This window comes from Streptomyces sp. KR80, assembly GCF_052245555.1.
GTDB lineage: Bacteria > Actinomycetota > Actinomycetes > Streptomycetales > Streptomycetaceae > Streptomyces.
The window spans coordinates 345378-402484 of the sequence record NZ_JBQQCD010000004.1 but is presented as its reverse complement, the minus strand read 5'-3'; the positions used below and the strand labels follow the sequence as shown (position 1 = coordinate 402484).

The following is a 57107-nucleotide window of genomic DNA, read 5'->3' as shown; positions in this document are numbered from 1 at the left end:
TGATGGTGAGCCCGGCCGTCGGAGTCGCATACCAGCGGGCAGCGCGTCGGCTGGCCCGCCTGCTGGGCCAGGCCGCCGAGGACGCCCAGGCACCCGTGTCGGTCCTGGAGGCCGCCAACATCGTCGTGCCGGACGGCCTGCTGATCCCGGACATCGCGATCGTGGAGATCAAGGGCCCGACGGCGATGGGCCCGACCGTCGGTCCGGAGGACGTCCTGGCCGTGATCGAGATCGCGTCGCTGTCGACCCGGGTCACCGACTGCAAGCTCAAACCCGTGATGTACGCCGCGGCGGAAATCCCGAACCTTTGGCGGGTGGAGCTGGAGCCGGCGCCGAGGATCTACGTGGGCGAGCTGCAGCCCGGTGGGTACCTCGACGTCCGGGTCGCGCAGGCCGGGCACTGGACGCCGATCGAGCGCCCGTTCCCGATCGAGATCGACCCCGGATCTCTCGTCCGCGGCTGACAGGTCCCCGGCTCCCGCCGACGCCACGGCGCAGAGGGCCACCGGCGGGGAGGGGACGGGTGGCGCTGGGGAGGGGTCTACGCGAAGACCGCCAGGCTCTTCGCCTTCCCCTGCGACTCCTCCACCAGCGCCAGGAAACCCCCGTCCGGCCCGAACACCCCGATCGGCCCCGCAACGTCCAGCCCGGGTGCGTCCAGCCGTACGCCGTGCGACAGCAGCTTGGCCTGCCTCTCGTCCACGTCCCAGCGCGGGAACGCGGCAGCCGCCGCCTCCGCGATCGGCATGACGGTGAGGGACTCCTGCAGCTGCTCCAGCGTGTGCGCCGCATCCAGCCCGTACGGCCCGACGCGCGTCCGCCGCAGCGCCGTCAGATGACCCCCGGTGCCCAGATCCGCCCCGAGGTCGCGGGCGAGTGCGCGGATGTACGTGCCCGAGGAGCAGACGACGGTGACCGCCACATCGAGCACCGGAGTGCCGTCGTCGGCCACGGCCTGCCGTACCTCGTGCACGTCGAAGGACGACACGGTCACCGGCCGGGCCGCCAGCTCGACGTCCTCGCCCTCCCGCACGCGCTTGTACGAGCGCTTGCCGTCGATCTTGATGGCGCTCACCTTGGCGGGCACCTGCCGGATGTCGCCGGTCAGCTTGCGGACCCCCGCGTCAATGGCCTCCCGCGCCACGCCCGAGGCACCGGCGGACTCCGTGACCTCGCCCTCCGCGTCGTCCGTGACCGTCGTCTGACCGAGCCGGATCGTCGCGACGTACTCCTTCTCGGTCAGCGCCAGATGCCCCAGCAGCCGGGTGGCCCGCTCGACCCCGAGGACGAGCACACCGGTCGCCATCGGGTCGAGGGTGCCCGCGTGTCCGACCCGCCGGGTACGGGCGATCCCGCGCATCTTCGCGACGACGTCGTGCGACGTGAAGCCGGACGGCTTGTCGACGATGATCAACCCGTCCGGCCCCGTGCCCCTGCCCTTGCGCGTCATTCGGAGGTTTCGTCCTCGTGCCGGGATCCGTGCTCGGGCTCGTCGCCGGCCTCGTCCTCCTCGCCCGGCTTGCGGTACGGGTCCGCGTCGCCGGCGTACCGGGCGCCGGTGGACGCCTCCCGCACCTGCGCGTCCTTCGTCCGCGCCTGGTCCAGCAGGTCGTCGATGATCCGGGCGGTCTCCGGCAGGGCGTCGGGCACGAACGTCAGGGTCGGCGTGAACCGCACGCCGGTCTGGCGCCCGACCTCGGACCGCAGGATCCCCTTGGCGCTCTCCAGGGCCGCGGCCGAGGCCGCACGCTCCGCGTCGTCCCCGTAGACCGTGTAGAAGACCGTGGCCTCCCGCAGGTCACCGGTGACCCTGGCGTCGGTGATGGTCACGAACCCCAGACGGGGGTCCTTGATGCGCCGATCCAGGGTCTCCGCGACCACGACCTGGATGCGGTCCGCCAGCTTGCGGGCCCGCGCGTTGTCGGCCACTGGTCCGTCTCCTTCTTCTCTTCCATCATGATGCTGGTTCAGCGCCACGTGATCGCGCTCGATCACTCCTGATCGCGTGATCGTGCTTGATCGGCAACGCATGAGCGAGCTGTGCGCTGGAGCGACACATGCGTGTCGCTCGCTCGGCGACAGCGACGGGATCAGTCGTCGTGGTCGCCGTGGAACCGCCGCCGTACCGACAGCAGCTCCACTTCCGGACGGGCGGCGACGAAGCGCTCGCAGCGGTCCAGTACGTCAGTGAGGTGCCCCGTGTCCCCGGACACGACCGCCAAGCCGATCCTGGCCCTTCGGTAGAGGTCCTGGTCGCCGACCTCCGCCACGCTCACCGCGTACTTGCGCTGGAGCTCGGCGATGATCGGGCGGACGACGGAGCGTTTCTCCTTCAACGACCGCACGTCGCCGAGGAGGACGTCGAAGGACAGCGTCCCTACGTACATGTGAAACCAGGTCAAGCCACCTGTGAGGCCTCGTCCGTAAGCCCCGCCGTACCGGCAGGGACAGGCAGAACCGTACACGCAACGGCCGGGGCCGATCGACGGAAATTCCTCCGCCGACCGGCCCCGGGACGATGCTGCGCACCCATCGCGAACGGGGTCGTCCGCGATCAGCCGCGCGGCTTCTCCCGCATCTCGTACGTCGCGATGACGTCGTCGACCTTGATGTCGTTGAAGTTCCCGAGGTTGATACCGCCCTCGAAGCCTTCGCGAATCTCGGTGACGTCGTCCTTGAAGCGGCGCAGACCCTCGATGGTGAGGTTCTCCGCCACGACCTTGCCGTCGCGGATGAGACGCGCCTTGGTGTTCCGCCGCACCTCGCCGGAGCGGATGAGGACACCCGCGATGTTGCCGAGCTTGGAGGAGCGGAAGACCTCGCGGATCTCCGCGGTACCGAGCTCGACCTCTTCGAACTCCGGCTTGAGCATGCCCTTGAGAGCCGCCTCGATCTCCTCGATCACCTGGTAGATGACCGAGTAGTAGCGGACGTCCACGCCCTCGCGCTCGGCCATCTGCGTGGCACGCCCCTCGGCGCGCACGTTGAAGCCGATGACGATGGCGTCGGAGCCGGTCGCCAGGTCGATGTCCGTCTCGGTGACCGCACCCACACCGCGGTGCAGGATCCGCAGGTCGACCTCGTCGCCGACGTCGAGCTGGAGCAGCGAGGACTCGAGAGCCTCGACCGAACCGGACGCGTCGCCCTTGATGATGAGGTTGAGCTGCTGCACCTCGCCGGCCTTGAGCACCTTGTCCAGGTCCTCGAGGGACACCCGGCGGGTGCGCTTGGCGAAGGCGGCGTTGCGCTCGCGCGCAGCGCGCTTCTCGGCGATCTGACGGGCCGTGCGGTCCTCGTCGACGACGAGGAAGTTGTCGCCGGCGCCCGGGACGTTGGTGAGACCCAGGACGAGGACCGGGGTCGACGGACCCGCCTCTTCGAGGTTCTCGCCCTTGTCGTCGAGCATCGCGCGGACCCGGCCGTACGCGTCGCCGACCACCATCGTGTCGCCGACCCGCAGGGTGCCGCGCTGGACGAGCACAGTCGCCACGGCGCCGCGGCCGCGGTCGAGGTGCGCCTCGATCGCGATGCCCTGCGCGTCCTGGACCGGGTTGGCCCGCAGGTCGAGCGAGGCGTCAGCGGTCAGGACGACGGCCTCGAGCAGGCTGTCGATGTGCAGGCCCTGCTTGGCGGAGATGTCGACGAACATGGTGTCGCCGCCGTACTCCTCGGCCACCAGGCCGTACTCGGTCAGCTGACCGCGCACCTTCGTCGGGTCCGCGCCCTCGACGTCGATCTTGTTGACCGCGACCACGATCGGCACCTCGGCCGCCTTGGCGTGGTTCAGCGCCTCGATCGTCTGGGGCATCACACCGTCGTTGGCCGCCACCACGAGGATCGCGATGTCGGTCGACTTGGCACCGCGGGCACGCATGGCGGTGAACGCCTCGTGACCCGGGGTGTCGATGAAGGTGATCCTGCGCTCTTCCGCGTTGACCTCGGTGGCGACCTGGTACGCACCGATGTGCTGGGTGATGCCGCCGGCCTCGCCCTCGATGACGTTGGTCTTGCGGATCGCGTCCAGCAGGCGCGTCTTACCGTGGTCGACGTGACCCATGACGGTCACCACCGGCGGACGGGAGACCAGGGCCTCCTCGCCGCCCTCGTCCTCGCCGAACTCGATGTCGAAGGACTCGAGCAGCTCGCGGTCCTCCTCCTCCGGGCTGACGATCTGGACGACGTAGTTCATCTCCTCGCCGAGGAGATGCAGCGTCTCGTCGGAGACCGACTGGGTCGCGGTGACCATCTCGCCCAGGTTGAACATCACCTGGACCAGCGACGCCGGGTTGGCGTTGATCTTCTCCGCGAAGTCGGTGAGCGAGGCACCACGCGACAGGCGGACGGTCTGCCCGTTGCCGCGAGGCAGCATCACGCCGCCGATGGATGGGGCCTGCATGGCCTCGTACTCCTGGCGCCGCTGCCGCTTCGACTTGCGGCCACGACGCGCCGGACCGCCGGGACGGCCGAACGCGCCCTGCGTGCCACCACGGCCACCGGGGCCGCCGGGACGGCCGCCGAAGCCGGGACGGCCACCGCCGCCACCGCCGAAGCCACCGCCGCCACCGCCGCCGCCGGGACGACCGGCGAAACCGCCGCCGCCACCACCGGGACGACCGCCGCCACCGCCGCCGGGACGACCGGCGAAACCGCCGCCGCCACCACCGGGACGACCGCCGCCACCGCCGCCGGGACGGCCGGCACCGGCCGGACCGCGACCGCCGCCGCCACCGGGACCCGGACGCGGGCCGGCGGAGGGACGCTGCGGCATCATGCCCGGGTTCGGGCGGTTGCCACCGGGGCCGCCGCCAGGACGGGGACCACCGGACGCACCCTGCGGGCGCGGCATGCCACCGGGCGTCGGACGCGCACCGCCCGGACCCTGCGAACGGGGACCGCCCGGGCCGCCCTGCGGACGCGGGCCACCGGGGCCGCCCTGGCCGCCGGGACGCGGGGCGCCACCGGGACGGGGCGCCTGCGGGCGCGCCATACCGGTGCTGCCACCGGAGGTGAAGGGGTTGTTACCCGGACGAGGACCGGCCGGACGACCGCCGCCCCGCGGAGCCTGGCGCTCGCCGCCGGGGCGCGGGGCACCCGGACGCGAGCCATCGCCACGCCCCTGGCCGGAAGCGGCCGGACGGGCCGGACGCGGGCCGGGAGTGGCACCGGGCTTGGGGCCGGCGGGGGCCGTCGGGGGTGCCGTGAACTCCGGGGATGCCGGGGCCGGCGTCACAGGCTGGGCCGGAGTGGGCTTCGGGCTCTTCGGGCCCGGAGTGGGGCGCGGACCCGGAGCCGGGGCCGCAGGGGTGCTCCCCGGTGCCGCGGCGGGCTTGGCCGCGGCGGGCTTGGGGGTAGCAGGACGAGCCGTCGTACCCGAGCTGGGTACGGCCGGCGTGGGGCCTCCCGCGCGCTTGGACGCGGGGGAGGGCGCCGCCTTGCGGGGCGCAGAGGGCTTGCTGGCGGCACGGCCGGAGCCGTTGCCTTGCTGGAAGGCATCCGTCAGCTTGCGTACAACCGGTGCCTCGATCGTCGAGGACGCCGAACGGACGAATTCGCCAAGTTCTTGGAGCTTGGCCATGACGACCTTGCTCTCAACTCCGAACTCCTTGGCGAGTTCGTATACCCGGACCTTAGCCACTTCGCTCCTTCTGGTCCGGGATGTCCGCCGGACCGTCGCTACTTCATGGGCGTACTCATCGCGTACTCATCGAGTGCTCATCGCAATCTCGACCTACTTCCGACTCGCGAGGTACCTGACCGCACGGTCTCCCGTGCCGTTCTCTTACTTACTTACGGTGTCGCCTGCTCGACATGTCGGCGCAGAGCCGCGGTATCGAGCGGTCCCCGGCCTCGGAAGGCCCGGGAGAACGCCCGACGGCGGACCGCCAGATCGAGACAGACCTGGGCGGGATGCACATATGCACCCCGGCCGGGCAGCGTACCGCGGGGATCGGGGACACAGGCGTCCTCGACCACCGCGATGCGCAGCAGATCGTCCTTGGCCGCTCGCTCCCGGCACCCCACACACGTTCGCTCAGGGCATGCACCAGCATGCGTCCGGCCAGACACGCTTTAGTCTACCTCCCCGCACCGACCTCACCCTGCTGGGGTAATGCCCGCACGGGTGCTCGTTGTTTCCGATTGAGGCGACCTTTTCCAGTATCGCCCACCACGCACCGCCCGCGGGCCGCTACGCGGAGCTCTGGGCGGCGGCCTGTCCCCCTGGGCCCTACGGCCCGGGCGGGGGTCCCCCCGGCGATAGCTGGGGGCGTGCCCCCAGCTCGGTGTCCGGACGGATGTCGATCCGCCAGCCGGTGAGGCGCGCGGCCAGCCGGGCGTTCTGCCCTTCCTTGCCGATCGCCAGGGACAGCTGGTAGTCGGGCACCGTGACCCGGGCCGACCGCGCCGCGAGGTCGACGACCTCGACCTTGCTCACCCGGGCGGGCGACAGCGCATGCGCCACCAGCTCCGCCGGGTCGTCCGACCAGTCGACGATGTCGATCTTCTCGCCGTGCAGCTCGGCCATGACCGCGCGCACCCGGCCGCCCATCGGGCCGATGCAGGCGCCCTTGGCGTTCAGGCCCGCGCGGGTGGACCGTACGGCGATCTTGGTGCGGTGGCCCGCCTCGCGGGCGATGGCCGCGATCTCCACCGACCCGTCCGCGATCTCCGGGACCTCCATCGCGAAGAGCTTCTTCACGAGGTTCGGGTGGGTGCGGGAGAGCGTCACCGAGGGGCCGCGCACGCCCTTCACCACGCGGACGACGTACGACCGCAGCCGGGTGCCGTGCGAGTAGTCCTCGCCCGGGACCTGCTCCTGGACGGGGAGGATCGCCTCGAGCCTGCCGATGTCGACGAGGACGTTCTTGGGGTCCTTGCCCTGCTGCACGACTCCGGTGACGACATCGCCCTCGCGGCCCGCGTACTCACCGAAGGTGATCTCCTCCTCGGCGTCGCGCAGCCGCTGCAGGATGACCTGCTTGGCGGTGGTCGCGGCGATCCGGCCGAACCCGGAGGGCGTGTCGTCGAACTCGCGGGGCTCCTCGCCCTCCGGGAGGTCGGCGGGGTCCTCCTGCGCCCAGACGGTCACATGGCCGGTGTTGCGGTCCAGCTCCACGCGCGCGTGGCGACGGCTTCCCTCGGTGCGGTGATACGCGATGAGGAGGGCCGCCTCGATCGCCTCGACCAGCAGGTCGAAGGAGATCTCCTTCTCTCGTACCAAACCCCGCAGGGCACTCATGTCGATGTCCACGGCTACGCCTCCTCCTGGCTCTCGTCGTCACCGGCCGCGGCACTCGGGGCGGCATTCTTCTCAGCGGCCTTGCGGTTGAACTCGATCTCCACCCTGGCCTTGGCGATCTCACCGAAGGCCAGACGGCGGCTGGTGGGCCTGCGGCCCTTCACGCCCGGCACCTCCAGGTCGAGCCCCTCGTCGTCGACCGCGATGATCCGGGCGACCAGCTCTCCACCCTCGGCGAGCCGGGCCTTCATGAGCCGGCCGGCGGCGCGGCGGTAGTGACGCGGCTGCGTGAGGGGCCGGTCGGCGCCGGGGGAGGTGACCTCGAGGACGTACGGGGCTCTGCCCATCGCGTCCGTCTCGTCGAGTTTCTCGGAGACCGCGCGGCTCAGCTCGGCGCAGGCGTCCAACTGGACACCCTCGTCGGAGTCCACCACGATCCGGAGCACGCGCCGCTTCCCGGCCGGGGTCACTTCGATCTCTTCCAGATCCAGGTCTCGCGCGGCGACCAGCGGTTCGAGCAGTCCGCGCAGCCTCTCGCTCTGGGTGGTGCTCATCCGGGTGACTCCTCGGCCGCGTTTGCTGTTGTCGGAAGGTCGCGTGTCAGGTCAAAGGTTATCCGGTCGCGGCCCGTGATGCCGTACGCCTCCCGCGGGGTGTGCCGGTGCGGTGGCGGCGCGGACGGCCCAGCTGCGCCGGTCCCCGACGAGCCGGTCGATGATCCTCGCCGTACCCGCAGGTACGCTCATCCTCCGGCCGATCAAGGATCTTCCTCCCTCAGCTCCCGCTGGGAGGTGCCCCCAAGGCCGGCCTCCACCCGAACCGCCGGCTGCCCGAGCCGCCGCTCCCACAGGATGTGAACCGTGCCGCTCCCCCCGCCGTCGCGGCCCCCGTCCGGTCCGCGCAGAAGGAGTCTGCTCGTTGGCGCCTTCGGCGCCGCCGCTGCCGCAGGGCTGCTTTCGGGGTGCTCCGACGACGGCCGGGCCGAGCGGTCGGAGCACGGCGCCGCGGCGCGGAAGCTGCGCGAGCGCGGCGCGCGGGAGTCCTGGGCGCTGCTGGCCCGCTACGACGCGACGGCCGAGGTGCATCCGGCGCTGGCCGACCGGCTCGCGCCGCTGCGGGCCGAGGTCGCCGAGCACGCGGCGGCGCTCGCCGGGCCCGCCCGCTCCGGTTCGTTCGCCCCGCCCACACCCTCGTCGGTCTCCCCCACACCGCCGTCGGCCCCGCCGTCCCTCCGCGCCGGCCGTCACGGGTCGCCCCCGAAGGTGCCGGAGGACGAGGCCGGGGCGCTGACTGTCCTGGCCGACGCCGAACGCCGTACGGCCGACGCGCGCACCACGGACCTGCTCGAGGCACCCCCGGAGCTGGCCCGCCTGCTCGCCTCGATCGCCGCAGCCGGCGCGGCCCACGCCTACCTCCTCGCCGGGGGCGGCTGACCCGTGGTGAAGGCCGCCCGCAGCGGGGAAACCATTCGGCTCGGCGCCCGGCCACCGGTCGGGCGCGGGGCAGCACGTCACTCAGGAGAGACGAGATGACCGAGGAGGAAGCGCTCGACGCCGTACAGGCAGCGCTGGGCGCCGAGCACGCCGCGGTGTACGGGTACGGCGTCGTCGGCGCGCGGATAGGGGATGGCAGGCGGAACGAGGCCCGTGAGGCGTACGACGCCCACCGGGCGCGCCGGGACGCCCTCGGCCGCACGATTCGTGATCTGGGCGGCAGTCCCGAGTCCTCGGCCGCGGCCTACGCGCTCCCCTTCCCCGTCCCGGACGAGGCCGCCGCGGCACGGCTCGCCGCGGAGCTCGAGGACCGCGTGGCCGGGGTCTACGCCGATCTCGTACGCGCCACGGAAGGCTCGTTGCGCCGCGAGGCGGCGGCCGCGCTGCGCGAAGCGGCAGTGCGGTCGGCCCGCTGGCGGGGCGGCGGCGTAGCCTTCCCTGGGCTCGCCGAGCGCCGGAGCACCCCCCGCCCCTCGGAAACGGCGAGCGCCACCGCGGACGTGCTCTGACGGGCAGCCACGAGGACGGGCGCGGACACGCAGCAGGGAAGCAGCGAGGAAGAGGAAAGCTCAGGGATGGCTTCAGCAGCACGGTCCGACGCCGGAACTCCGCTCGAGCCGCCACAGCGCCTCGTACGCGCCCTGGCCGAGGAGCGGGCCGCGAGCGGCGCGGAATGGCTGCGGGCCCTGCCCCAGCTCGTCCACGATGCCCTGGAGCGCTGGGAGCTGACCCTCGATCGGATCCAGGCGCCGGGCGGACGCAGCAGCTTGATCGTCCTCGTACGGCGTGCCGACGGGTCTCCGGCGGCACTCAAGCTGCTCGCTCCGGGCGTGTCCCCGGCACTGGAACACGCCGCGCTGGCCCGCTGGGACGGCCGGGGCGCGGTACAGCTGCTGGCGGCCGCGCCCGAAACCGGCGCACTGCTGCTGGAGCGGCTCCAACCGGAGGTCTCGCTCCGCTCGCTGCCCGAGGCGAAGGCGCAGCTGGAGGCGGCGGGCACGGTGCGAAGGCTGTGGGTCGAGCCGGGCGAGGCCCACCCGTTCGAGTCGGTGGCCGACCGGACGGGCCGGGAGGCGGAGGTCCTGCGGGCGAGGGCGGCCGAGCCCTGGGCGGAGAGCGCCCGGCCGTTGGTCGAGGAAGCCCTGGCGGTACGCGAGGACCTGGCGGCGGTGTCGACCGAGGCCCTGTTGCTGCACGGCCGGTTCCGGCAGGGCAAAGTGCTGGCGGGGGAGCGCTCACCGTGGCTGGCGGTCGGCCCTGAGCCGGTGGTCGGCGAACGCGCGTACGACCTCGCACGGCTGGTCCGTGACCGCCTCGAGGACCTGGTGGCGTCCCCGGGCGGGGCCGCCGCGGCGCGCCGCAGGGTGGCGAAGCTGGCGGACTCCCTCGACGTGGACCGCGACCGGCTGCGCGGCTGGACGCTCTTCCGCGCGGTGGAATCGGGCCTGCGGGCATTCTCGTCGGGCCGCACCCAGGACGGCGAACTGCTGCTGGAGTTCGCGGGCTGGCTCTGATCCGACCGGCGCTCGGCGGATGCCGTGAACGCCGGGGTGCGCCTGTGCGCCCCCGCCGGGGCGGGCTGTGGCCGATATTCAGCGGGCAAGGGGCTCTCGTCGGCATGATCAACCGCTGGAGTACCACCCAGCGGTGGTCCCCCTGGGTTAACGGCCCGGGAGGTGCCCCCAGGGGAGGAGTCCGGGATGTGCCAGCGAGCAGACGAACCGTTCCGACCGCCGGACGTCCCGTCCCGGCTGCCCGTCGTCCGGCGGCCGGACAGTGTCCGGATCGAGCGGGACTGCAACCGCTGGGCCCGCCCGTATCTCGTCGACCACTTCGGCGGGCCCCGGGCCGAGCGGGCGGCCGGACGCTACCTCCGCCGCCGCAGGCCCCTGTGGGCCTGTCTCTGCTATCCGCACATGCTGGCCGACCGCAGCTTCGCCCTGTCCAATCTGGTGATTCCGTCGGGGCTCGTCAGCGAGGTGCTCAGCGGTCATGAGACCGGGACCGGACTGCGCCAGTCCTTCGCCGCGGCGCTGGGGGCACCCCTGGGGGCACCTCCCAGACGGAGTCTGGGGGAGGTAGCTGGGGGAGGGTTGCAGCCACCGCCCGGCTTCGCCGCGGGGCGGATGCTGCACCGGGCCCTGGAGCTCGCGCTGCCGCTGATGGCTCCGGGAGTGGCGGATCGGTGCCTCGGCGCGTACCGGGCTCTCCTCGCCGACGACGCCGGCCGCGCCTTCGCCGTCTGGGGCACGGTCATGACCGAGTACGCCCTCGGCATCGATCTGACCGAGGAGCTGGCGGCGGAGCCCGCGCTCGCCCACGTACGCGACCTCGCCGTCGAACACCTGGTCCTCGTCGGCAGCGGGACCACCGTCCCGAAGTGTGTGGGAGCTCTCCAGGACGTGGAGGACCGCTTCACGGAGACATGTGGCGAGGTGCTCGGCGGCCCGCTCGGCGCACATCCGGGGATTCGCCGGTACGCACCCGAGCTGGGCCATCTGATCAGCGGAAACCTGCACTTCCAGCAGGTGTTCGCGAGGTACCCGGCCGTCTCGTGAGGCAGTCGGCACAGTGCCTGGCTAGCTCTTCGCGAGCTGCGCCACCGCCTCCTCCACGGGCAGTTCCTCGCGCTCCCCCGTCCGGCGGTCCTTCAGCTCGACGACGCCCTCGCCCGCACGCCTGCCCACGACCAGGATGGCCGGCACGCCGATCAGCTCGGCGTCGGTGAACTTCACCCCGGGCGACACGCCCGCCCGGTCGTCGACGAGCACCCGCAGCCCCGCCGAGTGCAGCTTCTCGGCCACCTCCAGGGCGATTTCGGCCTGCCGCGCCTTGCCCGCCGCCACGACGTGCACATCGGCGGGGGCGATCTCGCGCGGCCAGCACAGACCCTGTTCGTCGGCCGTCTGCTCCGCCAGCGCGGCGACGGCCCGCGAGACGCCGATGCCGTACGAGCCCATGGTCACCCGTACCGGCTTGCCCTCGCGGCCGAGGACGTCGAGCTCGAAGGCGTCCGCGTACTTGCGGCCCAGCTGGAAGATGTGGCCGATCTCGATGGCGCGGCCGATCTCCAGGCCCGAGCCGCAGCGCGGGCAGGGGTCGCCCGGCTCGACCACCACCACGTCCAGGTAACGGTCGACCTCGAAGTCCCGGCCGCACACCACATGGCGCGCGTGCTTGCCGTCCTTGTTGGCACCGGTGATCCAGGAGGTACCGGGGGCGACCCGCGGGTCGGCGATGTAGGTGAAGGCGCTTCCGGCCATGCCCTGCGGGCCGACGTAGCCGCGTACGAGATCGGGCCGGTCCACGAAGTCCTCGGCCGTCACCAGCTCCACGACGGCGGGGGCCAGATGCTCACCGAGCTTGCCGAGGTCCACCTCGCGGTCACCGGGCACGCCGACCGCCGTGATCTTCCCGTCCACCTTGACGAGGAGGTTCTTCAAGGTGGCGGATCGCTCGACGCCCAGGTGGTCGGCGAGGGTCTCGATGGTCGGGGTGTCGGGGGTGTCCAGCTCCTCGACCGGCGGGTGCTCGATCTTCTCGACCTGCGGCACCGGCGTGGTCACGGCCTCGGTGTTGGCGGCGTAGTCGCAGGCCGGGCAGTCCACGAAGGTGTCCTCGCCGGCGGCGGCCGGCGCGAGGAACTCCTCGGACGCGGAGCCGCCCATCGCCCCGGAGACGGCCGACACGATGCGGTAGTCCAGGCCGATCCGCTGGAAGATCTTCGTGTACGCCTCGCGGTGCAGTCGGTAGGACTCGGCGAGCCCTTCGTCGTCGGTGTCGAAGGAGTAGGAGTCCTTCATGAGGAACTCGCGGCCGCGCAGCACACCGGAGCGCGGCCGGGCCTCGTCCCGGAACTTCGTCTGGATCTGGTAGAGCATCACCGGGAGGTCCTTGTAGGACGTGCACTGGTCCTTGACGACCAGGGTGAAGATCTCCTCGTGGGTGGGGCCGAGGAGGTAATCGCCCCCCTTGCGGTCCTTCAGCCGGAAGAGCAGCTCGCCGTACTCCTCCCAGCGGCCACTGGCCTCGTACGGCTCCTTGGGCAGCAGCGCGGGCAGCAGCACCTCCTGGGCGCCGATGGCGTCCATCTCCTCGCGGACCACCCGGGAGACGTTCTCCAGGACCGCCTTGCCGAGCGGCAGCCAGGTCCAGATCCCCGCGGACGAACGGCGCACGTAGCCGGCGCGGACCAGCAGCTTGTGGCTGACGGTCTCGGCGTCGGCCGGGTCGTCGCGCAGTGTCTTGAGCATCATCCGGGACATGCGCTGGACCATGGCGTTCTCTCCTGGGTACGACGGGTGATGAGCAGGAGGCTATCCAACGGTGGGGGCACTCCCCCAGCTAACGCCAGGGGGAGGCAACTGCGGGAGTCAGCAGGGGCGGGCCCATTCCCGCCTGACTGTGCGCCCCCGGCGTCACCGACGCAGCGGCAGGGTCGCGCCCATGACGGCGTACGGACTCGGCGCGCTGGGGAACAGCACTCGGCGCGCGAGGTCGCGGTAGCCCAGCGCACGGTAGAGCGCACGCGCCGGGCTCTCGACGTCGATCGCGGAGAGGATGCTGCGCGGCTGTTCGACGCGGTCGGTGAGCGTGGTGATCAGCTTGCGCCCGATCCCGCGCTTCTGGAACGAGGGGTGCACATGGAGCTCGGTGATGACGAAGGAGTCGTCGAGCCAGCCGTCCGCGCCGGCGCTGCGCAGATAGGGCTCGACGATCGTCGACCACCAGTGGCTGCGGTCGTTGGGCATGCCGTAGATGAAGCCGACGAGGCGGCCGTCCGGCGTCGTGGCGCCGAGTGCGCGGGCTCCGGGGCAGGTGAGGTGCCGGAGCACGATGTGGCGCCGTACCCCGATCTCGTCGTGGGTCAGTCCGAAGGCCAGCGCCTGGACGGCCAGTGCCTCGTCGACCCGGGCGGCAAGGTCGAGTGGCCCGACCACGACGTCTTCCATGTCCGTGACCCTACCGTCGTCTCAGCTGCCCCGGTGGTGCCGAACGGCGCCATGCCAGCGGCGGGCGAGCCGGCTTCAGCGCCGAGCGCTCACCCTCAGAACAGCACGCTCATGAAGGCGCCGACCTCCTGGAAGCCGACACGGCGGTACGCCGCACGGGCCGCGGTGTTGTAGTCGTTGACGTAGAGGCTGACGACGGGGGCGACTTCGGTCAGCGCGTACCGCAGGACCGCGGCCATGCCGGTCTCGGACAGCCCACGGCCGCGGAACTCCGGTGCGACCCAGACCCCTTGGATCTGGCACGCCTGCGGGGTCGCCGCGCCGATCTCCGCCTTGAAGATCACCTCGCCGTTCTCGATGCGGGCGAAGGAGCGGCCGGCGCCTACGAGTTCGGCGACCCGCGCCTGGTAGAGGAGTCCGCCGTCGCCCGCGAGCGGTGAGACGCCGACCTCCTCGGTGAACATCGCGACGCAGGCCGGCAGGACGATGTCTATTTCGTCCTTGCGGATGCGGCGCACGAGCGGGTCCGGCGCTATGCCAGCCGGCATGGACGTGGTGATCATGAGCGGCTGGTGGGCACGGACCTCCCGGGCCGGGCCCCAGCTCGGCTCGAGCAGGGACCAGAGGTGAGCGGTGGGCTCGGCGGGTCCCACGATGGAGGAGCAGCGCCGTCCGGCGCGCCGGGCGCGTTCGGCGAAGGAGCGCACGGCATCCGGTCCAGCGCAGATGGGGACGAGGTTGGCTCCCGCGTAGCAGAGCGATTCGAGGCGGCCGTCCGCGTACCAGCCCCACATCTCGCCGCCCAGGCGCCACGGATCGAGCCCGGCCACCTGGACGCGGGCGGCGACGAAGGCATTGGCGACCGGATCACGGTCGAGGACCGCGAGGGCGGCGTCGAGCTCGCCGGGCTCGAGAACCCTGGAGGTGGTCGTCGTCAACACGTGTCGCAATGCCTCACCGTGCGGGCCGTCCGGGTGGTGTGCCTGCTGAGCCGGGATCGGTGGCAGGAGCACTGGTTTCCGCACTGTACCCGTCGGTGCTGGTGAACGCCCCTTCGGCCGGGGAGTCCCGCCCGTCGGCCGCGCGAGGGCTCTGGGGCGCGGTGCGGGTACGGTCAGCTCACGGAGACCTCAGGCTCGCCGGAGATGACGCCGTCGGCCTCCATCTGCTCGGCGATCTTCAGGGCCTCCTCGATCAGGGTCTCCACGATCTTCGACTCCGGCACGGTCTTGATGACCTCGCCCTTCACGAAGATCTGCCCCTTGCCGTTCCCCGACGCCACACCCAGATCGGCCTCACGAGCCTCACCGGGACCGTTGACCACACAGCCCATGACGGCCACCCGGAGCGGCACCTCCATGCCCTCCAGGCCCGCCGTCACCTGGTCGGCCAGCTTGTAGACGTCCACCTGGGCGCGGCCGCACGACGGACAAGAGACGATCTCCAGCCGGCGCTGGCGCAGCCCCAGCGACTCGAGGATCTGGATGCCGACCTTGACCTCCTCCGCCGGCGGTGCCGACAGCGAGACCCGGATCGTGTCGCCGATGCCCTCGCTCAGCAGGGCGCCGAAGGCGACGGCCGACTTGATGGTGCCCTGGAACGCCGGGCCCGCCTCGGTGACGCCCAGGTGCAGCGGGTAGTCGCACTGCGCGGCCAGCTGCCGGTAGGCGTTGACCATCACCACGGGGTCGTTGTGCTTGACCGAGATCTTGATGTCCCGGAAGCCGTGCTCCTCGAAGAGCGAGCACTCCCACAGCGCGGACTCCACCAGCGCTTCCGGGGTCGCCTTGCCATACTTCTGCAGCAGCCGCTTGTCCAGCGAGCCCGCGTTCACCCCGATCCGGATCGGCACCCCGGCGTCGGAGGCGGCCTTGGCGATCTCCTTGACCTTGTCGTCGAACTGCCGGATGTTCCCCGGATTCACACGCACCGCCGCGCATCCCGCGTCGATCGCCGCGAAGACGTACTTCGGCTGGAAGTGGATGTCCGCGATCACCGGGATCTGCGACTTCCGCGCGATCACCGGCAGGGCCTGCGCGTCGTCCTGCGAGGGGCACGCCACCCGCACGATCTGGCACCCGGATGCCGTGAGCTCGGCGATCTGCTGCAGCGTCGCACCGACATCCGCCGTCACGGTCGTCGTCATCGACTGCACCGAGACCGGAGCGTCCCCGCCCACGGCCACCGACCCGACCTGGATCTTGCGGCTGACCCGCCGCTCGGCGAGCTTGGCCGGAACGGACGGCATTCCGAGTGAAATCGCAGTCATGGTGCGAGCAACCCCAAGGTGTGGATCAACGCGGTCCCGAGATCGGCGGGCTCCAGCCTTGAGATTACGGTACGGGCCCCGGCCTCAGCACATCTCGTCGCCAAACTCGCACAAATGGTGACAGCCGGGCGAAAAGTTCGCCCGGCTGTCGCTCAGTGTTCTTCGGCTCGCCCGGCTACGAGATTCTGACCGGGTTGACCAGGTCGGCCACCAGCACCAGCAGCGTGAAGCAGATGAAGATCCCGGCGACGACATAGGCGACCGGCATCAGCTTGGCGACGTCGAAGGGCCCGGGATCCGGCCGCCGGAAGACGCGGGCCGCGGTGCGCCGCACCGACTCCCACACCGCGCCTGCGATATGCCCGCCGTCCAGGGGCAGCAGCGGCAGCATGTTGAACAGGAACAGCGACAGGTTGAAGCCCGCGACCAGGAAGAGCATGGTCGCGACCCGCTGCTCCGGCGGGATGTCCAGGTTGAACACCTCACCGCCGACCCGCGCCGCGCCCACCACGCCCATCGGTGAGTCCGGCTCGCGCTCCCCGTCCCCGAAGGCCGCGTCCCACAGGGCCGGCACCTTGGACGGCAGATCGATCAGCGCCTCGGCGCCGGACGCGATCATGTCGCCCATCCGGTCCGCGGACTGCGCGAAGGACTGCTTCACGACGCCGGTGGCTGGGCTGAACCCCAGGAAGCCGGCCGTCACGTACTCGCCGGGCACCGTGCGGCCGTTGCCGTCGTTCTTGGCGACCCTGTTCTCCACCAGGTTCGCCTTGAGGACCTCGGTCTCACCGCGCCGCTCGACGGTGATCGTGGCCGGACCGATGGTGTCGCGGATCCGGTCCTGGAGCGTGCCCCAGTCCGCGACCCGCTCGCCGTTGAACGCGACGATCGTGTCGCCGGGCTTCAGGCCCGCGGCCTTGGCCGGTGAGGCAGGGTCGCCGTCGACGCACTTGTCACGGTTCTCGCTCTGCGAGATCACACAGTCCGAGACGGTGCTGACCGTGGTGGTCTGGGTGTTGATGCCGAAGCCCATCAGCACGCCGAGGAAGATCACGACGGCCAGGATCAGGTTCATGAAGGGCCCGGCGAACATCACGATGACGCGCTTCCACGGCTTGCGCGTGTAGAACAGCCGCTTCTCGTCGCCCGGCTGCAGCTCCTCGAAGGCGGCCGAGCGGGCGTCCTCGATCATGCCGCGCCATGGGGAGGTGGACCGGGTCGCGACCTTGCCGTCGTCGCCGGGCGGGAACATCCCGATCATGCGGATGTAGCCGCCGAGCGGTATGGCCTTGATGCCGTACTCGGTCTCGCCCTTGTGCCGGGACCAGATGGTCGGGCCGAAGCCGACCATGTACTGCGGCACGCGGATGCGGAAGAGCTTGGCGGTGGACAGATGCCCCAGCTCGTGCCACGCGATCGAGAAGAGCAGTCCGACGACGAACACGACTATGCCGAGGACCGTCATCAGTGTCGTCATGCGCGGGCCTCCGCTGTCGCCTTCGCTGCCAGTTCACGGGCGCGGGCGCGCGCCCAGGTCTCCGCCTCGAGGACGTCCGCGACGGTCAGACCAGTTCCCCGCGGCGTGCCGTGCTCGGCGACCACGTCCGCGACCGTATCCACAATTCCGGTGAACGGCAGCGATCCGGCGAGAAAAGCGTCGACGCACTCCTCGTTCGCGGCGTTGAAGACAGCGGGAGCGGTCCCGCCCAGGCCACCGACGTGCCGGGCGAGCCCCACGGACGGGAAGGCGTCCGTGTCGAGCGGGAAGAACTCCCAGGTCGAGGCCGTGGTCCAGTCGCAGGCGGGCGCGGCGTCCGGTACCCGGTCGGGCCAGCCGAGTCCCAGTGCGATCGGCATCCGCATGTCGGGAGGACTGGCCTGGAGGAGCGTGGACCCGTCGACGAACTCGACCATGGAGTGGACGTAGGACTGGGGGTGCACGACGACGTCGATGCGGTCGAACGGAATGTCGTAGAGCAGGTGCGCCTCGATGACCTCCAGGCCCTTGTTGACCAAGGTCGCGGAGTTGATCGTGATGACGGGCCCCATGTCCCAGGTGGGGTGGGAGAGCGCCTGCTCGGGGGTGACCTGGGCCAGTTCCGGCTTCGTACGGCCGCGGAACGGGCCGCCGGAGGCGGTGACGACCAGTTTGCGGACCTCCGCGCGGGTCCCGCCCATCAGGGCCTGGAACAGGGCGGAGTGCTCGGAGTCGACGGGCACGATCTGGCCGGGCTTCGCCACCGCCTTGACCAGCGGGCCACCGACGATCAGCGACTCCTTGTTCGCCAGGATCAGCACCCGGCCGGCTTCGAGGGCGGCCAGCGTGGGAGCGAGGCCGATCGACCCGGTGATGCCGTTGAGCACGGAATGGCAGTCGCTCGCGGCCAGCTCGGTCGCCGCCTCCGGGCCGGCCAGGATCTGCGGCAGCGGCTCACCGCCATACAGCCCGGCCAGTGCCGCACGCAGGGCGGGCACCGCCTCCGGGCGGGAGACCGCGATCGTACGGACTCGCAGCTGCCAGGCCTGTTCGGCGAGCAGCTCCACCCGGCCGCCCGCGGCGGAGAGGCCGGTGACGCGGAAGCGGTCGGGGTTGCGCAGCACCACGTCGATGGCCTGGGTGCCGATCGAGCCGGTGGAGCCGAGGATCACGATGTCCCGCGGGCCTCCGGTCGCGGCCGCGGCCGCGGGAAACCGGTAGTGCGGGTGGGCGAGGGAGTCCGTCATTCCCCCATTGTGGCCGGAAGCGTGCGCGCTCCGGACAGGGTGTCCCCTGTCTGGGGCACACCACCTCGCCTCCGGCCGGAGGCGAGGTGGCAGCAGCGGCTCAGCGAATGGGCCGGTGCACGTTCCCCTTCGTCGCCGGGCCCGGGGTGGCGTCGGCGATCCAGGGACCGTCTCCGCTCGGGTCGACGATGCCCTCTTCCAGCCAGGTGTACGCGCTGCCGAGGACGCCCTTGACCACCTTGCGGTCGAGGTCGTCGGTGTTGGTCCACAGCCGTCCGAAGAGCTCGTCCACCCGGATCCGGGACTGCCGGCAGAAGACGTCGGCCAGCTGGTACGCCTCCAGGCCGTGGTCGCCGCTCGACCGCAGCAGCTCGGCCCGTACGCACGCCGCGCTCATCGCGAAGAGTTCCGCGCCGATGTCGACGATCCGGCCGAGGAAGCCCTGCTTGGTCTCCATCCGGCCCTGCCACCGGGACATGGCGTAGAAGGTGGAGCGGGCGAGCTTGCGGGAGGTGCGCTCGACGAAGCGGAGGTGCCCGGCGAGGTCGGGATGGCCGGAGGGGTGGAATTCCCGGTAGGTGCCCGGGACCTGGCCGCGGCCGGCAACGAGTTTCGGCAGCCAGCGGGCGTAGAAACCACCGGCTCTGGCGCCCGCCTTCGCCTTGTCGCCCAGGCTCTTCTCCGGGTCGATGAGGTCTCCCGCCACGGACAGATGCGCGTCGACGGCCTCGCGGGCGATCAGCAGATGCATGATCTCGGTCGAGCCCTCGAAGATCCGGTTGATGCGCAGATCGCGCAGGATCTGCTCGGCGGGGACGGCACGCTCGCCGCGGGCGGCGAGCGATTCGGCGGTCTCGTAGCCCCGACCGCCGCGGATCTGGACCAGCTCGTCGGCCATCAGGCAGGCCATCTCGGACCCGTACAGCTTGGCCAGCGCCGCCTCGATGCGGATGTCGTTGCGGTCCTCGTCGGCCATCTGGCTCGCCAGGTCCAGAACGGCTTCGAGCGCGAAGGTGGTGGCGGCGATGAAGGAGACCTTCGAGCCGACGGCCTCGTGCAGGGCGACCGGCTTGCCCCACTGTTCGCGGACGCCGGACCACTCGCGGGCGATCTTCAGGCACCACTTCCCGGCGCCGACGCACATCGCGGGGAGGGAGAGGCGGCCGGTGTTCAGCGTGGTGAGGGCGATCTTGAGGCCTGCGCCCTCGGGTCCGATGCGGTTGGCCGCGGGAACCCGGACCTGGTGAAACCGGGTCACGCCGTTCTCGAGGCCGCGCAGGCCCATGAACGCGTTTCGGTTCTCCACGGTGACGCCCTCGGCCGCCGTCTCGACGACGAAGGCGGTGATCCCGCCCTTGTGGCCCTCGCTCTTCGGGACGCGGGCCATGACGACGAGCAGGTCGGCGACGACCCCGTTCGTGGTCCAGAGCTTCACGCCGTCGAGCACGTACTCGTCGCCGTCCGGCACGGCGGTGGTGGCGAGGCGGGCCGGGTCGGAGCCGACGTCGGGTTCGGTGAGCAGGAAGGCCGAGATGTCGGTGCGGGCGCAGCGGGGCAGGAAGGCGTCCTTCTGCTCCTCCGTGCCGAAGAGCTTCAGCGGCTGGGGGACGCCGATGGACTGGTGGGCGGAGAGCAGCGCTCCTATGGCGGGGCTGACGGAGCCGACGAGGGCGAGCGCCTTGTTGTAGTAGACCTGAGTGAGGCCGACACCGCCGTACTTCGTGTCGATCTTCATGCCCAGCGCGCCGAGCTCCTTGAGCCCGTTGACCACCTCGTCGGGGATCTTGGCCTCGCGCTCGATCAGGGCGGGGTCGATGCGGGTCTCGCAGAAGTCCTTCAGCTTGGCGAGAAACTGCTCGCCGCGTCGTACGGCCTCGGCGTCCGGCATCGGATGAGGGTGGATCAAGTCGAGCCGGAAGCGGCCCAGGAACAGCTCCTTGGCGAAGCTCGGCTTACGCCAGTCCTGCTCGCGGGCGGCCTCGGCGACCTGGCGCGCTTCGCGCTCGGAGACGGTGGGCCTGGCGGATGTGGCGGTCATGGAGGGGTCACCTCGCCGCTGAGTCGGGGCGTCGTCGTACCGGTCGGCTTACTACCGGTCGGTGCTACTCGACCGTATGTACCCGATCCGTGAGGGCTGTACCAGCCCTCGCGCAGACCCCATCCGGAAGGAGCCGCCGGGCGGGACGCTGCTCACGACCGTAACGGACCGCCGCAACCGCGGCCCGCGATGCGGGGTGGCATGGCCGCGCGGGCGCGAAACGGCGGCCGGGGCGCACCGCACCGCGCCCCGGCCGCCGGCGGCTCAGAGGTCGAGGCCGGTCAGGACCATGACCCGCTCGTAGGTGTAGTCGTCCATCGCGAACCGCACGCCCTCGCGGCCCACGCCGGACTGCTTGGCACCGCCGTACGGCATCTGGTCCGCGCGGTAGGACGGGACGTCGCCGACGATCACGCCGCCGACCTCGAGCGCGCGCTGGGCGCGGAAGGCGGTCTGCAGGTCGTGCGTGAACACGCCTGCTTGAAGGCCGTACTTGGAGTCGTTGACCGCGGCGAACGCCGCTGCCTCACCATCGGCCTTCTGCAGCTCCACGACCGGCCCGAAGACCTCCTCGCGGGCCAGGGTGACGTCGGCGGGGACATCGGCGAGCACGGTGGGGGCGTACGAGGCGCCGTCGCGTTTGCCGCCGGTGAGCAGCTGCGCGCCCGCCTGTACGGCCTCCTCGACCCAGGACTCGACGCGCTTGGCGGCGTCCTCGCTGACCAGCGGGCCGACGTCGGTGGCGTCATCCGACGGGTCGCCGGTGACCTGTGCCTCGACGGCCGCCACCACCCTGGGGACCAGCCGGTCGAACACCGAGGCGTCCGCGATCACCCGCTGCACGGAGATGCAGGACTGGCCGCCCTGGTAGTTGGAGAACGTCGCGATGCGGGTGGCCGCCCAGTCGAGGTCGGCCTCCGAGGAGAAGTCGGAGAGCACGACGGCCGCGCCGTTGCCGCCGAGCTCCAGCGTGCAGTGCTTGCGCGGCACCGACTCCATGATCGCGTAGCCGACCTTGTCCGAGCCGGTGAAGGAGATGACCGGCAGCCGCTCGTCCTGGACGAGGGCGGGCATACGGTCATTGGGCACCGGCAGCACGCTCCAGGAGCCGGCGGGCAGCTCGGTCTCGGCGAGCAGCTCGCCGAGGAGGAGACCGGAGAGCGGGGTCGCCGGAGCGGGCTTGAGGATGATCGGCGCGCCGACCGCGATCGCCGGGGCGATCTTGTGGGCACAGAGGTTGAGCGGGAAGTTGAACGGGGCGATGCCGAGCACGGCGCCCCGCGGGAAGCGGCGCGTCAGGGCGAGCCGCCCGACGCCACCGGCGTCCGTGTCCAGCCGCTGGGCCTCCCCGCCATTGAAACGGCGGGCCTCCTCGGCGGCGAAGCGGAACACGGACACGGCGCGGCCGACCTCGCCGCGCGCCCACTTGACCGGCTTGCCGTTCTCGGCGGAGATCAGGCGGGCGATCTCCTCGGTGCGCTCGACCAGGCGGCGCGACACGTGGTCGAGGGCGGCGGCCCGTACGTGGGCGGGTGTGGCGGCGAACTCGTCCCGGACCGCGTGCGCGGCGGCCACGGCCTCCTCGACCTGGGCCTCAGTGGGAACGCTGACGGTGCCGACCAGACTGCCGTCCCAGGGGGAGGTGACGTCGAGTGTCTCGTCGCCGGTCGCTTCGCGGCCGGCGAGCCAGAACGCGTGATGGGCTACGCGGGAGGAAGTCACAGCGGATCCCGGCCCTTCCGAAGTGGTGGGGATGGTGCGTTTGTCTGTGCCCCACGGTAGGGGCGGGGGCGGCGGATCGCGTTTGTCCGGCGTGGAGTGGTGCGAGGTCTCGGCTGGCCGCGGTGGCAATCATGGCGGCTACGCCCGGGCGTGGTGATCTGCCGTCTGCCGGGTGCGGGCCTGGATCTACTCCGGGCCGGAGGTGGCCTTGAGGGCCAGCCAGAGTTCCATGCGGACGTCGGGGTCGTCGAGGGAGCGGCCGAGGATCTCCTCGACGCGCCGCATGCGATAGCGCAGGGTGTGCCGGTGAACGCCGAGGTCCGCCGCGGCCGCGTCCCACTGGCCGTGGCGGGAGAGCCACGCGCGGAGCGAGGCGACCAGGTCGCCACGGCCGGTCGCGTCGTGCTCGTGCAGGGCGCGCAGCATGCCGTCGGCGAAGGCCCGTACCGCCTCGTCCGCAAGCAGCGGGAGGACGGACCCGGCGGCGACCTGCTCGTGTTCGACCAGGGCGCGGCCGCGGCGCCGGGCGACGGACAGGGCCTGCTCCGCCTGCCGGTAGGCGCCCGCCGCGCCGATGGGGCCCGCCGGGGCGGACAGTCCGATGACGACATCGCTCTCCTCCGCCGTGCGGCTCTTCTCGGCCGTCCGCGCCGCCGTGCCGCGCCGGCCCTCGGCGACTCCGGCGCACGCCGAGACCGTTGCCCCTCCGTCGGGGGCGAGGACGACCAACCGCTCGCCGTCCGGCACCACCAGCAGCGCTTCGCCACTGCGGGCCGCGGCCGACTCCAGGGTGTCCTCGAGCGCGCCCAGGGCCTCCCGGGCGGAATCGCCGTCCCCGTCCCCGTCGGCCGCCGCGGGCGCGGGCCCCTGCGCCGGCTCCGCGACGAGGACGCGGAAGGGCGCGTCGAGCAGCCCGCCGTACAACGGGCCGGCGACCGTCCGTGCATGATCCGGCTGCCCGGCCAGCAGCATGCGCAGGACCGCCGCGCCGAGCCGCTTTTCCGCCTGCTGCAGGGCGCGCGAGCGCTCGGTGGTCAGGGTGAGCAGGGCGATGGCGGAGTGCACGGCGTAGCGCTCGGCGGTGCCGGGCGGGCCGCCGGTGCCGACGGCGAGCACGGCGCGGGCACGGCGGCCGGTGCCCAGCGATTGCAGTTCGACCCGGTCCTCGCGGTCGTCGGTGCCGCCGACCACGGCGCTCGCGGGAGTTGGCCGCTCCCGCAGCCGCTCGACGTCGGCGGTGAGCCGGGCGGCGCGGCGGGCGGCCCACTCCGGCGCGGCGGCCACGACCGCCCCGGAGGCGTCGTAGAGCGCGGCCCACCCGTCGACGTGCGTCGCGAGCCGGGCGAGGAGCGCGGCCGGACCCTCCGCGCTCAGCGCGGCGCGGGTGAGTTCCCGCTGCGCCTCGAAGCCCGCGGTGACGGCCCGGTACTGGTCGGCCGCAATGGCTGCGGAGACCGCTTTGCTGATCGCGATGAAGGGGGTGCGGCGCGGGACCTCGAGCAGCGGGAGGCCCTCCTCCGCGGCCGCGTCGACCAAGGCCTGGGGAACGTCCTCGTAGTTGACGCCGACGGCGAATCCGAGCCCGACGACACCCGCGTCCACCAGCCGCCGCACATACCGGCGCATCGCGTCCACGTCCTCGGCGTCCAGCTTCATGGCCGTGGTCAGCAGCAGCTCGCCGCCTTCCATGTACGGCACGGGATCGTCGAGCTCGCTGACGTGCGCCCACCGCACCTCGGTCTCCAGGCGGTCCTTCCCCGCGCGCACGCCCAGCTTGAGGGCGGAGTGGTGGACGAGGGACGCGAGCGTGGGGGCCATGGCACCTTCTGCGACTACTTCGCCGTCCCGTATGAACGGCTCAGGTCAATTCTGCCTCAGCGGATGAATCACGGACACCCATGGGGCACCCTCGCCGGACCTCAGCCTCGTAGATCGACCAGCACCGGCGGTACGTGCTCACCGCGGACCGTGGTCAGGGAGATCACCGCATGTCCGGCCGGGACGGAGCGGGCCAGCTCGGAAGCGGACCAGCGCTCGCGCTCCACCGTCCGCACGGTCACGGCGTCCGTCACCACGGCCTTGCCGGTGACCAGCTTGCGCAGGGCGTGAATGGCCCGGGTCAGCGGCTGGTCGGCGAAGACGGTGCGCTGGGCGACCTCCCTGGCCTCCACCCACTCCGTGCCCCACGCCTCCGTGAACCGCCTGCCGTCCCAGGTCGTGATCCCGGAGAAGGCCATCTGGCAGCCGACCGCGCCGAGCAGCGCGACATGCAGCGGCTCCGGCACGTCGTCGATGGTGCGCAGGCCGAGCACCACGCCCGCGTTCGCGGACCGCAGGCACTGGATGCCGCGTACCGTCTCGGCGGTGAGTGTGCCGGTGGCGTCGTCGAGCACCAGGCAGGTGAAGCGCGAACGGTCGGTGCGGGCCGTGGCCATCGCGGTGAACTGGGCCAGGATCAGCCGGGCGAGCAGCCCGGACGCCTCCGTGTGGCCGCGCTCCGGCAGGTCGATACGGACCCGCAGCGGGTGGTGGGGCAGCGCGCCCACCGCGAACGGCCGGTACGGGCCGCCGCTGTCGAAGAAGCCGCCGAGCGCGGGCCGGTCGAGCAGGGCGAGCCGGTCGGCGAGAGCCGGGCAGGGGTCGGACGCCATGCCCATCTGCCGTACCCGGGCGGCGAGTTCACGCCGCATGGTGGCGTGGTCGTCCGCGTCGAGTGCGTCCTGCAGCGAGCTGAGCGCGGACGGCGTGCCGTGCAGCAGTTCGTACAGCTCGGGCACGGCCGGGAACCGGCCGTGGGCTGCGCGGTACGGGGCGAGCAGCTGGGCCAGGGCGGTGGCGGCGCGTCGTCTGTCGACGGTGTCGAGGTCGCCGACCAGGCCCTCGGCCAGAAAGGCGGCGGCCTCGTCGGGGTCGGTGGTGCCGCCGTACAGGTCGAAGCCGTGGACGGACGCCCGGTCGCCGAGCCTGACCACGACGTCGTACGCCTCGTCGGGGCCCAGAGGTGTTCCGGCGGCGCAGACGGCGATGACGCTGGACTGCCCGGCGAGCGCCTGCAGGGCGAGGGACTCGACGACGGGCCTGACGAGCCGACCCGTCTTGCCCGCGCCCGGGGGGCCGACCGCCAGCAGCGAGGTGCCGAGCAGTGCGGGGTCCAGGGCGACCCCGGAGCCCCGGCGCGGGTAGGGGTTGCGTTCGTGGTCCGCGCAGCGGCCGATGCGCACCTGGCCGAGGAGCAGATCGTGGGTGGCCGTGCGCTGTGGCAGGTCGCGGTCGCCCGAGGGGTGCGCCCAGGCAGCCGCGCCGTGGCTGAGGACGGTGCGCGTGAACGAGGCGAGTCGTGCGGGGTCCTGCTGCGCCGAGGTCCAGGCACGCTGCACCCGGACGAAGTCGACGTCGTTCATCCGGCCCGCACGCAGCTCGACGGCGAGCCGGTCGGCGGCCTCGGTCTCCCCTGCCGCCCTGAGCTCCGGCCAGTCCGCCTGGGACACTTCGGGGACATCCGGTACGGGCTGCGGGGGGCCATGGCTCGTGCGGGACCGCCGTACGACGGCCCCCCAGTCCCCCAGTTTGGCGAACGGCCACAGCAGCGCGGCCGCGATCAGCGCGTACAGCGAGTAGACGACCAGCGCCGCCAGAACGTGGTTGCCCCAGCCCGCCAACCAGGTGTCGGGCACCAGGATCACGATCGGTTCGACGACGGGCAGCCAGCGCTCCCAGACAATCAGCTGCGTCAGGGCCGCCCCCAGCGCCGCAAAGGTGGCACGGCCGGGCTGTGCGCGGCCGCTGACGAACCGTCTGAGCACCTCGGGCCAGTTGCCGAGGCGCCCGAAGACATAGCCGAGCAGCCCGACGAACAGTCCGTCGTAGACGACCGCGGCGTCCACCGCCTCCAGCGTCGTCGGTCGCCCCAGGGACGCCGAGCTCCACCAGTCGGCCGGCGTGACCAGCATGATCGGGACGCGCTTGTACGGGATGTAGTTGTTCAGCCACAGCGACCAGATCAGCAGCCCGGCCAGCAGCGAGATCAGCGCGCCGACCAGCAGCTGACGATCAGGGACCCGGTCGGGCTTGGCCTGCGGGGGCGGTGGCACGTGGCGGTACGCCCAGGTCCCGGGCTCGACCTCAGGCCGGGCCGTCCGAAGCCACGCGACGACGTCCGGCGGCGCGTCAGGCCGCGGCGGGACGCCCTCGCCGGGCGGCGGCCCGGCGGGCCGCGGCACATGGCCGGACCGCGTGCCGCGCGGGTCGTACGTGCCCTCGGTGTCCATTCGCTACCCCTCGCCCCGACCAGCAGGTCCTTATCCGCGTACGCCCTAGCTCAATCTAGTGCCCCAGATGGGGAGTTCATCGATCGAACCCGCACCGAGCCACTCACGGGAGGGGACGGGGTCGCAGGGGTGGGGTTCTGGACGCTGACGTGTATTTGTGGGCCGCCAGGGCCCGTAAATATACGGTCCAGAACCCCACCCCGGAGGCCCCGGCCCCGGCACCCGGACGCACCCCCGCGCGAAGCCCCCCCGCCGCGGAGCGGCCACCGCGGCGAGCGGAATTGTGTCCGCCGCGGACAACGCGACACGCCCAGCGCTACCGATCGGAGCATGCCCCGCACCGCCACCCGGCCCTAGCCTGCGTAGGTAGACCACGAAGGACCGCGTAAGACCAGTACGCCCCCATTCATCCCCAGGACCACAGGAGATCCACCATGACCGCAACCGCCGGAGGCCCCTCGCTCCCGCAGGAGCGCCGTGTCGTCACCGCGATCCCGGGCCCGAAGTCCCAGGAGCTGCAGGCCCGTCGGAGTGCCGCGGTCGCCGGCGGCGTCGGATCCGTGCTGCCGATCTTCACCGCACGGGCCGGCGGCGGCGTCCTCGAGGACGTGGACGGCAACTCGCTGATCGACTTCGGCTCCGGCATCGCCGTGACCTCGGTCGGCTCCTCCGCCGAGGCCGTCGTGCGCCGCGCGGCCGCCCAGCTCGCCGACTTCACCCACACCTGTTTCATGGTGACCCCGTACCAGGGCTACGTGGAGGTCTGTGAGGAGCTCGCGCGGGTCACCCCCGGGGACCACGCCAAGAAGTCCGCGCTGTTCAACTCCGGCGCCGAGGCCGTCGAGAACGCGGTCAAGATCGCCCGGGCGCACACCAAGCGCCAGGCGGTCGTCGTCTTCGACCACGGCTATCACGGGCGGACCAACCTCACGATGGCGCTCACCGCCAAGAACATGCCGTACAAGCACGGCTTCGGCCCGTTCGCCCCCGAGGTCTACCGCGCCCCGCTGGCGTACCCCTTCCGCTGGCCGACCGGCCCGGAGAACTGCGGCCCCGAGGCCGCCGCCGCAGCCATCGACGTCATCACCAAGCAGGTCGGGGCGGAGAACGTCGCCGCCATCGTCATCGAGCCGATCCTCGGCGAGGGCGGTTTCATCGAGCCGGCCAAGGGCTTCCTCCCGGCGATCGCGAAGTTCGCGAACGACAACGGCATCGTCTTCGTCGCGGATGAGATCCAGTCCGGCTTCTGCCGCACCGGCCAGTGGTTCGCCTGCGAGGACGAGGGCGTCGTCCCGGACCTGATCACGACCGCCAAGGGCATCGCCGGCGGCCTGCCGCTCGCCGCCGTCACCGGCCGCGCCGAGATCATGGACGCGGCGCACCCGGGCGGCCTCGGCGGCACGTACGGCGGCAACCCGGTGGCCTGCGCGGCGGCGCTCGGCGCGATCGAGACCATGCGCGAGCTGGACCTCAATGCGAAGGCCCGGCGCATCGAGGAGGTCATGAAGGGCCGGCTCACCGCGATGCAGGACAAGTACGACATCATCGGTGACATCCGCGGCCGCGGCGCGATGATCGCGATCGAGCTGGTGAAGTCCGGCTCGAAGGACCCGAATCCGGAGGCGACGGCGGCGCTGGCGAAGGCGTGCCACCAGGCGGGTCTGCTGGTCCTCACCTGCGGTACATACGGAAATGTGCTCCGCTTCCTGCCGCCGCTGGTCATCGGTGCGGACCTGCTGAACGAGGGCCTGGACATCCTCGAAAGCGCCTTCGCCGGTCTGTGACCGAGCCGCGTGTGTGAGGCCGCGTGAAGAATGTGTGCGGGGGCCATGGCGGACGGGCTTTCCGGCTGTCCGCCCCGCCCCGCCTGGCGTACGGTTTCTGCAGATGAGAGAAACACCTCGCCCGCAGGGGACTGCGGGCGACGCCGAGTCGGCGCATCCCCAGCAACGACCCGGCCGTGCCCTCGCGCACACCATCGGAGCCGTCGGCTCCGGAACTCCTCACCGATCGGACGGCCGCCCGCCCCATACCCCCCGGGGCGCGCGGCACACCGGTCGCAACGGTCGCCCCGGAACTTTCCCCCCTGTTCTGGGGCGACCGACTTTCTTCTCCTTCCCTTCTGTCTTCTCCTCCCCGCTTCTCCTGGCTGCCCTTTGCGCGGTCCTTTTCGCCGTCCTCACCTGGCAAGTGGCGGCCGCCGGGCCGCTGGTGGACCTCGACATCCGTGCGGGCCGGAGCCTCTCGCGCCCGGGCGGGCTGTCCTCCGTCGCCGAACTCGGTGCGGATCTGGGCAATATGCAGGTCGCGCTGTGCGTACTGGGCGCTGCCACCGCATGGGCCGGGTGGCGGGGCATGCGCACCGGCGTGCGCGGCTGGTGGCTGCCGCCGCTCACCGCCGCCCTCGCCATGGCCGCCGTGCCGGCGCTGGTCGTTCCGCTCAAGGTCTGGATCGGCCGTCCGGGGCCGTGGGGGCCCGTGGAAGGGTACGGCTGGTACCCGTCCGGCCACGCGGCGACGGCGACGATCGCGTACGGGATGGCGGCGCTCCTCCTCGCCGCGACGCTGCACCGTCCCGCTGCCCGCCGCCTCCTCGCGGCCGTGGCCGTGCTGCTGAACCTCGCCGTCGGGGCCGGCCTGGTCCACCGCGGTTATCACTGGCCGCTGGACGTCCTCGGCAGCTGGCTGCTGTTCGGTGCGCTGCTCTGCGCCGTCAGCGGTCTCCTCCCCTTCGGCCGGCTCGGCGCCGCCAGCCGTCTCGACGCCGTCAGCCGTCCGTCGGCCGGGCGAGCCGCGCGGCCGCCTCGTGCATCGCCAGCTCCAGGACCACGGAATCGTTGAGGGTGCCCGTGCCGTCCGGAGGGATGAGCCAGCGGACGGTCCCGGTGACGCGCCCCGGGTAGGGCACGACGATCCAGGTGCCGCGGCCGGCGGCGCGTACCCCCGTACCGAGCCACCGGGTGGTCGTCCCCGGGGGCACGAAGAAGCCCATCCTGGCGTCACCGAAGTCGGCGAGCACGGGACCCGGCCGGTCGACACAGCGGGTGAGCACATCGAGGGTCGGATAGCCGAGTCGCCCCGGGACGATGAGGACGTCCCACAGCCTGCCGGCGGGCAGCAGTGTGACGCTGTGGGGGTTGCGCTCCCAGTCCCATCGACAGGCGTCGGGATCCGGTGCCGCCGACACCAGCCATTCCACCGCGCGCCTCGCCGCCCCCGTGCCGGTCATCCCGGTCCTCCGTTCCCGTGTGAGCCGCCGGGCATGCGTCTCACGGAGGAAGAGCGGGAAGTACGGGGACAATTACGCGGGTTCGGACGGTGGGACTGAGGCGCGACTAAGAGTCGAAGCCGAGTCCGACCCGGTCCATCGCCCTGAGCCAGAGGTTGCGCCGCCCGCCGCCCGCGTCGGCCCGCGCCAGCGACCACTGGGTGATGCCGATGCCCGCCCAGCGCACCGGCTCGGGCGGGAACGGCAGCGGCTTCGTACGGACCATTTCCGTGCGCGTGCGCTCGGTGCGCTCGCCGCTCAGTAGGTCGAGCATCACGTCCGCTCCGAAGCGGGTGGCGCCGACGCCGAGGCCGGTGTAGCCGAGGGCGTAGGCGACGCGGCCGCCGTGGCCCGTGCCGAAGAAGGGCGAGAAGCGGGAGCAGGTGTCGATGACACCGCCCCAGGTGTGGGTGAAACGCAGCCCCTCGAGCTGCGGGAAGCAGCGGAAGAAGTGGCCGGCGAGCTTGGCGAAGGTCTCGGGGCGCTGGTGGTACTCCTCGGCGATCCGTCCGCCGTAGTGGTACACGACGTCGTAGCCGCCCCAAAGGATGCGGTTGTCGGCGGTCAGCCGGAAGTAGTGGAAGTGGTTGGCGCTGTCGCTGAGGCCCTGACGGTTCCGCCAGCCGATGCAGGCCAGCTGAGCGTCCGTCAGCGGTTCGGTCATCAGCGCGTAGTCGTAGACCGGGACGACATACGGGCGCACCCGCCGTACCAGGGACGGAAAGGCGTTGGTGCCCAGCGCGACCTGACGGGCGCAGACCCGGCCGTAGGGGGTACGGACGGCCATCCCCCCGCCGTGTGGGGCGAGTTCGGTGGCCCGGGTGTGCTCGTAGATCCGTACGCCCAGGTCACGGCAGGCGCGCCGGAGTCCCCAGGCCAGGTGGGCAGGGTTGAGCATGGCCACGCCCGTGCGGTCCCACACTCCGGCGAGGAACGTCGGCGAGTCGACCTCGGCCCGCACCGCGTCGCCGTCCAGGAAGGACAGCGTGCTGCCGAACTCGGCGGCCTGCTCCGCGGTGTGCCGCAACGGAGCGACCTGGTGTGGCTCGGTGGCGACGTCGATCTCACCGGTCCGCTCGAAGGCGCAGTCGATGGAGTACCGGGCGACCGCGGACTCGATCTCGTCGAGGTTGCGCTGCCCCATCCGCTCCAGCTCGGCCAGCTCGCCCGGCCAGCGGGCGAGTCCGTTGGCGAAGCCGTGGGTGAGGGAGGCGGCGCAGAAGCCGCCGTTGCGGCCGGAGGCGGCCCAGCCGACCTCCTTGGCCTCGATGAGGACGACGTCGCGGGCGGGGTCGCGCTCCTTGGCGAGGAGGGCGGTCCACAGTCCGGTGTAGCCGCCGCCGACGACGAGCAGATCGCAGTGCTCGTCGCTGACGAGTGCGGGGCGGGCGCGGGGCTTGTCCGGGTCGTCGAGCCAGTACGGGACCGGCTGGGCGTCGGCGAGGGCGGCGGTGGCGGGAGGCCGGGGGGTGTTCCCCCCGGCGTGCGGCATGGCGCGTGCGGCCATGGTGGTCAGCTCCTCTTGCGGCGGCTGCCGAGCAGTTGGCCGGCGAGTACGCACAGGACGGCGACGGCGAACATGGCCGTGCCGATGACATTGATCTGTACGGGCGTGCCGCGCTGCGCCGCACCCCAGACGTACATCGGGAAGGTCACCGTGGCGCCGGCGTTGAAGTTCGTGATGATGAAGTCGTCGAAGGACAGGGCGAAGGCCAGCAGCGCTCCGCCGGCGATGCCGGGCGCGGCAAGGGGCAGGGTCACCCGGAAGAACGTCTGGGCGGGCGTGGCGTAGAGGTCCTGAGCGGCCTGCTCCAGACACGGGTCCATGCTCAGCACGCGCGCCTTGACCGCCACGACGACGAAGCTGAGGCAGAACATGATGTGCGCGATGAGGATGGTCCAGAAGCCGAAGTCGATCTGCATGTTGAGGAACAGCGTGCCCAGCGAGGCGGCCATGACGACCTCGGGCATCGACATCGGGAGGAAGATCAGCATGTTGGTCGCGGCCCGCCCCCGGAAGCGGTAGCGGGCGAGAGCGAAGGCGATCAGCGAGCCCAGGATGGTCGCGCCGATCGTGGAGAAGAGCGCGATCTGCAGGCTGATGCCGAGCGACTCGCACAGGTCGGCATCGCCGCACGGGTCGGTCCAGGCGCGGGTGGAGAACTGCTGCCACTCGTAGTTGAACCGGCCGGCCGGCTGGTTGAAGGAGAAGACCAGCACCACGACGTTCGGCAGCACCAGGTAGCCGAGGGCGAGGACGCCCGCGAAGACCACCAGGTTGCGGCGGATCCAATTGCTCGGGCTGAATGTGCGACGTCGTCGCGTGGCAGCCATCAGACCAGCTCCTCCGTCCCCGCCTTGCGGATGTAGATGCTGACGATCACGAGGATCACCGCCATGAGGATGAACGACAGAGCGGCGGCGGTCGGGTAGTCCAACACGCGCAGGAACTGCGACTGGATCACATTGCCGACCATCTTCTGGTTGGTCGTGCCGAGGAGTTCGGCGTTGATGTAGTCCCCGGACGCCGGGATGAAGGTGAGCAGCGTGCCCGCCACCACACCCGGCATGGACAGCGGGAACGTCACCTTGCGGAAAGTGGTGGCCGGCTTCGCGTACAGGTCGCCTGCTGCCTCGTGCAGTCGGGGATCGATCCGCTCCAGGCTGGAGTAGAGGGGCAGGATCATGAAGGGCAGGAAGTTGTACGTCAGACCGCACACCACTGCGAGCGGGGTGGCGAGGACCCGGCTGCCCTCGGTCAGGCCGATCGCCGAGGTGAGGTGGAGGATGCCGACGGAGTCGAGCGTGGTCACCACCGGACCCTCGTCGGACAGGATCGTCTTCCACGCCAGGGTGCGGATCAGGAAGCTGGTGAAGAACGGCGCGATCACCATCACCAGCAGCACATTGCGCCACCGGCCCGCACGGAAGGCGATCATGTACGCGAGCGGATAGCCGATCACCATGCACAGCGCCGTCGCCACGCCCCCGAACAGCAGCGACCGCAGGAAGTGCGGGTAGTAGTCGGCCAGCGCTTCCACATAGGTCTGGAAGTGCCAGGTGACCTGGTAGCCCTTCTCCAGTGAGCCGGTCTGCACCGAGGTCGACGCCTGGTAGAGCATCGGTGCGACGAAGAACACCAGCAGCCAGGCCACACCCGGGAACAGCAGGAGATAGGGGACCCGCCGCCGACGGGCGGCGGCCTTGCCGACCGCCCCCGGCGCCCCCGGCACCTGGAAGGGGGCTTGGGTGACCGTCACTCGTCCGTCACCTCTTCCGTTCCGGCGTCGATGTCCTGGGCGGCATCGAGGCCGAAGGTGTGCGCCGGGTTCCAGTGCAGGACGACCTCGGCGCCGGGGGCAAGCCGGGAGTCGCGCTCGACGTTCTGCTCGAAGACCGCAATCTCCTGGCCCGCCGGGCTGTTCACCAGGTACTGCGTGGAGACTCCGACGAAGCTGGAGTCCACGATGGTGCCGGGTATCCGGTTGCGGCCGGCGGGGATGTCGTCGCCGTCGTCCCGGTGGCTGATCGAGATCTTCTCCGGGCGGACGCCGGCGAGAACCGCACTCCCCTCGGCGGTGGACCGCGCGCTGCACCGCGCGGTCGGCAGGGTCAGCCTCTCCCCGGCCACCTTCATCAGCAGGTCGTCGCCGGACTTGCCGGTGATCTCCGCCTCGATGAGGTTGGACTGGCCGAGGAAGTTCGCGACGAACGTCGTCTGCGGGTTCTCGTACAGGTCGGCGGGGTCGCCGAGCTGCTCGACCCGTCCGGCGTTCATCACCGCGACCGTGTCGGCCATGGTCATGGCCTCCTCCTGGTCGTGGGTGACATGCACAAAGGTGGTGCCGACCTCGGTCTGGATTCGCTTGAGCTCAAGCTGCATCTGACGGCGCAGCTTGAGGTCGAGAGCACCGAGCGGCTCGTCGAGCAGGAGTACCTGCGGGTGGTTGATCAGCGCGCGGGCGACGGCGACGCGCTGCTGCTGGCCACCGGAGAGCTGGCTGGGCTTATGGCCCGCGTACTGGCCGAGCTGCACCAGTTCGAGCATCTCCTCGACCTGTTGCTTCACCGACTTGACGCCGCGCCGGCGCAGGCCGAAGGCGACGTTCTCGTAAATGTCCAGGTGCGGGAAGAGCGCATAGCTCTGGAAAACGGTGTTCACCGGCCGCTTGTAAGGCGGCAGTGCGGTGATGTCCTTGTCCCCGAGGACCACCGTCCCAGTCGTCGGCTCCTCGAGCCCGGCGATCATCCGGAGCGTGGTGGTCTTGCCGCAGCCGGAGGCACCGAGCAGAGCGAAGAAGGAGCCCTCGGGCACCGTCAGATCGAGGGGTTGTACGGCGGTGAAGGAGCCGTAGGTCTTGCTGATTCCGGAGAGGCGGACCTCACCGCCGGAGAAGTCTTTCATGTTGTCCTTTTTCGCGTCAGGCACCGATGAGCTTGGAGAACTTCTCTTCGAACGCGGTCTCTTCCTTTGCGGAGAGCGCACGGAATCCATGTGCCTTGGCGGACATCTTGGCGTCGGGAATGATCAGCGGGTTGTTCGCCAGATCCTTGTCGATCTTGGCCAGCTCCTCCTTCACGCCGGCGACCGGGCTGACGTAGGTGACGTAGGCGGCGAGCTCGGCGGCCATGTCCGGGCGGTAGTAGTGATCGATCAGCAGCTCGGCGTTCTTCTTGTGCCGGGCCTTGGCGGGGACCATGAGGTTGTCGTTGGCGAGGATGAAGCCCGCGTCGGGAATGACGAACTCGATGTCGGGACTGTCCACCTGAAGCTGGATCAAGTCACCGGCCCAGGCCACGCAGGCGGCGATGTCGCCGTTGGCGAGCTCCTGGCCGTATTCGTTGCCGGTGAACTTGCGGATCTGCTTGTTGTCCACGGCCTTCTGGACCTTCGCGATGGCGGCGGCGAAGTCGTCGGCGGTGAAGTCTTCCGGCTTCTTGCCCATGTCCAGCAGGACCATGCCCATGGTGTCGCGCATCTCGGTGAGCATGGTGACGCGGCCACGCAGGGACTTGTCCTCGAGCAGCTGCTCGACGCTTTCGATCTTCTTGCCCTTGGTGGCCTTCTTGTTGTAGGCGACCACGGTCATGACGCCGGCCCAGGGGTAGGAGTAGGTGCGGCCCGGATCCCATCCTGGGTTGCGGTGGTGCTGCTCGAGATTGGCGTAGGCATTGCGCAGGTTGGCGGGGTCGAGCTTCTCCGCCCAGCCGAGGCGGATCAGCCGGGCTGCCATCCAGTCGGTGAGACATATCAGGTCCCGGCCCGTGTCCTGGCCGGCGGCGAGCTGCGGCTTGACCTTGCCGAAGAACTCGTTGTTGTCGTTGATGTCCTGCTTGTACTTGACCTTGATGCCCGTTCGCTTGGTGAACGCCTCAAGAGAGGGGCGCCTCTTGGTCTTCTCGTCGACATCGATGTACAGCGGCCAGTTGGAGAAGTTGACCACCTTCTCCTTGTCCGAGGCGTCGGAGGACTTTCCGCCCTCGCTCTCCTTGCCGGCCGGCGGAATCCCGCATGCGCTCAGCGCTCCCATGCCCGCAACGGCCCCGGCGGCACCGAGGAAGGTGCGGCGGCCCAGCATGCCGCGCCCCGAAGTGAGGCTGCGCCGCATCGCCTTGCGTACGGGCTCGGACAGGGTTTCGTACTGCTCCGTCATGATCCAGCCACTCCCGGGATGAGTTAACGGTCTGCGAAAACGGTGCGGTGCCAGTCCTTGCGCGCGACACCCTTGATGTCCTGCATGACGTGCTTGATCTGCGTGTATTCCTCGAAGGAGTAGGCCGACATGTCCTTGCCGTAGCCGGAGGCCCGATAGCCGCCATGGGGCATCTCGCTGATGATCGGGATGTGGTCGTTGACCCAGACGCAGCCCGCCCTGATCTCGCGGGTCGCCCGGCCCGTCCGGTACACGTCCCGGCTCCAGGCCGAGGCGGCCAGGCCGTACGGGGTGTCGTTGGCGAGCGCCAGCCCGTCGTCGTCGCTGTCGAAGGGGAGGACGACGAGGACCGGGCCGAAGATCTCGGACTGGACGATCTCGCTTCCCTGGTCCGCGTCGGTGACCAAGGTGGGGCGGTAGTACGCGCCACGCGCCAGCTCGCCGCCCGGCGCCTCGCCACCGGTGACGACGGTGGCGTACGCCCGCGCCCGGTCGACGAAGCCCGCGACGCGGTCGCGCTGGGCGTACGAAACGAGCGGTCCGAGGTCGGTCGCCGGGTCGAAGGGGTCGCCGAGGCGCACGGTGGACATCAGATCGGCGACGCCGGACACGAAGGCGTCGTAGAGCGGGCGCTGGACGTACGCGCGCGTGGCGGCGGTGCAGTCCTGACCCGTGTTGATCAGGGCGCCGGCGACCGCGCCGTGCACCGCGGCCTCGAGGTCGGCGTCGTCGAAGACGACGAACGGGGCCTTGCCGCCGAGTTCGAGGTGGAGCCGCTTGACGGTGCCGGTGGCGATCTCGGCGACGCGCCTGCCGACGGCCGTCGAGCCGGTGAAGGAGGTCATGGCCACGGCCGGGTGTCCGACCAGATGCTCGCCGGCGTCCCGGCCCGCGCCGCTGACGATGTTGACCACGCCGTCGGGGATGCCGGCCTCGGTCGCGGCCTGCGCGAACATCAGCGAAGTGAGCGGGGTCAGTTCGGCCGGCTTCAGAACGATCGTGTTGCCGGCGGCGATGGCCGGGAGGACCTTCCAGGCGGCCATCTGGAGGGGGTAGTTCCAGGGGGCGATGGACCCGATGACACCGATCGGCTCACGGCGCACGTACGAGGTGTGGTCGCCGCTGTACTCCCCTGCCGCCACGCCGTCGAGCCGGCGGGCGGCGCCCGCGAAGAAGGCGGCGTTGTCGACGGTGCCGGGCACGTCGAACTCGGTGGACAGCTTGATCGGCTTTCCGCACTGGAGCGACTCTGCGCGAGCGAGGTCCTCGGCCTGCGCCGTGAGCACGGTCGCGAAGCGGTGCATCGCGTCGGAGCGCTCGCCGGGGGTCGCATCCGACCACTGCGGGAAGGCTCGCGCGGCGGCCGCCACGGCGTCGTCGACGTCGGCCGTTCCGGCGAGCTCATAGGTGTACACCGAATCGCCGGTCGCCGGGTCGACGACCGTGTGCTGACGGCCCGATGTGCCGGGGCGCAGCTGCCCGGCGATGTAGTGAGCGCCGTCGGCGAAGCGCTCCCGCGCCTGGAAGGGATTGCTCATGTCGCTCTCCTCCGCCGACCGCCCCCGCGACGGCGGGCGGCGTAGCTCCAGCTTCGATTGAGGGCCGATCCTGACAGAGGAGCAGGGCATGAACAAGGGATTCCGTTGTTGCCTTTTGATTACGCGACGAATTACGTGCATGGCGTCGGGTCGCGATCTTGACTGGCGTACGGACTGTCAGTGGCGACTGCGAGACTCACCTGGCATGGGGAGCCTTGGGGAGCTGGGCATGGGGAAGCGGACGGTCTTGGGCAAGACCGTCCGCGGGGAGCGGGTCACGTACGGGGGCCGCGGCGGATCCGCCACGTCGGCCATGCCGCGGGCCAGGGGAGGCGGCCCGCGCCGTTCACGGTGGACGGTATGGGTCTGGGGAGACCCCAGACCCATACCGTGCCGGGATGTGCGCTGATTAAGGCGCGAGAGCGCGGCTGCGCGTCAGCGGCGGATGAACGATCCGTCCGGTGCGCCCGGCAGATCTCGCACGTCCCATACGAGCGAGCTGCTGAACGGTTCCTGTTCGGATTCGCCCTCGAAGTCATCGGAGGCGGCGATGATCGCCACGAGGAAGCCGATGGCGGCGACGATCGCGACAACTCCGAGGATCAGCCCCGCCAGAGCCTGCCCGCCGTTGGTCGCCTCGCCCTTGGCCGCCTTCGCCCGGCCGACCGCGCCGAAGATGATGGCCAGGATCCCGAGGATGACGGCGAAGACGTTCGCGAAGAACAGGACGGTGCCGATGATCCCGAGCACGAGGGCGGCGACGCCCAAGCCGTTGCTGGGCCCCATCGGCATCGCCTGCCAGCCCTGGCCGTAGCCACTGCCCGGATGGCCCTGATATCCGGGGTAGCCGCCCGGCTGGGCTCCGCCGTAGCCGGCGGTGCCGTACGGACTGCCGCCGTACGGGGAGCCGTAGGGGCCCGGCTGGCCGGGACCGGTGGGCGCGATCGGGGGCGGCGGCACCGCGCCGGTTCCGGACGGCGGGGCGGGCATGGCCGTCGCCGGTGGCGGGCCGGCCGCCCGGGGCGCGCCGTACTGCGGCTTGTCCAGCGACACCGGCTGCTCCGGCGGAGCCCACGGATCGCGTTCTTCGGCGGGCTCGGGCTGCGGGCTTGCGGCGTTGTCGGACATGTTCCCTCCCCTGTGAATGTCCGGCAATGCTACGGCCTGTGCCCCGGCCGCGTCCGAGCCCTGTCCGTCCGTGCTTACGATGAGCCGGCGCCCGGCACCGAACGTCTTCAGGAGGATTGATGGCCGATCTGCACACCTTCATCGCCGGGCTGCCCAAGGCCGAACTGCATGTGCACCATGTCGGATCCGCCTCTCCTCGTATCGTCGCCGAGCTCGCCGCCCGGCACCCCGACTCCAAGGTGCCCACCGACCCCGAAGCGCTGGTCGACTACTTCACCTTCCGGGACTTCGCCCACTTCATCGAGGTCTATCTGTCCGTGGTCGACCTGATCCGCGACGCCGAGGACGTCCGCCTGCTGACGTATGAGGTCGCGCGCGACATGGCCCGCCAGAGCATTCGGTACGCCGAGTTGACCCTGACGCCCTTCAGCTCGACCCGCCGCGGCATCCCGGATGTGGCCTTCGTCGAAGCCGTCGAGGACGCCCGCCGGGCGGCGGAGGCGGACCTCGGCGTCGTGCTGCGGTGGTGCTTCGACATCCCCGGCGAGGCCGGCCTGCAGGCCGCCGAGGAGACCACGCGCATCGCCGTGGACCTCCAGCCCGAGGGGCTGGTCTCGTTCGGACTCGGCGGCCCGGAGATCGGCGTCCCCCGGCCGCAGTTCAAGCCGTACTTCGACCGTGCCGTCGCGGCCGGGCTGCACAGCGTCCCGCACGCCGGCGAGACCACGGGCCCGCAGACGGTCTGGGACGCGCTGCACGAACTGCGCGCCGAACGGATCGGGCACGGTACGAGCGCCGTCCGGGATCCGCGGCTGCTGGAGCACCTCGCCGAACACCGCATCCCGCTCGAGGTCTGCCCGACCTCGAACATCGCGACGCGCGCCGTGACCCACCTCGACGAGCACCCGGTCAAGGAGATGGTCGAGGCGGGTGTGCTGGTCACCATCAACAGCGACGACCCGCCCATGTTCGGCACCGACCTCACCACGGAGTACGGCATCGCGGCCCGCCTGCTGGACCTCGACGAGAGCGGCGTGGCCGACCTCGCCAAGAACGCGGTCGAGGCCTCCTTCATGGACCCCTCGGCCAAGGCCAAACTCACCGCCGAGATCGACGACTACACCGCCTCCTGGCTCGGCTAGTCGCCCTGGTCAGTCCCGGCGCGCAGCCACACCGGTGAGGAAGGGCGGCGGTGGCGTGCCCCGACATCCGGTCAGGGCACGCCACCGCGCAGTGATCAGGCCCGATCAGGCGTCCAGGGACGTCATCACGTGCTTGATGCGCGTGTAGTCCTCGAACCCGTACGCCGACAGGTCCTTGCCGTAGCCGGACTTCTTGAAGCCGCCGTGCGGCATCTCGGCCACCAGCGGGATGTGGGTGTTGATCCACACGCAGCCGAAGTCGAGCTTCTTCGACATCCGCATCGCACGGCCGTGGTCCTTGGTCCACACCGACGATGCGAGCGCGTACTCCACGCCGTTGGCGTACGAGACGGCCTGGTCCTCGTCCGTGAACCGCTGGACGGTGATGACCGGGCCGAAGACCTCCCTCTGGATGATCTCGTCGTCCTGCTTCAGCCCGGAGACGACGGTGGGTGCGTAGAAGAAGCCCTTGTCGCCGACGCGGTGGCCGCCCGCCTCGACCCTGGCGTGCGAGGGCAGCCGCTCGATGAAGCCGCTGACCTGGGCCAGCTGGTTGGCGTTGTTGAGCGGACCGAAGAGCACGTCCTCGTCGTCCGGCTGCCCGGTCTTCGTGTCGGCGGCGGCCTTGGCGAGGGCCGCCACGAACTCGTCGTGGATGGACTCGTGGACCAGGACCCGGGTCGCGGCCGTGCAGTCCTGCCCGGCGTTGAAGTAGCCCGCGACGGAGATGTCCTCGACCGCCTTGGCGATGTCGGTGTCCTCGAAGACCACGACCGGGGCCTTGCCGCCGAGCTCCAGATGGACCCGCTTGAGGTCCTTCGACGCGCTCTCGGCGACCTGCATGCCCGCCCGCACGGAGCCGGTGATGGAGGCCATCGCCGGGACGTCGTGCTCGACCATCAGGCGGCCGGTGTCACGGTCGCCGCACACCACGTTGAAGACGCCCTTGGGCACGATCTCGCCGATGATCTCGGCGAGCAGCACCGTCGAGGCGGGGGTGGTGTCGGAGGGCTTGAGGACGACCGTGTTGCCCGCGGCGAGCGCCGGGGCGAACTTCCACACGGCCATCATCATCGGGTAGTTCCACGGGGCGACCTGGGCGCAGACGCCGACCGGCTCGCGCCGGATGATCGAGGTCAGGCCCTCCATGTACTCGCCCGCGGAGCGTCCCTCGAGCAGCCGGGCGGCACCCGCGAAGAAGCGGATCTGGTCCACCATCGGCGGGATCTCCTCGGATCGGGTGAGCCCGATCGGCTTGCCCGTGTTCTCCGACTCGACGGCGACCAGTTCCTCGGCGCGCGCCTCGACCGCGTCCGCGATCTTCAGCAGGGCCTTCTGCCGCTCGGACGGTACGAGATCGCGCCAGGCCGGGAACGCGGCCTCGGCGGCGGCCATCGCGGCGTCCACGTCGGCGGCGCCGGAGAGCGGCGCGGTGCCGTAGGCCTCTCCCGTGGCCGGATTGACCACCTCCGTGGTCCGCCCGTCGGCGGCGTCCCGGAACTCCCCGTCGATGTAGTTGCGCAGACGACGCAGCTCGGTGGTCACTTGCCACCCCTCCTGTCAGATGTCCGATGGGTGAGACAGATCCACCCTAGCCATGGGGCCGACGTTTTCAACATACCGCCACCCCGCAATCTACGAAATCAGTGAGATTCCATCGACGCAACGACGAATTTCATTGATCCGGGGTTGCCAGACGGACGAGGACTCGTGCACAGTGGGGACGTGGCCACACGAGACAAGAACGGCAGCCCGACCATCGACGCCGTCTCCCTGGCGATCATCGAGCAGCTCCAGGAGGACGGCCGCCGTCCCTACGCGGCGATCGGCAAGGCGGTCGGCCTGTCCGAAGCCGCCGTCCGGCAGCGCGTACAGAAGCTGCTCGACCAGGGCGTGATGCAGATCGTCGCCGTCACCGACCCGCTCACCGTGGGATTCCGGCGGCAGGCCATGGTCGGCATCAATGTCGAGGGGGACCTCGACCCGGTGGCCGACGCGCTCACCGAGATGAACGAGGTCGAGTACGTGGTCGTGACCGCGGGCTCGTTCGACCTCATCGTGGAGATCGTCTGCGAGGACGACGACCACCTCCTGGAAATGATCAACAAGCGGATTCGCACGCTTCCCGGCGTGCGCTCCACCGAGAGCTTCGTCTATCTGAAGCTCAAGAAACAGACCTACACCTGGGGAACCAGATAGCCATGAGCGCCGACCTCTCCAAGACGGCGTACGACCACCTGTGGATGCACTTCACCCGCATGTCGTCGTACGAGAACGCCCCCGTGCCCACCATCGTCCGCGGCGAGGGGACCTACATCTACGACGACAAGGGCAAGAAGTACCTCGACGGGCTCGCGGGTCTGTTCGTGGTGCAGGCCGGGCACGGCCGTCAGGAGCTGGCCGAGGTCGCCGCCAAGCAGGCCCGCGAACTGGCCTTCTTCCCGGTGTGGTCCTACGCCCACCCCAAGGCCGTCGAGCTGGCCGAGCGTCTGGCGCACTACGCCCCGGGTGATCTCAACAAGGTCTTCTTCAGCACGGGCGGCGGAGAGGCCGTCGAAACCGCGTGGAAGCTCGCGAAGCAGTACCACAAGCTGCGCGGCAACCACACCAAGTACAAGGTGATCTCACGGGCCGTCGCCTACCACGGCACTCCGCAGGGCGCCCTGTCCATCACCGGCCTGCCCGCCCTGAAGGCCCCGTTCGAGCCGCTGGTCCCCGGCGCGCACAAGGTGCCGAACACCAACATCTACCGCGCACCGATCCACGGCGACGACCCGGAGGCCTTCGGCCGCTGGGCCGCCGACCAGATCGAGGCCCAGATCCTCTTCGAGGGCCCCGACACCGTCGCCGCGGTCTTCCTGGAGCCGGTGCAGAACGCCGGTGGCTGCTTCCCGCCGCCGCCCGGGTATTTCCAGCGGGTCCGGGAGATCTGCGACCAGTACGACGTGCTGCTCGTGTCCGACGAGGTCATCTGCGCCTTCGGCCGGCTCGGCACGATGTTCGCCTGTGACAAGTTCGGCTACGTGCCGGACGTCATCACCTGTGCCAAGGGCATGACGTCGGGCTACTCCCCGATCGGCGCCGCCGTCATCTCCGACCGCATCGCCGAGCCCTTCTACCAGGGCGACAACACCTTCCTGCACGGCTACACCTTCGGTGGCCACCCGGTCTCCTCCGCGGTGGCACTGGCCAACCTCGACCTGTTCGAGCGCGAGGGCCTCAACCAGCACGTGCTGGACAACGAGTCGGCGTTCCTGCGGACCCTGCAGAAGCTGCACGACCTGCCGATCGTCGGCGACGTCCGCGGCAACGGCTTCTTCTACGGCATCGAGCTGGTCAAGGACAAGGCCACCAAGGAGTCGTTCACGGCCGAGGAGTCGGAGCGCGTGCTCTACGGCTTCGTCTCGAAGAAGCTCTTCGAATACGGCCTGTACTGCCGCGCCGACGACCGTGGCGACCCGGTCATCCAGCTGTCCCCGCCGCTGATCTCCGACCAGTCGACCTTCGACGAGATCGAGCAGATCGTCCGCCAGGTCCTCACCGAAGCCTGGACCAAGATCTGACCCGGTCCCCCGACGCTTCCGACCCTCCCCCGCGGCCCCATCCCTCCGCGGGGGAGGGTCGGAGCCGTATCAGGGGCGGCGGGCCAACTCGGCGGCTCCGAAGGAGACGTTGAACCGGTCGCACCAGATGCTCACGCTCGTATAGATGTCCAGGTTCGCGTCGGCGGGCAGCGCGTAGTTCTGACTGCCCTTGTTGCCCTTGAGCCTGCCCAGGCTGAGGTAGGCGCCGTCGTCGAACACGTCCCACCCGGCCTTGCCCGGCTTCACCGGCGCGTCGGTGATCCAGACCCGCAGGTCCGGGCCGTCGCTGGTGTCGAGGTTCTCCAGGCGCAGGACCCGGGAACCGTCCGGCAGCCGCAGCACCTTCACCGTGCCCGTCGTCGGGTGCTCATGCGTGATGAACTCGCCGACGGCCAGCGTCACGGGGCCGGCCTGCGCATCGGGTTCGCCGGAGTTGCCGGGTCCGCCCGGCTCCGGGGACCGCTCCGCAGGGCCCGACGAGGGTGCGGCCGAGGGCAGCGCCTCATTCACGGTCCGGTCCGTCCACAGCCGCCACGGCTGGAACAGGTACAGGCCCGCCGCGACGGCCACGAGGCCGACCGCCAGCACCCACATCACCAGCGGCTTCCGTACCAGACCCGACGGACGACTCATCCTTGCCTCCCACGCGTTGCCGTGCTCCACCACATTCGATGCGAAGCGGCACCCTTCCGTCACCTGCGGACGGGTTACGGAGTACTTACGGTCGCGGCGCGGCTCGGGAGATCAGCACCATTTCAGGGCGAACCACAGGTCCATCCGGACGTCGGGATCGCTCAGCTCCGTGTCGAGCAGCTCGGCGGTCCGGGCGATCCGCTGGCGGACGGTGTTCCGGTGAATGTCCAGTGCAACGGCTGTGCGGTCCCAACTGCCGTGCAATGACAGCCAGACGCGCAGCGTCTCGACGAGAGCGGGTGAACCGTCCAGCGGGGCGAGCCGCGCCCGGGCCAGGGCACGCGCCTCGTCCGGCGCGACGAGCGAGGCCACGCCCGCGGCGGCGTCGGCCCGATGCCCGACGAGCGGGGCACGCTCGGCCAGCGCGCGGCGCAGCGCACGCGCCGCCTCCACATCGCCGCGCGCCAGGTCCTCGGCCCCCACGGGAGCGCTCGTGCCCAGGGTCCATCCGGGCTGCGCCCGGACGCCTCCGCTCCCCGGCACCAGGGCTCGCAGACCGTCCCCGTCGAGGTCGATCAGCGTCGTGCCAAGACCGGCGGCGAGCTCGGCCGCCCAGAGCGCCTCTCCCGCGCGTGCCCGGCCCTTCCGCCGCCCGTGGACCACCGTCCACCGCGCGTCCGGAGCCTGCCCGACCAGCGGCGCCACGTCCTTCGGCACCGCCCCCAGCATGAGGCGGACCAGAGCGGACGAGCGGCCGGCGTCCGCGCTCCCCTCGCGCCGTCCGGTCAGCAAGGAGAGCAGGACGACGGCGACTCCGACGATCGCGCCGTCGACCGCGTCCCTCTGCGCCGCGCAGACGCCCAGGGCCAGCCGGCCGTCCGACGGCGCCGGGCCCGGCAGCCCGTACACGCTGAGGTGGAGCTCCCCCACGGTGTCCGCCGCCGAGGACGGCCCGGGCCGCAGCCGGGCCGCCAGTGCGGCCAGCGCCGCCGACGCCTCCCGCGCGGGGCGCGTACCGGCCCCGGACAGCTCCGCGCCGTCCGGGCCGAGCAGCACCGCCCACCCGCCCAGATGCTGCGCCAGCTGCCGGAGCACGGCCGGTACGGGATGGGCTCGGGCGGCCGCACTCGCCAGGGCCTGCTGCGCCTCCGTCATCCGGCGCAGCTCGTGATGGCGCCGCTCCGCCGCGGACTGCCACATGGCGCGGGCCACGGCCGTGAACGTGGTCTCCCGAGGCACTTCGACGAGCGGCAACCCGTTCCGGTCGCAGGCCTCAAGCAGCGCCGGGGGCACGGTGTCGTGGACCGGTGCGATACCGAATCCGAGCGCCGCCGCGCCCGCCTCGACCGTGCGCGAGACATAGCGGTCCCAGTAGGCGTCGGCACCTTCCGTACCCGGGCAGTGCACGCCCGCGCTGAGCAGCATCTCCCCGCCCAGCAGATACGGGACCGGGTCCGCCATCTCACTGGTGTGCACGGCGTACACCGGCCGGTCCTCGCGTGGTCCTGCGACCTGGCGGAGGCCCAGGTCCGCCTGGCCCAGCAGGACGGAGAGCGGGACCGGTTGGGTGGGCGGAACGAGCTCGGTCAGCACCGGACCCCCATGGATGATTCGTACGTTGGAGAACCCATCGCTGGAGGAAACGTACACTTCTCGGCCAGGTCGGCGACACCTAGGGTCACACCGCAGCAGCACGAACCCCCATGGCTGAACCCGAAGGACCCATGTCGGACTGAGGAGGCCCCATGGCCGTCGACTACGCAGTGATCGTCGTGTATCTGGCGGGGATGCTCGCCATGGGCTGGTGGGGCATGCGCCGCGCCAAGTCCAAGAGCGAGTTCCTGGTCGCCGGGCGTCGGCTGGGCCCCGGAATGTACTCCGGCACGATGGCGGCGATCGTCCTCGGCGGCGCATCCACGATCGGCGGTGTCGGGCTCGGCTACCAGTACGGGCTCTCCGGCGCCTGGATGGTCTTCACCATCGGCCTCGGCCTGCTGGCACTGAGCATCTTCTTCTCCGCCCGTATCGCCCGGCTGAAGGTGTACACCGTCAGCCAGATGCTGGACCTGCGCTACGGCGGCTCCTCCGGCCTCATCTCGGGCGTCGTCATGTGGGCTTACACCCTCATGCTCGCGGTCACCTCGACCATCGCCTACGCCACCATCTTCGACGTGATCTTCGGTCTCGACCGGCTCCTCGCGATCATCCTCGGCGGCGCGATCGTCGTCTGCTACTCAACCCTCGGCGGCATGTGGTCGATCACGCTCACCGACATGGTGCAGTTCGTGGTGAAGACCGTCGGTGTGCTGCTCCTGCTGCTCCCGATCGCGGTCATCAAGGCGGGCGGCTTCTCCCGGATGGCCGCCGAGCTGCCGGACGACTACTTCTCCCCCATGAGCATCGGCGCGCAGACCGTCTTCACCTATGTGCTGATCTACTCGTTCGGCATGCTCATCGGGCAGGACATCTGGCAGCGGGTGTTCACCGCGCGCAGCGACAGGGTCGCCAAGCTGGGTGGTACGGCGGCGGGCGTGTACTGCCTCGGGTACGCCGTCGCGGGCTCCGTCATCGGCACCGCGGCCAAGGTCCTGTACCCGAAACTGGGCAGCGCCGACGACGCGTTCGCCACCGTCGTCAGGGACGCCCTGCCGATCGGTGTCAAGGGGCTCGTCCTCGCCGCCGCCCTGTCCGCGGTGATGTCCACGTCCTCGGGCGCGCTGATCGCCTGCGCGACGGTCGCGAACAACGACATCTGGTCGCGGCTGCGCGGCAAGGTGCGGTCGTCGGGAGGGGAAGCGGCGCACGACGAGGTGAAGGACAACCGGGCCTTCATCCTGATCATGGGTGTCGCGGTGATCTGCATCGCGATCGCACTGAACAACGTGGTCGAGGCGCTGACCGTGGCCTACAACCTCCTGGTCGGCGGTCTCCTGGTGCCGATCCTCGGCGGACTGCTGTGGAAGCGCGGCACGGCAGCGGGCGCGCTCGCCTCGGTCGGCGTGGGCGGCGTCGCGGTCGTCGCCCTGATGACGTCCCAGGGCATCCTGGCCAACGAGCCCATCTACTACGGACTGTTGGCCTCGCTTGGCGCCTATGTGGCGGTCAGTCTGGCCACCGAGCCCACGGACGCGGCCGTACTCGCCGCCTGGCGCCGCCGCCTGGCGGGTGAGACCCCGGCGGAAGAGCCCACCGGAACCGCCCCGGCCCCAGCGAACATCTGATCCCTGCCCGGGCTTGCCGCCCGCACGACCACCCCAGAAGGGCACACCCCCCATGAGCACAGCGCAGCGCAACGGCGGGGACCTCGTCGTCGAGTCCCTCACCGCGCTCGGCGCGAGGACCGTCTTCGGGCTGCCGGGACAACACGCGCTCGGCACGTTCGACGCGCTGCGCCGCTCCTCGCTCGACTACGTCGGGCTGCGGGTGGAGAACAACGCGGGCTTCGCGGCGGACGCCTACGCGCGCGTGACCGGAGGTGTGGCCCCGCTGCTCGTGTCGACCGGGCCCGGAGCGCTGATGACGCTCGCCGCGCTCCAGGAGTCGGCCGCCGCGTCGGCGCCCGTGCTGGGCATCAGCAGCCAGGTACCGACTGCGGGACTCGGTGGCGGTCGCCACGGCTATCTGCACGAACTCATCGACCAGAAGGCCTCGTTCCGCGATGTCGTGAAGTCCGTGCACACCGTGCGTACGGCCTCGCAGATCCCCAACGCGCTCGCCGCGGGCTGGGCGTCCGCACTGGAGGCGCCGTGCGGTCCGGTGTGGGTGGAGATCCCGCAGGACGTGCTGCTCGCGCCCACGTCCGTACCCCCCGTCGTCTCCCTGAGCACCGAGCCGCGCCCGCTCCCACCCCGTCCCGAGCTGGTGGCAGAAGCCGTACGGCTGCTGGACGGCGCCGCGCGACCGGTGATCCTCGCCGGCGGCGGCGTGGTGCGCGCCGGAGCGCACGCCGAACTCCTCGCGCTCGCCGAGAAGCTGGACGCCCCCGTCGCCACCACCTTCGGCGGCAAGGGCGCCTTCCCCTGGGAGCACCGCCTCTCGCTGCAGTCCTGGCTGGAGGACCGGCACACCACCGACTTCCTCGAAGACGCCGACGTCCTGCTCGTCGTCGGCTCCGGTCTCGGTGAACTCTCCTCGAACTACTACACCTTCCGGCCTCGCGGCCGGGTCGTCCAGATCGAGGCCGACCTCGGCAAGCTGGAGTCCAACCACCCCGCGCTCGGCATCCACGCCGACGCCCGTCTCGCGCTCGCCGAACTCGCGAACCGGGTCGGCCGACGCCCGGAAGGCGACGCCGGCAAGGCCGTCGCCGACCTGCTGACCCGTGTCCGGGACCGCATCACCGCCCAGGACCTGGATCTGGAGCAGCGGGTGCTCGCCGCCGTACGCGACGCGCTGCCCGACGGCGCCCCCAGCTTCTGGGACATGACGATCCTGGCCTACTGGGCCTGGTCCGCGTTCGACCCGCGCGGCGGCGCGCTGCACTCCGCCCAGGGAGCGGGCGGACTCGGCTACGGCTTTCCCGCTGCGCTGGGAGCGGCCACCGCCGCGCGTCGACCCACCGCGGCGGCCCTCCGCACCGGCTCCTCCCCTGGGGGTGCTCCCCAGCCTGTGCTGGCCGTCTCCGGTGACGGCGGCGCCATGTACTCGATCGCCGAGCTGGCCACCGCTCGCCAGTACGACCTGCCCGTCACCTGGCTGATCGTCGACGACGGCGGCTACGGCATCCTCCGCGAGTACATGACCGACACCTTCGGCGAGGCGACCGGCACCGAGCTGGCCCGGCCGGACTTCGTCGCGCTCGCCGAGTCGTTCGGAGTCCCCGCTGTGCGCAGCTCGCCGGAGGGGCTGCGGGAGGACCTCGCTGCGGCCTTCGCGACGCCGGGCCCGTCTGTCGTCGTCCTGCCCGCCCTCCTGCGGATGTTCGCCCCGACGCACCTGGCGGACGACGACGGCTCCGACTGACGGACCGACACGTCGGGCGGATACGAGCCCGTTCGGAGGAACCTGGCCCGACCCGCAGCGTAAACCCGCCTCGCACGCGCCCGAGTCCCTACGGTGCCAGTGACCGTATGGGCTCGCGTTCGTTCATCGGCCAAGGAACGGACTGTCGTAGGTAAGCCGAGGTGTTCGCCATGGAGGCCCCGCCGGACAACGACGTGCTGTGGGCACGGTCATTGCACTACGCACACAGCGGAACTCCCGCCCTCGTCGGCGTCTCCGTCGGCATCCGTGAGGGCGAGATCCTGGCCGTCACCGGGCCGCGCGGCAGCGGCAAGACGACGCTGCTGCGCTGTCTGGCCGGTCAACTGGCTCCGCAGAGCGGCGAGGTGTGGTTCAACAGCGCCCCGGTGCACACGCTGGGCGCGATCGGCCGGGAGAGGCTGCGCAGGGACCGCTTCGGCTGGATCGACACCAAGCCGCAACTGGTGCCCGAGCTGACCGGCTGGGAGAACGCCGCCCTGCCGCTGCTGCTGCGCGGCACCCCGCACCGCGCGGCGCGGACCGCCGCCATGGAGTGGCTGGAGCGGCTCGATGTCGGTGACTGCGCCCGGAAGCGGCCCGCCGGGCTCCTGCAGGCGCAACGGCAGCGCATCGCAATCGCCCGCGCGCTGGCCGCCAAGCCGTCGGTGCTGTTCGCCGACGAGCCGTCCGCGCCACTGCACCGGGCCGACCGCGCCCACGTGCTGCGCACGCTCACCACGGCCGCGCGCTCGCACCGCATCACGGTGGCGCTCGCCACGCACGACGCGGAGATCGCGGCGCTGGCGGACCGTACGATCACGCTGGTCGACGGCCGACGGGTGGGCGGCATCCCCGCTCCCGACGCGGAGGGCAGGGCCGAGTGCTCGCTCTCCGTCTAGCCCGCGGCACCCATCCCCTCGTCCTGCTGCGCCGGTTGATGGTCTCCGCCGCCTCGGCCGGTGTCGGCTTCCTCCTCCTGTCCACGCTCGGCTACGCGCTCGGGCACCCGGAGGAGGCGTCCGGCTCGGCCGTACGGCTCCTGTGGTGCGCGGGCCCGCTGGCTGCGGCCGCACAGCTCGCCGTCGCCGTGGCCCGTACGGACCCGGGGGCGCACCCGCCTCCCGGACTGTCCTCGGCCGGTCTCGGCCCGGTGCGGCTGGCGCTGCTGGCCGCGGTGACGACCGCCGTCTCCTGCACGCTGGGCAGTGTCTTCGCGCTGCTCGGCTTCCTGTACCTGCGCGGTGACCTGGGTCAGGTGCCGTACGGGGGCGGGGCGGCGGACACGCTCGGCGCCGGCCAGCCGCTGCCCTTCGCCGGGGTGCTGACCCTGCTCTTCGTGGCACCCGCCGTGGCGGGTGCCACCGTGGCGATCGCACTGCGGCCACGGAAACCGCGTCCGGGGAGTGCACCCGATCCCGGGCAGCCCGCGGCCGCCAATGAGACGACGAGCGCCCGTACCCGCGCGACGGTCGCGACGGGCCTGCCCTGGGGAGTCGCCCTGACGGCGGCAGGGATCGCGCTGGGGGCGTATGCGGGCCGCGCCACTCCCCCCTCCTCGAAAACCGTGCTGCCGCTGCCCGGCCGCCTGGACTCCATCCCTCCCGGAGTCGTCGGCGGCTGGATGCTCATCGCCACCGGCCTCGTCCTCGCCTGTCCCGGCGTCACCCACCTGTGCGGACGGCTGCTCGCGGCGGGCCGTCCGGGCGCGCTCCGGCTGCTGTCCGGCCGTGCCCTGCAGGAGGAGGCCCATCGGATCGGGCGTCCGCTCGGCGTTCTGTGCGCGATCGCCTCGGGGGCGCTGGCCGCGACCCAGCTGTACGGGACGACGCTGGACGGAGGCGGTGACCGCCCGTTCGGTCCCCTGACGGGGATCGGGGCGGCGCTGGTGATGGCGTGCGCGACGGCGACCGTCCTCACGGCGGCACTGGAGACCAAGGGAGCGCGGAGCGAGACGACGGCGGCGCTGGTGCGCTTCGGCGCCTCCACCACCATGCTTCGCCGTGCGGCGGCGCTGCGCGGCGCCCTGATGGTGGGGGTACTCGCCCCGCTCACCTGGCTCGTGGCGGAGCTCGCCGCGCTGCCCCTCTCCCGCTGACCGCCACCGCTGTCCCGCGCCCCCGGCGTCCCGCGCCTCGAGCCCTGGGCCGTGACGCCTCCCCTCGAGGCGGCCGACCACGCGGGCGGCGCGGCGTAGTTCGCCGCGGTCCGCCGACTGACGACAGTCAGTCGGCAGGCCGCAGGACCACCACGTCCTCCGCCTCGAAGGCGGCGCCCACCCGCTCACCTGGCTCCGGCGCGTCCCGCAGGGCGCAGGCCGCCTCCAGATGCGGCCCGTTGTCCGGCCGGAGCAACAACGCCACGTGATTGCCCCGGAAGCTGCGCGCCGCGACCGTACAGGCCAGGCCCTCCGTCACCGAGGTGAGCCGCACCCCGGCCGGGCGGACGAGCAGGCGGCACGGCCCCTGGGCGGAGCCTTCCGGCACGGGGAGTTCGCCCCAGGGCGTCTGAGCCACCGCGCCGCGCACGGTCGCCTCCACCACGTTGTCGAAGCCGAGGAAGCGGGCGACGAACTCCGACGCCGGCCGCTGCCAGACCTCCAGCGGCGTGCCGGTCTGCTCGATGCGCCCCGCCCGCATCACCACCACCCGGTCGGCCAGGGCGAACGCCTCCCCTTGGTCGTGGGTGACGGCCAGCACCGTCGTCCCCAACCGGCGGAACAGCTCCCGCAACTCGACGACCAGCCGCTCCCGCAGGCTCCGGTCGAGCTGTCCCAGGGGCTCGTCGAGCATCAGCAGCCTCGGCTCGGGCGCGAGCGCACGGGCCAGGGCGACCCTCTGCTGCTCCCCGCCCGACAGCGCGGTGACAGACCGTCGCTGGGCGCCCGGCAGACCCACCACGTCGAGCAGTTCGGCGACCGCGCGCTGCCGCTCGGACCGCGCGACCTTGCGCATCCGCAGCCCGAATTCGACGTTCCCGCCGACGTCCCGCTGCGGGAAGAGCTGGTGGTCCTGGAACATCAGGCCCACCCCGCGCCGGTGCGCCGGTACCCCGGACTGGTCGCGGCCCGCCAGCAGCACCCGCCCGGAATCCGCCTGCTGCAGGCCGGCGACGACCCTCAGCAGGGTGGACTTGCCGCTGCCGCTGGGCCCCAGCACACACACCGTCTCGTGCTCGGCGACCTCCAGGTCCACGGCGTCCAGCGCTGTACGCTCCCCGAAGCGCACGGACACCGCGTCCAGCCGAAGCAGGGTCATCGGGAGAACACTCCCCCGAAGGCGTCGGTGCGGACCCGCTCCAGCGCCAGCAGCGCCCCGGCGCAGAGCAGCATGAGAACGGTGCTCAACGCCATCGCCTGCCCGTAGTTGAGCTCTCCCGCGCGCCCCAGGAACCGCGCGACGGCCACCGGCAGCGTCGGGTTGTCCGGCCGCGCGATGAACACCGTCGCGCCGAACTCGCCGATCGAGACGGCGAACGCGAAGCCCGCCGCCACCAGCAGCGCGCGCCGTACCAGCGGCAGGTCCACCTCGCGCCAGGCCCGTAGTGGCGAGGCACCGAGCACCGCCGCCGCCTCGCGCAGCCGCTCGTCCACCGCGCGCAGCACCGGCAACATGGTCCGTACGACGAACGGCACACCGACCAGTGCCTGAGCCAGGGGCACCAGGAACCAGGACGAGCGAAGATCCAGCGGCGGCTCGTCCAGGGTGATCAGGAAGCCGAAGCCGACGGTCACGGCGGAGACGCCGAGCGGCAGCATGAGCAGGGCGTCGAAGCCCCGGAGGACCCGGCCCGCCCGGCGGGTCAGCGCGGCGGCCGCGAGTCCGCCCACCACGAGGGCGATCGCCGTCGCCACCACGGCGTACCGGAGCGAGTTCCAGACGGCCTCCAGCGGAGCCACGACGAAGGTCCCGCCGCTGTCGGCCGCTGACTGCAGCGCACGGTAGAAGGCGAACCCGTATCCGTCGGGGCCGGCGAGGGAACGCTCCACCAGGACGCCCAGGGGCAGGAGAATCAGCAGCGCGACGACGGCCAGCGCACTCCACAGCAGCGCCCACTGGGCCGGACCCTGGGGGCGCCGCGCCGTCCGCGAGGCATCGACCAGCTTCAGCGCCGTCTCACGGCGGCGTACGGTCCAGGCGTGCAGCGCCAGGATCGCGAGGACCGCGGTGAACTGCACCAGCGTGAGAACGGCGGCGGTCGGCAGATCCAGCAACTGGGCGGTCTGCCGGTAGATCTCGACCTCCAGCGTGGCAAAGCGCGGCCCGCCGAGGATCTGGACGACACCGAAGGACGTGAAGGTGAAGAGGAAGACCATCAGCGCGGCCGCGGCCACGGAAGGCGCGAGCGCGGTCAGCGTCACCCGCCGCCAGGCCTGGAGACGGCTCGCACCGAGCACCCGCGCCGCCTCCTCCTGGCCCGGATCGAGCTGGGCCCACAGCCCCCCGACCGTACGGACCACGACCGCGTAGTTGAAGAAGACGTGCGCGAGCAGGATCGCCCATACCGTGGTGTCCAGCCGGACGCCCAGCAGCTCGTCCAGCATGCCGCCGCGGCCCAGCAACGCCAGGAAGGCGGAGCCGACGACGACGGTGGGCAGCACGAACGGCACGACCACAACGGCCCGCAGCAGCTCCTTGCCGGGGAAGTCGAACCGGGCGAAGACGTAACACCCGGGCAGCGCGATCAAGAGGGTGAAGCCGGTCGAGGCGGCCGCCTGCCACAGCGTGAACCACAGCACGTGCAGCACCTCCGGGTCGGACAGCACCTCGCCGACCCGGCCCAGCTGCCAGTGACCGCCCGCCCGGAGGCCCCGGCCGACGATGGCCGAGACCGGATAGGCGAAGAGGACGGCGAAGAACGCGATGGGCACGGCCATCAAGCCGACGCGCACCGCGACCTTCGAGCCCGGGCGGCGTGCACCGGGCCGCCCGGACGTCTGGGCGGGCCCTACTTCAGGACCAGCGAGGACCACTGCTCAACCCACTGGTCACGGTTCTCGGCGATCTTCTCCGGCGCCAGGGCGGCCGGGGCGTCGATCTTCTCGCCGTAGCGGGTGAACACGTCGGGCACCTTCGCGTCCTGCCGGACGGGGTTGACGAGCATCTGCAGCGGCACGTCCTCCTGGAAGGTCCTGCTCAGCAGGAAGTCGAGCAGCGCCTTGCCGCCCCGCTCGTTCTCGGCTCCGTCCAGCAGCCCGGCGAACTCGACCTGCCGGAAGCAGGTGCCGGTCGCGACGCCGGTGGGGGCCTGTTCGGGCAGCGACTTCATCTCGAGCACCCCGGCGGGCGGGCTCGACGCATAGGAGACCACCAGCGGCTTGTCGCCCTTGCCTGCGCCGGAGAAGCGGTCGAAGTACGCCTGCTCCCAGCCGTCCACGACCTCCACACCGTTGGCCTTCAGCTTCTTCCAGTAGTCCAGCCAGCGGTCGTCCCCGTACTCGGCCGCCGTGCCGAGCAGGAAGCCGAGGCCCGGCGAGGAGGTGGCCGCGTTCTGGGTGACGAGGAGATTCCGGTACGCGGGCTTGATCAGGTCGGCGAAGGTCTGCGGCGGCGCGAGCTTCTTGTCGGTGAAGTACTTCCGGTCGTAGTTGACGCAGATGTCGCCGAAGTCGACCGGGGTGACCCGGTGTTCGTCCTCGTCGAGCCGGAGCGCGGCCGGAACCCGGTCGAGGCCCTTCGCCTCGTACGGGGTGAACAGGTCCTTGTCCAGCGCGCGCGAGAGCAGCGTGTTGTCCACGCCGAAGAAGACATCGCCGCGCGGATTGCCCTTCGACAGAATCTCCTGGTTGAGAGCGGCTCCGGCGTCTCCGCCGCGCAGCACCTCGACCGTGTAGCCGGTCTGCTCGGTGAACTCCTTCAGGACCGCCTTCGAGGCCTTGAAGGAGTCATGGCTGACGAGCGTGACGGTCTTGGTCTTCGCGCCGCTCTCCTCGGAGTCCCCTGCTCCGCCGCCGCAGGCGACGAGGGTCGAGGCGCCGAGTACGCCGACGAGCGCGGTGACGACGGCATGCCGAAGGTCGATGTTCATGAGTGAGCTGACTCCCTACGCCGGTATGACCCGGATCAGGTCCAAAGGGTCTGCGGCCGTGCCGCACTCTCAGCGCTCTGCGCGCTCCCCTGTCGGATGGTTCATTTGTGCGAAAGCACAGTATCAGCGCTCGGTGGCGGCGAGCTGCCCGCAGGCTCCGTCGATCTCCTGGCCCCGGGTGTCCCGTACGGTGACGGGCACGCCATGGGCCTCCAACGCGGCCACGAACGCCTTCTCGTCCTCAGGGCGCGATGCCGTCCACTTCGACCCGGGGGTGGGGTTGAGCGGGATGAGATTGACGTGCACCCGGTGTCCCTTGAGGAGCCGGCCGAGCAGATCGGCTCGCCATGCCTGGTCGTTGATGTCCTTGATCAGCGCGTACTCGATGGAGATTCGGCGGCCGGACTTCTCCGCGTACTCCCACGCCGCGTCCAGCACCTCCCGGACCTTCCATCGCGTGTTGACGGGGACGAGCGTGTTGCGCAGTTCGTCGTCCGGGGCGTGGAGGGAGACCGCGAGACGGCACTTGAAGCCCTCGTCGGCGAACCGCCGCATCGCCGGCACCAGACCGACGGTCGAGACGGTGATACCTCGCTGGGAGATACCCAGGCCATCCGGCTCGGTGTCGGTGAGCCTGCGGATGGCGGCGGCGACCCGGTTGTAGTTGGCGAGCGGCTCGCCCATGCCCATGAAGACGATGTTGGACAGCCGCGTCCGCCCACCCGAAACGTCGGTGCCGTCTGAGGACGCCGCGGTCCCCGGGCCCCCGAAGACCCCGTCGCGCAAGTCCCGCATGGCGGCGACGATCTGGTGCACGATCTCGGCCGTCGACAGATTGCGGTCGAGGCCCGCCTGTCCGGTGGCGCAGAACGGACAGTTCATGCCACAGCCCGCCTGCGAGGAGATGCACATGGTGACCCGGTCCGGGTAGCGCATCAGCACGGACTCGACGAGCGTGCCGTCGAAGAGCCGCCACAGGGTCTTGCGGGTGCTGTCGTTGTCACACGAGACGTGCCGCACCACGGACATCAGGTCGGGCAGCAGCCCGGCCGCGAGCTTCTCGCGCGCCGCCGCGGGGATGTCGGTCCACGACGCGGGGTCGTCTGCGTACCGGGCGAAGTAGTGCCGTGACACCTGATTGGCGCGGAAGGGCTTCTCGCCGAGTGCGGCGACGGCCTCACGGCGCTCAGCGGGCGTGAGGTCGGCAAGGTGCCGCGGCGGCTTCTTGGCTCCGCGCGGCGCGACAAACGTCAGTTCTCCAGGTGCAGGCATAACTTCACCAGTGTCGCAGATCGACTAGCACGCCCCAGGCCAGAACGGTGGGACGACTGTCACCCCCGGTGGTCCTCTGTCACCGTTGGCCAACCTCGCACGGCCCAGAGACGGCCCAGCACTCGTCCGCGGCAGTGGCACTACTCGTAGACAGTCGCTGCGCTCAGGGCTCGGGCGAAGAACGCCCAGTCCCCGTTGACGGGAAGGTCCTGGCCCACGTTCTGGTACCAGCCGGCCGCATCGTCGACCCATGCCGCGAGGCCCTCCAGGAAGCTGCCGAGGTCAGCGTTTTCCCATGAGCCGTCGTGATCGACGTAGCTGCGGTGCAGAGACCGCACAAACGACGCAAGCGCTTCTCGGCTATCCACTTGCTCAGGAGACGGCTTCATGACGGGGACCCTACTGGCCTCGCGATTGTAAGCCTCGGGATCATCGGGGGCCCGTCTCCGCTGGTCACTACACCTGTTGCTGTTCACGGCCGCGGATCGGTCACTCCGACCGCCTTGCGCCGCCATTGACCGTGATTGACCGACCCATCTGGCACACGTCTGGCACGAGCGGCCACCGAGGCGCCTCGCCTAAGCCGAGGGTTCCGCGTGGCAGATGCCGACACCACTGGGTGGTTGAACGAACCATGGCCTCGCTCGGAGGCTTCCCGCCGCTTCGGACGGCTCAACCGGGTCGAAGCGCAGTTCACCGCCCTGCATTGCTTCGGCCCTCTACGGCAATGACCGCGCAGCCCACCGTCCGGCTGAGAGGCGCCGATACCGATCGCGGTAGACCGCGGGCGTCCGTCCGGTCACAGGTGGCGGCCGGTGCCGAACGGCGCGAGCATGGAAATGACGCGAGCACGGAAATGATCTGCCGACCGACGCACGGAGGCTGGTCATGCCGAACGGTCTGTCGGCACCGGTGATGATGGACACCATCGAGCGGTACTTCGTACTTCTGCAGAGCCACGCGCCCGCCGAGGTGATGCTGGACGAGGTCCTGACCGCTGATTTCCGAACCGGGTTCGTGGACGGCTATGTATGGCAGGGCAGCGACGGGCTGCGCGAGTTCCTCCAGACCCGTTCGGAGTTCTTCGACGAGGCCCATGAGATCCGGCAGATCTCCGACCCGGACCCGCTGCCCGGCAGCCGGTGGGGCGCCAGGACCCGGCTCTGGTTCTTTCTGCGGCGCAGGCAGCCTGGGGCGGC

General features: G+C 71.1%; 48 protein-coding genes and 1 riboswitch (2 of these 49 cut by a window edge). Of the genes, 15 read left to right on the top strand and 33 right to left on the bottom strand.

Going from position 1 to position 57107, the window contains the following annotated elements; genetic code table 11:
- Nucleotides 1–464: the 3' portion of a Uma2 family endonuclease gene (locus ACTWQI_RS09330; RefSeq protein WP_443269276.1), read on the top strand. It extends 115 nt beyond the left edge of the window; 464 of the gene's 579 nt are visible here — the last part of the coding sequence; the start codon falls outside the window, past its left edge; its stop codon occupies nucleotides 462–464.
- A gap of 77 nt (nucleotides 465–541) precedes the next feature.
- On the opposite strand, the gene truB is transcribed toward ACTWQI_RS09330, so the two are convergent.
- From truB to rimP, 7 genes are all read right to left on the bottom strand, one after another.
- Nucleotides 542–1450 (bottom strand): tRNA pseudouridine(55) synthase TruB, encoded by a 909-nt coding sequence (truB, locus tag ACTWQI_RS09325; RefSeq protein ID WP_443269275.1) that lies wholly within the window; start codon nucleotides 1448–1450, stop codon nucleotides 542–544.
- On the bottom strand, nucleotides 1447–1929 hold the full coding sequence (gene rbfA / locus ACTWQI_RS09320; protein WP_443269274.1) for a 30S ribosome-binding factor RbfA: 483 nt from the start codon (nucleotides 1927–1929) through the stop codon (nucleotides 1447–1449). The genes truB and rbfA overlap by 4 nt, the downstream gene beginning before the upstream one ends.
- Nucleotides 1930–2090: 161 nt before the next feature.
- Complete coding sequence (locus ACTWQI_RS09315) at nucleotides 2091–2387, bottom strand: DUF503 domain-containing protein (protein ID WP_443269273.1); 297 nt, start codon at nucleotides 2385–2387, stop codon at nucleotides 2091–2093.
- 167 nt (nucleotides 2388–2554) lie between these two features.
- Complete coding sequence (infB, locus tag ACTWQI_RS09310) at nucleotides 2555–5635, bottom strand: translation initiation factor IF-2 (RefSeq protein ID WP_443269272.1); 3081 nt, start codon at nucleotides 5633–5635, stop codon at nucleotides 2555–2557.
- Between the two features lie 152 nt (nucleotides 5636–5787).
- Nucleotides 5788–6066 (bottom strand): YlxR family protein, encoded by a 279-nt coding sequence (locus tag ACTWQI_RS09305; RefSeq protein ID WP_443269271.1) that lies wholly within the window; start codon nucleotides 6064–6066, stop codon nucleotides 5788–5790.
- Nucleotides 6067–6226: 160 nt separating this feature from the next.
- Nucleotides 6227–7249 (bottom strand): transcription termination factor NusA, encoded by a 1023-nt coding sequence (nusA, locus tag ACTWQI_RS09300; protein WP_443269270.1) that lies wholly within the window; start codon nucleotides 7247–7249, stop codon nucleotides 6227–6229.
- 2 nt (nucleotides 7250–7251) lie between these two features.
- Complete coding sequence (rimP, locus tag ACTWQI_RS09295; RefSeq protein ID WP_443269269.1) at nucleotides 7252–7791, bottom strand: ribosome maturation factor RimP; 540 nt, start codon at nucleotides 7789–7791, stop codon at nucleotides 7252–7254.
- A gap of 306 nt (nucleotides 7792–8097) precedes the next feature.
- On the opposite strand from rimP, the gene ACTWQI_RS09290 reads away from it, so the two are divergent.
- The 4 genes from ACTWQI_RS09290 (at nucleotide 8098) to ACTWQI_RS09275 (ending at nucleotide 11288) form a co-directional block, all read left to right on the top strand.
- Nucleotides 8098–8670 (top strand): hypothetical protein, encoded by a 573-nt coding sequence (locus tag ACTWQI_RS09290; protein ID WP_443269268.1) that lies wholly within the window; start codon nucleotides 8098–8100, stop codon nucleotides 8668–8670.
- Nucleotides 8671–8765: 95 nt separating this feature from the next.
- On the top strand, nucleotides 8766–9239 hold the full coding sequence (locus ACTWQI_RS09285; protein ID WP_443269267.1) for a ferritin-like domain-containing protein: 474 nt from the start codon (nucleotides 8766–8768) through the stop codon (nucleotides 9237–9239).
- Between the two features lie 66 nt (nucleotides 9240–9305).
- Complete coding sequence (locus ACTWQI_RS09280; protein ID WP_443269266.1) at nucleotides 9306–10244, top strand: aminoglycoside phosphotransferase family protein; 939 nt, start codon at nucleotides 9306–9308, stop codon at nucleotides 10242–10244.
- Nucleotides 10245–10430: 186 nt separating this feature from the next.
- Nucleotides 10431–11288, top strand: coding sequence for a hypothetical protein (locus tag ACTWQI_RS09275; protein ID WP_443269265.1), 858 nt, complete (start codon nucleotides 10431–10433; stop codon nucleotides 11286–11288).
- A 21-nt stretch (nucleotides 11289–11309) separates the two neighbouring features.
- Here the strand turns inward: ACTWQI_RS09275 and ACTWQI_RS09270 are convergent, their stop codons facing one another.
- The 10 genes from ACTWQI_RS09270 to ACTWQI_RS09225 form a co-directional block, all read right to left on the bottom strand.
- Nucleotides 11310–13007 carry a proline--tRNA ligase gene (locus ACTWQI_RS09270; RefSeq protein ID WP_443269264.1) on the bottom strand — a complete coding sequence of 566 codons (1698 nt, stop codon included), beginning with the start codon at nucleotides 13005–13007 and terminating at the stop codon, nucleotides 11310–11312.
- Nucleotides 13008–13148: 141 nt separating this feature from the next.
- On the bottom strand, nucleotides 13149–13682 hold the full coding sequence (locus ACTWQI_RS09265) for a GNAT family N-acetyltransferase (protein ID WP_443269263.1): 534 nt from the start codon (nucleotides 13680–13682) through the stop codon (nucleotides 13149–13151).
- A gap of 95 nt (nucleotides 13683–13777) precedes the next feature.
- Nucleotides 13778–14623, bottom strand: a complete 846-nt coding sequence (locus ACTWQI_RS09260; RefSeq protein ID WP_443269347.1) for a GNAT family N-acetyltransferase — start codon at nucleotides 14621–14623, stop codon at nucleotides 13778–13780.
- A gap of 173 nt (nucleotides 14624–14796) precedes the next feature.
- On the bottom strand, nucleotides 14797–15951 hold the full coding sequence (ispG, locus tag ACTWQI_RS09255; RefSeq protein ID WP_443269262.1) for a flavodoxin-dependent (E)-4-hydroxy-3-methylbut-2-enyl-diphosphate synthase: 1155 nt from the start codon (nucleotides 15949–15951) through the stop codon (nucleotides 14797–14799).
- A gap of 175 nt (nucleotides 15952–16126) precedes the next feature.
- Nucleotides 16127–17428: a M50 family metallopeptidase gene (locus ACTWQI_RS09250; RefSeq protein ID WP_443269261.1), complete on the bottom strand. Its 1302-nt coding sequence runs from the start codon at nucleotides 17426–17428 to the stop codon at nucleotides 16127–16129.
- The gene (gene dxr / locus ACTWQI_RS09245) at nucleotides 17425–18675 is read right to left on the bottom strand and encodes a 1-deoxy-D-xylulose-5-phosphate reductoisomerase (protein WP_443269260.1); all 1251 of its coding nucleotides are present in this window, start codon (nucleotides 18673–18675) and stop codon (nucleotides 17425–17427) included. Before dxr ends, ACTWQI_RS09250 begins: the two co-directional genes overlap by 4 nt.
- Nucleotides 18676–18775: 100 nt before the next feature.
- A complete protein-coding gene (locus ACTWQI_RS09240; RefSeq protein ID WP_443269259.1) occupies nucleotides 18776–20713 on the bottom strand; it encodes an acyl-CoA dehydrogenase family protein in 1938 nt (645 codons plus the stop codon).
- A gap of 264 nt (nucleotides 20714–20977) precedes the next feature.
- On the bottom strand, nucleotides 20978–22435 hold the full coding sequence (locus ACTWQI_RS09235; protein ID WP_443269258.1) for an aldehyde dehydrogenase family protein: 1458 nt from the start codon (nucleotides 22433–22435) through the stop codon (nucleotides 20978–20980).
- A 186-nt stretch (nucleotides 22436–22621) separates the two neighbouring features.
- The gene (locus ACTWQI_RS09230) at nucleotides 22622–24253 is read right to left on the bottom strand and encodes a PucR family transcriptional regulator (RefSeq protein WP_443269257.1); all 1632 of its coding nucleotides are present in this window, start codon (nucleotides 24251–24253) and stop codon (nucleotides 22622–22624) included.
- A gap of 101 nt (nucleotides 24254–24354) precedes the next feature.
- Complete coding sequence (locus ACTWQI_RS09225) at nucleotides 24355–26703, bottom strand: ATP/GTP-binding protein (RefSeq protein ID WP_443269256.1); 2349 nt, start codon at nucleotides 26701–26703, stop codon at nucleotides 24355–24357.
- 434 nt (nucleotides 26704–27137) lie between these two features.
- Here ACTWQI_RS09225 and gabT point away from each other — a divergent pair, with 434 nt between their 5' ends.
- Nucleotides 27138–28487: a 4-aminobutyrate--2-oxoglutarate transaminase gene (gene gabT, locus ACTWQI_RS09220; RefSeq protein ID WP_443269255.1), complete on the top strand. Its 1350-nt coding sequence runs from the start codon at nucleotides 27138–27140 to the stop codon at nucleotides 28485–28487.
- Nucleotides 28488–28893: 406 nt separating this feature from the next.
- Nucleotides 28894–29544, top strand: coding sequence for a phosphatase PAP2 family protein (locus ACTWQI_RS09215; RefSeq protein WP_443269254.1), 651 nt, complete (start codon nucleotides 28894–28896; stop codon nucleotides 29542–29544).
- On the opposite strand, the gene ACTWQI_RS09210 is transcribed toward ACTWQI_RS09215, so the two are convergent.
- The 8 genes from ACTWQI_RS09210 to ACTWQI_RS09175 all read right to left on the bottom strand — a co-directional run bounded on the left by ACTWQI_RS09210 (nucleotide 29471) and on the right by ACTWQI_RS09175 (nucleotide 38291).
- A complete protein-coding gene (locus ACTWQI_RS09210; RefSeq protein ID WP_443269253.1) occupies nucleotides 29471–29932 on the bottom strand; it encodes a hypothetical protein in 462 nt (153 codons plus the stop codon). The genes ACTWQI_RS09215 and ACTWQI_RS09210 overlap by 74 nt on opposite strands.
- Before the next feature lie 106 nt (nucleotides 29933–30038).
- Nucleotides 30039–31478 (bottom strand): NAD(P)/FAD-dependent oxidoreductase, encoded by a 1440-nt coding sequence (locus ACTWQI_RS09205; protein WP_443269252.1) that lies wholly within the window; start codon nucleotides 31476–31478, stop codon nucleotides 30039–30041.
- A 5-nt stretch (nucleotides 31479–31483) separates the two neighbouring features.
- Nucleotides 31484–32305: an ABC transporter permease gene (locus ACTWQI_RS09200; RefSeq protein ID WP_443269251.1), complete on the bottom strand. Its 822-nt coding sequence runs from the start codon at nucleotides 32303–32305 to the stop codon at nucleotides 31484–31486.
- Entirely contained in the window at nucleotides 32305–33231 is a 927-nt protein-coding gene (locus ACTWQI_RS09195; protein ID WP_443269249.1) for an ABC transporter permease, read from the bottom strand. Before ACTWQI_RS09195 ends, ACTWQI_RS09200 begins: the two co-directional genes overlap by 1 nt.
- On the bottom strand, nucleotides 33228–34376 hold the full coding sequence (locus tag ACTWQI_RS09190) for an ABC transporter ATP-binding protein (RefSeq protein WP_443269346.1): 1149 nt from the start codon (nucleotides 34374–34376) through the stop codon (nucleotides 33228–33230). The genes ACTWQI_RS09195 and ACTWQI_RS09190 overlap by 4 nt, the downstream gene beginning before the upstream one ends.
- Nucleotides 34377–34392: 16 nt before the next feature.
- Nucleotides 34393–35625 (bottom strand): polyamine ABC transporter substrate-binding protein, encoded by a 1233-nt coding sequence (locus ACTWQI_RS09185; protein WP_443269247.1) that lies wholly within the window; start codon nucleotides 35623–35625, stop codon nucleotides 34393–34395.
- A gap of 23 nt (nucleotides 35626–35648) precedes the next feature.
- On the bottom strand, nucleotides 35649–37163 hold the full coding sequence (locus ACTWQI_RS09180) for a gamma-aminobutyraldehyde dehydrogenase (RefSeq protein ID WP_443269245.1): 1515 nt from the start codon (nucleotides 37161–37163) through the stop codon (nucleotides 35649–35651).
- A gap of 435 nt (nucleotides 37164–37598) precedes the next feature.
- On the bottom strand, nucleotides 37599–38291 hold the full coding sequence (locus ACTWQI_RS09175; RefSeq protein WP_443269243.1) for a DUF4190 domain-containing protein: 693 nt from the start codon (nucleotides 38289–38291) through the stop codon (nucleotides 37599–37601).
- Nucleotides 38292–38410: 119 nt separating this feature from the next.
- Between ACTWQI_RS09175 and ACTWQI_RS09170 the strand changes: the two genes are divergently transcribed.
- The gene (locus ACTWQI_RS09170) at nucleotides 38411–39433 is read left to right on the top strand and encodes an adenosine deaminase (protein WP_443269242.1); all 1023 of its coding nucleotides are present in this window, start codon (nucleotides 38411–38413) and stop codon (nucleotides 39431–39433) included.
- 105 nt (nucleotides 39434–39538) lie between these two features.
- On the opposite strand, the gene ACTWQI_RS09165 is transcribed toward ACTWQI_RS09170, so the two are convergent.
- Nucleotides 39539–40978, bottom strand: coding sequence for a gamma-aminobutyraldehyde dehydrogenase (locus ACTWQI_RS09165; protein ID WP_443269240.1), 1440 nt, complete (start codon nucleotides 40976–40978; stop codon nucleotides 39539–39541).
- A 180-nt stretch (nucleotides 40979–41158) separates the two neighbouring features.
- Between ACTWQI_RS09165 and ACTWQI_RS09160 the strand changes: the two genes are divergently transcribed.
- Complete coding sequence (locus ACTWQI_RS09160) at nucleotides 41159–41632, top strand: Lrp/AsnC family transcriptional regulator (RefSeq protein ID WP_443269238.1); 474 nt, start codon at nucleotides 41159–41161, stop codon at nucleotides 41630–41632.
- Nucleotides 41633–41634: 2 nt separating this feature from the next.
- Nucleotides 41635–42996 carry an aspartate aminotransferase family protein gene (locus ACTWQI_RS09155; protein ID WP_443269236.1) on the top strand — a complete coding sequence of 454 codons (1362 nt, stop codon included), beginning with the start codon at nucleotides 41635–41637 and terminating at the stop codon, nucleotides 42994–42996.
- A 69-nt stretch (nucleotides 42997–43065) separates the two neighbouring features.
- Here the strand turns inward: ACTWQI_RS09155 and ACTWQI_RS09150 are convergent, their stop codons facing one another.
- A complete protein-coding gene (locus ACTWQI_RS09150; protein ID WP_443269234.1) occupies nucleotides 43066–43650 on the bottom strand; it encodes a DM13 domain-containing protein in 585 nt (194 codons plus the stop codon).
- A gap of 111 nt (nucleotides 43651–43761) precedes the next feature.
- On the bottom strand, nucleotides 43762–45240 hold the full coding sequence (locus tag ACTWQI_RS09145) for a PucR family transcriptional regulator (protein WP_443269345.1): 1479 nt from the start codon (nucleotides 45238–45240) through the stop codon (nucleotides 43762–43764).
- Nucleotides 45241–45395: 155 nt separating this feature from the next.
- Here ACTWQI_RS09145 and ACTWQI_RS09140 point away from each other — a divergent pair, with 155 nt between their 5' ends.
- From ACTWQI_RS09140 to ACTWQI_RS09125, 4 genes are all read left to right on the top strand, one after another.
- Complete coding sequence (locus ACTWQI_RS09140; RefSeq protein ID WP_443269232.1) at nucleotides 45396–46871, top strand: sodium:solute symporter; 1476 nt, start codon at nucleotides 45396–45398, stop codon at nucleotides 46869–46871.
- A gap of 52 nt (nucleotides 46872–46923) precedes the next feature.
- Nucleotides 46924–48612 carry a thiamine pyrophosphate-binding protein gene (locus ACTWQI_RS09135; RefSeq protein WP_443269230.1) on the top strand — a complete coding sequence of 563 codons (1689 nt, stop codon included), beginning with the start codon at nucleotides 46924–46926 and terminating at the stop codon, nucleotides 48610–48612.
- Between the two features lie 170 nt (nucleotides 48613–48782).
- Nucleotides 48783–49511 (top strand): ABC transporter ATP-binding protein, encoded by a 729-nt coding sequence (locus ACTWQI_RS09130; RefSeq protein ID WP_443269228.1) that lies wholly within the window; start codon nucleotides 48783–48785, stop codon nucleotides 49509–49511.
- Nucleotides 49493–50707 (top strand): hypothetical protein, encoded by a 1215-nt coding sequence (locus tag ACTWQI_RS09125; protein WP_443269226.1) that lies wholly within the window; start codon nucleotides 49493–49495, stop codon nucleotides 50705–50707. The genes ACTWQI_RS09130 and ACTWQI_RS09125 overlap by 19 nt, the downstream gene beginning before the upstream one ends.
- 127 nt (nucleotides 50708–50834) lie before the next feature.
- Here ACTWQI_RS09125 and ACTWQI_RS09120 read toward each other — a convergent pair whose 3' ends face one another.
- The 5 genes from ACTWQI_RS09120 to ACTWQI_RS09100 all read right to left on the bottom strand — a co-directional run bounded on the left by ACTWQI_RS09120 (nucleotide 50835) and on the right by ACTWQI_RS09100 (nucleotide 56297).
- A complete protein-coding gene (locus ACTWQI_RS09120) occupies nucleotides 50835–51866 on the bottom strand; it encodes an ABC transporter ATP-binding protein (RefSeq protein ID WP_443269224.1) in 1032 nt (343 codons plus the stop codon).
- A complete protein-coding gene (locus ACTWQI_RS09115) occupies nucleotides 51863–53500 on the bottom strand; it encodes an ABC transporter permease (protein WP_443269222.1) in 1638 nt (545 codons plus the stop codon). The genes ACTWQI_RS09120 and ACTWQI_RS09115 overlap by 4 nt, the downstream gene beginning before the upstream one ends.
- A 56-nt stretch (nucleotides 53501–53556) precedes the next feature.
- The gene (locus tag ACTWQI_RS09110; protein ID WP_443269220.1) at nucleotides 53557–54636 is read right to left on the bottom strand and encodes a thiamine ABC transporter substrate-binding protein; all 1080 of its coding nucleotides are present in this window, start codon (nucleotides 54634–54636) and stop codon (nucleotides 53557–53559) included.
- Nucleotides 54632–54737, bottom strand: a riboswitch (TPP riboswitch). Its footprint overlaps the gene before it by 5 nt.
- A gap of 22 nt (nucleotides 54738–54759) precedes the next feature.
- Nucleotides 54760–55908 carry a 23S rRNA (adenine(2503)-C(2))-methyltransferase RlmN gene (rlmN, locus tag ACTWQI_RS09105; RefSeq protein WP_443269218.1) on the bottom strand — a complete coding sequence of 383 codons (1149 nt, stop codon included), beginning with the start codon at nucleotides 55906–55908 and terminating at the stop codon, nucleotides 54760–54762.
- Between the two features lie 140 nt (nucleotides 55909–56048).
- The gene (locus tag ACTWQI_RS09100; RefSeq protein ID WP_443269217.1) at nucleotides 56049–56297 is read right to left on the bottom strand and encodes a DUF7660 family protein; all 249 of its coding nucleotides are present in this window, start codon (nucleotides 56295–56297) and stop codon (nucleotides 56049–56051) included.
- Nucleotides 56298–56796: 499 nt separating this feature from the next.
- Here ACTWQI_RS09100 and ACTWQI_RS09095 point away from each other — a divergent pair, with 499 nt between their 5' ends.
- On the top strand, nucleotides 56797–57107 hold the 5' portion of the coding sequence (locus ACTWQI_RS09095) for a hypothetical protein (RefSeq protein ID WP_443269215.1). The gene runs 166 nt beyond the window's last position; only the first 311 of its 477 coding nucleotides appear in the window; it begins with the start codon at nucleotides 56797–56799; the stop codon falls past the right edge of the window.

Excerpts from the sequence above, each read along its gene's own strand:
- ACTWQI_RS09270 (WP_443269264.1), bottom strand. The coding sequence starts at position 13,007 with ATGGTCCAGCGCATGTCCCGGATGATGCTCAAGACACTGCGCGACGAC.
- ACTWQI_RS09200 (WP_443269251.1), bottom strand. The coding sequence starts at position 32,305 with ATGGCTGCCACGCGACGACGTCGCACATTCAGCCCGAGCAATTGGATC.
- rlmN (WP_443269218.1), bottom strand. The coding sequence starts at position 55,908 with ATGCCTGCACCTGGAGAACTGACGTTTGTCGCGCCGCGCGGAGCCAAG.
- ACTWQI_RS09315 (WP_443269273.1), bottom strand. The coding sequence starts at position 2,387 with ATGTACGTAGGGACGCTGTCCTTCGACGTCCTCCTCGGCGACGTGCGG.
- ACTWQI_RS09190 (WP_443269346.1), bottom strand. The coding sequence starts at position 34,376 with ATGAAAGACTTCTCCGGCGGTGAGGTCCGCCTCTCCGGAATCAGCAAG.
- ACTWQI_RS09120 (WP_443269224.1), bottom strand. The coding sequence starts at position 51,866 with ATGACCCTGCTTCGGCTGGACGCGGTGTCCGTGCGCTTCGGGGAGCGT.
- truB (WP_443269275.1), bottom strand. The coding sequence starts at position 1,450 with ATGACGCGCAAGGGCAGGGGCACGGGGCCGGACGGGTTGATCATCGTC.
- ACTWQI_RS09175 (WP_443269243.1), bottom strand. The coding sequence starts at position 38,291 with ATGTCCGACAACGCCGCAAGCCCGCAGCCCGAGCCCGCCGAAGAACGC.
- ACTWQI_RS09110 (WP_443269220.1), bottom strand. The coding sequence starts at position 54,636 with ATGAACATCGACCTTCGGCATGCCGTCGTCACCGCGCTCGTCGGCGTA.
- ACTWQI_RS09230 (WP_443269257.1), bottom strand. The coding sequence starts at position 24,253 with ATGGCCCCCACGCTCGCGTCCCTCGTCCACCACTCCGCCCTCAAGCTG.
- ACTWQI_RS09185 (WP_443269247.1), bottom strand. The coding sequence starts at position 35,625 with ATGACGGAGCAGTACGAAACCCTGTCCGAGCCCGTACGCAAGGCGATG.
- ACTWQI_RS09275 (WP_443269265.1), top strand. The coding sequence starts at position 10,431 with ATGTGCCAGCGAGCAGACGAACCGTTCCGACCGCCGGACGTCCCGTCC.
- ACTWQI_RS09285 (WP_443269267.1), top strand. The coding sequence starts at position 8,766 with ATGACCGAGGAGGAAGCGCTCGACGCCGTACAGGCAGCGCTGGGCGCC.
- ACTWQI_RS09170 (WP_443269242.1), top strand. The coding sequence starts at position 38,411 with ATGGCCGATCTGCACACCTTCATCGCCGGGCTGCCCAAGGCCGAACTG.
- ACTWQI_RS09205 (WP_443269252.1), bottom strand. The coding sequence starts at position 31,478 with ATGGCCGCACGCGCCATGCCGCACGCCGGGGGGAACACCCCCCGGCCT.
- ispG (WP_443269262.1), bottom strand. The coding sequence starts at position 15,951 with ATGACTGCGATTTCACTCGGAATGCCGTCCGTTCCGGCCAAGCTCGCC.
- rimP (WP_443269269.1), bottom strand. The coding sequence starts at position 7,791 with ATGAGCACCACCCAGAGCGAGAGGCTGCGCGGACTGCTCGAACCGCTG.
- ACTWQI_RS09225 (WP_443269256.1), bottom strand. The coding sequence starts at position 26,703 with ATGGACACCGAGGGCACGTACGACCCGCGCGGCACGCGGTCCGGCCAT.
- ACTWQI_RS09280 (WP_443269266.1), top strand. The coding sequence starts at position 9,306 with ATGGCTTCAGCAGCACGGTCCGACGCCGGAACTCCGCTCGAGCCGCCA.
- ACTWQI_RS09210 (WP_443269253.1), bottom strand. The coding sequence starts at position 29,932 with ATGACCGGCACGGGGGCGGCGAGGCGCGCGGTGGAATGGCTGGTGTCG.
- ACTWQI_RS09155 (WP_443269236.1), top strand. The coding sequence starts at position 41,635 with ATGAGCGCCGACCTCTCCAAGACGGCGTACGACCACCTGTGGATGCAC.
- ACTWQI_RS09130 (WP_443269228.1), top strand. The coding sequence starts at position 48,783 with ATGGAGGCCCCGCCGGACAACGACGTGCTGTGGGCACGGTCATTGCAC.
- ACTWQI_RS09240 (WP_443269259.1), bottom strand. The coding sequence starts at position 20,713 with ATGACCGCCACATCCGCCAGGCCCACCGTCTCCGAGCGCGAAGCGCGC.
- ACTWQI_RS09250 (WP_443269261.1), bottom strand. The coding sequence starts at position 17,428 with ATGACGACACTGATGACGGTCCTCGGCATAGTCGTGTTCGTCGTCGGA.
- ACTWQI_RS09135 (WP_443269230.1), top strand. The coding sequence starts at position 46,924 with ATGAGCACAGCGCAGCGCAACGGCGGGGACCTCGTCGTCGAGTCCCTC.
- ACTWQI_RS09180 (WP_443269245.1), bottom strand. The coding sequence starts at position 37,163 with ATGAGCAATCCCTTCCAGGCGCGGGAGCGCTTCGCCGACGGCGCTCAC.
- ACTWQI_RS09150 (WP_443269234.1), bottom strand. The coding sequence starts at position 43,650 with ATGAGTCGTCCGTCGGGTCTGGTACGGAAGCCGCTGGTGATGTGGGTG.
- gabT (WP_443269255.1), top strand. The coding sequence starts at position 27,138 with ATGACCGCAACCGCCGGAGGCCCCTCGCTCCCGCAGGAGCGCCGTGTC.
- dxr (WP_443269260.1), bottom strand. The coding sequence starts at position 18,675 with ATGACGGACTCCCTCGCCCACCCGCACTACCGGTTTCCCGCGGCCGCG.
- ACTWQI_RS09140 (WP_443269232.1), top strand. The coding sequence starts at position 45,396 with ATGGCCGTCGACTACGCAGTGATCGTCGTGTATCTGGCGGGGATGCTC.
- ACTWQI_RS09265 (WP_443269263.1), bottom strand. The coding sequence starts at position 13,682 with ATGGAAGACGTCGTGGTCGGGCCACTCGACCTTGCCGCCCGGGTCGAC.
- ACTWQI_RS09100 (WP_443269217.1), bottom strand. The coding sequence starts at position 56,297 with ATGAAGCCGTCTCCTGAGCAAGTGGATAGCCGAGAAGCGCTTGCGTCG.